The 57281-nt window shown below is 50.1% G+C and carries 58 protein-coding genes, 3 tRNA genes, 3 pseudogenes, 1 riboswitch and 1 other annotated feature (1 of these 66 running past the window's edge); of the genes and pseudogenes, 30 read left to right on the top strand and 34 right to left on the bottom strand.

Going from position 1 to position 57281, the window contains the following annotated elements:
• The 4 genes from ACJHWK_RS12090 to wzzB form a co-directional block, all read left to right on the top strand.
• Positions 1 to 976, top strand: the 3' portion of a protein-coding gene (locus ACJHWK_RS12090) for an LTA synthase family protein (RefSeq protein ID WP_001009254.1). Its footprint begins 653 nt before the window's first position; the window shows 976 of its 1629 coding nt (coding positions 654–1629); the start codon falls outside the window, past its left edge; its stop codon occupies positions 974 to 976.
• A 135-nt stretch (positions 977 to 1111) separates the two neighbouring features.
• Positions 1112 to 2518, top strand: a complete 1407-nt coding sequence (gene gndA, locus ACJHWK_RS12085) for an NADP-dependent phosphogluconate dehydrogenase (RefSeq protein WP_000043455.1) — start codon at positions 1112 to 1114, stop codon at positions 2516 to 2518.
• A 246-nt stretch (positions 2519 to 2764) separates the two neighbouring features.
• Positions 2765 to 3931, top strand: coding sequence for a UDP-glucose 6-dehydrogenase (gene ugd, locus ACJHWK_RS12080; RefSeq protein ID WP_000704905.1), 1167 nt, complete (start codon positions 2765 to 2767; stop codon positions 3929 to 3931).
• Positions 3932 to 4075: 144 nt separating this feature from the next.
• Positions 4076 to 5056, top strand: coding sequence for an LPS O-antigen chain length determinant protein WzzB (gene wzzB / locus ACJHWK_RS12075; RefSeq protein ID WP_170886352.1), 981 nt, complete (start codon positions 4076 to 4078; stop codon positions 5054 to 5056).
• Between the two features lie 182 nt (positions 5057 to 5238).
• On the opposite strand, the gene hisIE is transcribed toward wzzB, so the two are convergent.
• The 9 genes from hisIE to hisL form a co-directional block, all read right to left on the bottom strand.
• Positions 5239 to 5850: a bifunctional phosphoribosyl-AMP cyclohydrolase/phosphoribosyl-ATP diphosphatase HisIE gene (hisIE, locus tag ACJHWK_RS12070; RefSeq protein WP_000954888.1), complete on the bottom strand. Its 612-nt coding sequence runs from the start codon at positions 5848 to 5850 to the stop codon at positions 5239 to 5241.
• Entirely contained in the window at positions 5844 to 6620 is a 777-nt protein-coding gene (hisF, locus tag ACJHWK_RS12065; protein WP_001513847.1) for an imidazole glycerol phosphate synthase subunit HisF, read from the bottom strand. The genes hisIE and hisF overlap by 7 nt, the downstream gene beginning before the upstream one ends.
• Complete coding sequence (gene hisA / locus ACJHWK_RS12060; RefSeq protein ID WP_000586445.1) at positions 6602 to 7339, bottom strand: 1-(5-phosphoribosyl)-5-[(5-phosphoribosylamino)methylideneamino]imidazole-4-carboxamide isomerase; 738 nt, start codon at positions 7337 to 7339, stop codon at positions 6602 to 6604. The genes hisF and hisA overlap by 19 nt, the downstream gene beginning before the upstream one ends.
• Entirely contained in the window at positions 7339 to 7929 is a 591-nt protein-coding gene (gene hisH, locus ACJHWK_RS12055; RefSeq protein ID WP_001103560.1) for an imidazole glycerol phosphate synthase subunit HisH, read from the bottom strand. Before hisH ends, hisA begins: the two co-directional genes overlap by 1 nt.
• Complete coding sequence (hisB, locus tag ACJHWK_RS12050; RefSeq protein ID WP_000080093.1) at positions 7929 to 8996, bottom strand: bifunctional histidinol-phosphatase/imidazoleglycerol-phosphate dehydratase HisB; 1068 nt, start codon at positions 8994 to 8996, stop codon at positions 7929 to 7931. Before hisB ends, hisH begins: the two co-directional genes overlap by 1 nt.
• Entirely contained in the window at positions 8996 to 10066 is a 1071-nt protein-coding gene (gene hisC / locus ACJHWK_RS12045; protein ID WP_000108943.1) for a histidinol-phosphate transaminase, read from the bottom strand. Before hisC ends, hisB begins: the two co-directional genes overlap by 1 nt.
• The gene (gene hisD / locus ACJHWK_RS12040; protein WP_001530514.1) at positions 10063 to 11367 is read right to left on the bottom strand and encodes a histidinol dehydrogenase; all 1305 of its coding nucleotides are present in this window, start codon (positions 11365 to 11367) and stop codon (positions 10063 to 10065) included. The genes hisC and hisD overlap by 4 nt, the downstream gene beginning before the upstream one ends.
• 5 nt (positions 11368 to 11372) lie before the next feature.
• Entirely contained in the window at positions 11373 to 12272 is a 900-nt protein-coding gene (gene hisG / locus ACJHWK_RS12035) for an ATP phosphoribosyltransferase (RefSeq protein WP_000131789.1), read from the bottom strand.
• A 46-nt stretch (positions 12273 to 12318) separates the two neighbouring features.
• Positions 12319 to 12442: a sequence feature (His leader region), on the bottom strand.
• Positions 12418 to 12468, bottom strand: coding sequence for a his operon leader peptide (hisL, locus tag ACJHWK_RS12030; RefSeq protein ID WP_071593552.1), 51 nt, complete (start codon positions 12466 to 12468; stop codon positions 12418 to 12420). It overlaps the preceding feature by 25 nt.
• 282 nt (positions 12469 to 12750) lie before the next feature.
• On the opposite strand from hisL, the gene yefM reads away from it, so the two are divergent.
• The 8 genes from yefM (at position 12751) to tsuB (ending at position 18238) form a co-directional block, all read left to right on the top strand.
• Positions 12751 to 13002 (top strand): YoeB-YefM toxin-antitoxin system antitoxin YefM, encoded by a 252-nt coding sequence (yefM, locus tag ACJHWK_RS12025; protein ID WP_001259255.1) that lies wholly within the window; start codon positions 12751 to 12753, stop codon positions 13000 to 13002.
• On the top strand, positions 12999 to 13253 hold the full coding sequence (gene yoeB, locus ACJHWK_RS12020; protein WP_000767829.1) for a type II toxin-antitoxin system mRNA interferase toxin YoeB: 255 nt from the start codon (positions 12999 to 13001) through the stop codon (positions 13251 to 13253). Before yefM ends, yoeB begins: the two co-directional genes overlap by 4 nt.
• 82 nt (positions 13254 to 13335) lie before the next feature.
• Positions 13336 to 14160, top strand: a complete 825-nt coding sequence (locus ACJHWK_RS12015) for an SDR family oxidoreductase (protein ID WP_000754737.1) — start codon at positions 13336 to 13338, stop codon at positions 14158 to 14160.
• Between the two features lie 45 nt (positions 14161 to 14205).
• A complete protein-coding gene (locus tag ACJHWK_RS12010) occupies positions 14206 to 15135 on the top strand; it encodes a LysR substrate-binding domain-containing protein (RefSeq protein ID WP_000803351.1) in 930 nt (309 codons plus the stop codon).
• A gap of 214 nt (positions 15136 to 15349) precedes the next feature.
• Positions 15350 to 15412 (top strand): membrane protein YoeI, encoded by a 63-nt coding sequence (gene yoeI, locus ACJHWK_RS12005; RefSeq protein ID WP_010723108.1) that lies wholly within the window; start codon positions 15350 to 15352, stop codon positions 15410 to 15412.
• Positions 15402 to 16760: a putrescine/proton symporter PlaP gene (gene plaP / locus ACJHWK_RS12000; RefSeq protein WP_000019197.1), complete on the top strand. Its 1359-nt coding sequence runs from the start codon at positions 15402 to 15404 to the stop codon at positions 16758 to 16760. The genes yoeI and plaP overlap by 11 nt, the downstream gene beginning before the upstream one ends.
• A gap of 178 nt (positions 16761 to 16938) precedes the next feature.
• Positions 16939 to 17997 (top strand): thiosulfate utilization transporter TsuA/YeeE, encoded by a 1059-nt coding sequence (tsuA, locus tag ACJHWK_RS11995; protein WP_000492321.1) that lies wholly within the window; start codon positions 16939 to 16941, stop codon positions 17995 to 17997.
• Positions 17998 to 18010: 13 nt separating this feature from the next.
• Entirely contained in the window at positions 18011 to 18238 is a 228-nt protein-coding gene (tsuB, locus tag ACJHWK_RS11990) for a thiosulfate utilization sulfurtransferase TsuB/YeeD (RefSeq protein ID WP_000985273.1), read from the top strand.
• Positions 18239 to 18280: 42 nt separating this feature from the next.
• Here the strand turns inward: tsuB and sbcB are convergent, their stop codons facing one another.
• On the bottom strand, positions 18281 to 19708 hold the full coding sequence (gene sbcB / locus ACJHWK_RS11985) for an exodeoxyribonuclease I (RefSeq protein ID WP_001530512.1): 1428 nt from the start codon (positions 19706 to 19708) through the stop codon (positions 18281 to 18283).
• A gap of 208 nt (positions 19709 to 19916) precedes the next feature.
• Between sbcB and dacD the strand changes: the two genes are divergently transcribed.
• From dacD to ACJHWK_RS11965, 4 genes are all read left to right on the top strand, one after another.
• The gene (gene dacD, locus ACJHWK_RS11980) at positions 19917 to 21083 is read left to right on the top strand and encodes a serine-type D-Ala-D-Ala carboxypeptidase DacD (protein ID WP_001513842.1); all 1167 of its coding nucleotides are present in this window, start codon (positions 19917 to 19919) and stop codon (positions 21081 to 21083) included.
• A 118-nt stretch (positions 21084 to 21201) separates the two neighbouring features.
• A complete protein-coding gene (sbmC, locus tag ACJHWK_RS11975; protein ID WP_001105393.1) occupies positions 21202 to 21675 on the top strand; it encodes a DNA gyrase inhibitor SbmC in 474 nt (157 codons plus the stop codon).
• 197 nt (positions 21676 to 21872) lie between these two features.
• Positions 21873 to 22931, top strand: a complete 1059-nt coding sequence (locus ACJHWK_RS11970; protein WP_170886350.1) for an FUSC family protein — start codon at positions 21873 to 21875, stop codon at positions 22929 to 22931.
• A 171-nt stretch (positions 22932 to 23102) separates the two neighbouring features.
• Entirely contained in the window at positions 23103 to 23432 is a 330-nt protein-coding gene (locus ACJHWK_RS11965) for a DUF496 family protein (RefSeq protein WP_000450409.1), read from the top strand.
• Between the two features lie 100 nt (positions 23433 to 23532).
• Here the strand turns inward: ACJHWK_RS11965 and ACJHWK_RS11960 are convergent, their stop codons facing one another.
• The 19 genes and pseudogenes from ACJHWK_RS11960 to pduA form a co-directional block, all read right to left on the bottom strand.
• Positions 23533 to 23976, bottom strand: coding sequence for a EutP/PduV family microcompartment system protein (locus tag ACJHWK_RS11960; RefSeq protein ID WP_001578566.1), 444 nt, complete (start codon positions 23974 to 23976; stop codon positions 23533 to 23535).
• 4 nt (positions 23977 to 23980) lie between these two features.
• Positions 23981 to 24331 carry a propanediol utilization microcompartment protein PduU gene (gene pduU, locus ACJHWK_RS11955; protein WP_000211397.1) on the bottom strand — a complete coding sequence of 117 codons (351 nt, stop codon included), beginning with the start codon at positions 24329 to 24331 and terminating at the stop codon, positions 23981 to 23983.
• A pseudogene (gene pduT / locus ACJHWK_RS11950) lies at positions 24331 to 24885 on the bottom strand (propanediol utilization microcompartment protein PduT). Before pduT ends, pduU begins: the two are co-directional and overlap by 1 nt.
• 2 nt (positions 24886 to 24887) lie before the next feature.
• Positions 24888 to 26231 (bottom strand): 4Fe-4S dicluster domain-containing protein, encoded by a 1344-nt coding sequence (locus tag ACJHWK_RS11945; protein WP_001578564.1) that lies wholly within the window; start codon positions 26229 to 26231, stop codon positions 24888 to 24890.
• Positions 26228 to 27340 carry a 1-propanol dehydrogenase PduQ gene (locus ACJHWK_RS11940; RefSeq protein WP_001590282.1) on the bottom strand — a complete coding sequence of 371 codons (1113 nt, stop codon included), beginning with the start codon at positions 27338 to 27340 and terminating at the stop codon, positions 26228 to 26230. The genes ACJHWK_RS11945 and ACJHWK_RS11940 overlap by 4 nt, the downstream gene beginning before the upstream one ends.
• Positions 27341 to 27350: 10 nt before the next feature.
• Positions 27351 to 28736: a CoA-acylating propionaldehyde dehydrogenase PduP gene (gene pduP, locus ACJHWK_RS11935; protein WP_170886310.1), complete on the bottom strand. Its 1386-nt coding sequence runs from the start codon at positions 28734 to 28736 to the stop codon at positions 27351 to 27353.
• Positions 28733 to 29740, bottom strand: a complete 1008-nt coding sequence (gene pduO, locus ACJHWK_RS11930) for a two-domain cob(I)yrinic acid a,c-diamide adenosyltransferase PduO (protein WP_170886309.1) — start codon at positions 29738 to 29740, stop codon at positions 28733 to 28735. The genes pduP and pduO overlap by 4 nt, the downstream gene beginning before the upstream one ends.
• Positions 29741 to 29751: 11 nt before the next feature.
• On the bottom strand, positions 29752 to 30027 hold the full coding sequence (gene pduN / locus ACJHWK_RS11925; protein WP_000549827.1) for a propanediol utilization microcompartment protein PduN: 276 nt from the start codon (positions 30025 to 30027) through the stop codon (positions 29752 to 29754).
• Positions 30028 to 30030: 3 nt separating this feature from the next.
• Entirely contained in the window at positions 30031 to 30522 is a 492-nt protein-coding gene (gene pduM, locus ACJHWK_RS11920) for a microcompartment protein PduM (RefSeq protein ID WP_001578560.1), read from the bottom strand.
• Positions 30519 to 31151, bottom strand: coding sequence for a phosphate propanoyltransferase (locus ACJHWK_RS11915; protein WP_000361043.1), 633 nt, complete (start codon positions 31149 to 31151; stop codon positions 30519 to 30521). The genes pduM and ACJHWK_RS11915 overlap by 4 nt, the downstream gene beginning before the upstream one ends.
• A 2-nt stretch (positions 31152 to 31153) precedes the next feature.
• Complete coding sequence (locus ACJHWK_RS11910) at positions 31154 to 31576, bottom strand: BMC domain-containing protein (RefSeq protein WP_000814161.1); 423 nt, start codon at positions 31574 to 31576, stop codon at positions 31154 to 31156.
• Between the two features lie 23 nt (positions 31577 to 31599).
• The gene (gene pduJ, locus ACJHWK_RS11905) at positions 31600 to 31875 is read right to left on the bottom strand and encodes a propanediol utilization microcompartment protein PduJ (protein WP_001057752.1); all 276 of its coding nucleotides are present in this window, start codon (positions 31873 to 31875) and stop codon (positions 31600 to 31602) included.
• Between the two features lie 19 nt (positions 31876 to 31894).
• Positions 31895 to 32245 (bottom strand): glycerol dehydratase reactivase beta/small subunit family protein, encoded by a 351-nt coding sequence (locus ACJHWK_RS11900; protein ID WP_000444010.1) that lies wholly within the window; start codon positions 32243 to 32245, stop codon positions 31895 to 31897.
• A complete protein-coding gene (locus ACJHWK_RS11895; RefSeq protein ID WP_248422870.1) occupies positions 32235 to 34067 on the bottom strand; it encodes a diol dehydratase reactivase subunit alpha in 1833 nt (610 codons plus the stop codon). Before ACJHWK_RS11895 ends, ACJHWK_RS11900 begins: the two co-directional genes overlap by 11 nt.
• Before the next feature lie 9 nt (positions 34068 to 34076).
• Complete coding sequence (gene pduE / locus ACJHWK_RS11890) at positions 34077 to 34595, bottom strand: propanediol dehydratase small subunit PduE (protein WP_001578557.1); 519 nt, start codon at positions 34593 to 34595, stop codon at positions 34077 to 34079.
• 14 nt (positions 34596 to 34609) lie between these two features.
• Complete coding sequence (locus ACJHWK_RS11885; protein ID WP_170886307.1) at positions 34610 to 35278, bottom strand: propanediol/glycerol family dehydratase medium subunit; 669 nt, start codon at positions 35276 to 35278, stop codon at positions 34610 to 34612.
• Between the two features lie 9 nt (positions 35279 to 35287).
• The gene (gene pduC, locus ACJHWK_RS11880; RefSeq protein ID WP_248422868.1) at positions 35288 to 36952 is read right to left on the bottom strand and encodes a propanediol/glycerol family dehydratase large subunit; all 1665 of its coding nucleotides are present in this window, start codon (positions 36950 to 36952) and stop codon (positions 35288 to 35290) included.
• Between the two features lie 18 nt (positions 36953 to 36970).
• Positions 36971 to 37783, bottom strand: coding sequence for a propanediol utilization microcompartment protein PduB (gene pduB, locus ACJHWK_RS11875; RefSeq protein ID WP_410234847.1), 813 nt, complete (start codon positions 37781 to 37783; stop codon positions 36971 to 36973).
• Positions 37780 to 38064: a propanediol utilization microcompartment protein PduA gene (gene pduA, locus ACJHWK_RS11870; RefSeq protein ID WP_001183614.1), complete on the bottom strand. Its 285-nt coding sequence runs from the start codon at positions 38062 to 38064 to the stop codon at positions 37780 to 37782. The genes pduB and pduA overlap by 4 nt, the downstream gene beginning before the upstream one ends.
• 511 nt (positions 38065 to 38575) lie before the next feature.
• Between pduA and pduF the strand changes: the two genes are divergently transcribed.
• The 7 genes from pduF to ldtA all read left to right on the top strand — a co-directional run bounded on the left by pduF (position 38576) and on the right by ldtA (position 44932).
• Positions 38576 to 39385: a propanediol diffusion facilitator PduF gene (gene pduF, locus ACJHWK_RS11865; RefSeq protein WP_170886305.1), complete on the top strand. Its 810-nt coding sequence runs from the start codon at positions 38576 to 38578 to the stop codon at positions 39383 to 39385.
• Between the two features lie 203 nt (positions 39386 to 39588).
• Positions 39589 to 40503, top strand: a complete 915-nt coding sequence (pocR, locus tag ACJHWK_RS11860; RefSeq protein ID WP_032352495.1) for a transcriptional regulator PocR — start codon at positions 39589 to 39591, stop codon at positions 40501 to 40503.
• A 91-nt stretch (positions 40504 to 40594) separates the two neighbouring features.
• Positions 40595 to 40770: riboswitch (cobalamin riboswitch) on the top strand.
• 217 nt (positions 40771 to 40987) lie between these two features.
• Complete coding sequence (locus tag ACJHWK_RS11855; RefSeq protein ID WP_170886303.1) at positions 40988 to 41425, top strand: cobalamin biosynthesis protein; 438 nt, start codon at positions 40988 to 40990, stop codon at positions 41423 to 41425.
• 133 nt (positions 41426 to 41558) lie between these two features.
• Positions 41559 to 42104: a bifunctional adenosylcobinamide kinase/adenosylcobinamide-phosphate guanylyltransferase gene (gene cobU / locus ACJHWK_RS11850; protein WP_001602806.1), complete on the top strand. Its 546-nt coding sequence runs from the start codon at positions 41559 to 41561 to the stop codon at positions 42102 to 42104.
• On the top strand, positions 42101 to 42844 hold the full coding sequence (gene cobS / locus ACJHWK_RS11845) for an adenosylcobinamide-GDP ribazoletransferase (RefSeq protein WP_170886302.1): 744 nt from the start codon (positions 42101 to 42103) through the stop codon (positions 42842 to 42844). The genes cobU and cobS overlap by 4 nt, the downstream gene beginning before the upstream one ends.
• 11 nt (positions 42845 to 42855) lie before the next feature.
• Complete coding sequence (gene cobT, locus ACJHWK_RS11840) at positions 42856 to 43935, top strand: nicotinate-nucleotide--dimethylbenzimidazole phosphoribosyltransferase (RefSeq protein ID WP_170886301.1); 1080 nt, start codon at positions 42856 to 42858, stop codon at positions 43933 to 43935.
• 61 nt (positions 43936 to 43996) lie between these two features.
• Positions 43997 to 44932, top strand: a complete 936-nt coding sequence (gene ldtA / locus ACJHWK_RS11835) for a L,D-transpeptidase (RefSeq protein WP_170886300.1) — start codon at positions 43997 to 43999, stop codon at positions 44930 to 44932.
• 55 nt (positions 44933 to 44987) lie between these two features.
• On the opposite strand, the gene ACJHWK_RS11830 is transcribed toward ldtA, so the two are convergent.
• Positions 44988 to 45063 (bottom strand) — tRNA-Asn (locus ACJHWK_RS11830).
• 326 nt (positions 45064 to 45389) lie between these two features.
• On the opposite strand from ACJHWK_RS11830, the gene nac reads away from it, so the two are divergent.
• Positions 45390 to 46307, top strand: coding sequence for a nitrogen assimilation transcriptional regulator NAC (gene nac / locus ACJHWK_RS11825; protein WP_001011472.1), 918 nt, complete (start codon positions 45390 to 45392; stop codon positions 46305 to 46307).
• Between the two features lie 101 nt (positions 46308 to 46408).
• Positions 46409 to 47359: an HTH-type transcriptional regulator Cbl gene (gene cbl, locus ACJHWK_RS11820; protein WP_001011029.1), complete on the top strand. Its 951-nt coding sequence runs from the start codon at positions 46409 to 46411 to the stop codon at positions 47357 to 47359.
• Positions 47360 to 47396: 37 nt separating this feature from the next.
• Here the strand turns inward: cbl and ACJHWK_RS11815 are convergent.
• Positions 47397 to 47472, bottom strand: a tRNA-Asn gene (locus ACJHWK_RS11815).
• Between the two features lie 160 nt (positions 47473 to 47632).
• Here ACJHWK_RS11815 and yeeO point away from each other — a divergent pair.
• From yeeO to ACJHWK_RS11800, 3 genes and pseudogenes are all read left to right on the top strand, one after another.
• Positions 47633 to 49120 carry a toxic metabolite efflux MATE transporter YeeO gene (yeeO, locus tag ACJHWK_RS11810; RefSeq protein ID WP_284730203.1) on the top strand — a complete coding sequence of 496 codons (1488 nt, stop codon included), beginning with the start codon at positions 47633 to 47635 and terminating at the stop codon, positions 49118 to 49120.
• Between the two features lie 100 nt (positions 49121 to 49220).
• A tRNA-Asn gene (locus tag ACJHWK_RS11805) sits at positions 49221 to 49296 on the top strand.
• Positions 49297 to 49457: 161 nt separating this feature from the next.
• Positions 49458 to 50719: pseudogene (locus ACJHWK_RS11800) on the top strand (tyrosine-type recombinase/integrase).
• Positions 50720 to 52082: 1363 nt separating this feature from the next.
• Here the strand turns inward: ACJHWK_RS11800 and ACJHWK_RS11795 are convergent.
• Positions 52083 to 52674 (bottom strand): annotated as a pseudogene (locus ACJHWK_RS11795) (phage integrase N-terminal domain-containing protein).
• 267 nt (positions 52675 to 52941) lie between these two features.
• Here ACJHWK_RS11795 and ACJHWK_RS11790 point away from each other — a divergent pair.
• On the top strand, positions 52942 to 53100 hold the full coding sequence (locus ACJHWK_RS11790; protein WP_000301065.1) for a hypothetical protein: 159 nt from the start codon (positions 52942 to 52944) through the stop codon (positions 53098 to 53100).
• Between the two features lie 490 nt (positions 53101 to 53590).
• On the opposite strand, the gene ACJHWK_RS11785 is transcribed toward ACJHWK_RS11790, so the two are convergent.
• Complete coding sequence (locus ACJHWK_RS11785) at positions 53591 to 53779, bottom strand: helix-turn-helix domain-containing protein (protein ID WP_001578542.1); 189 nt, start codon at positions 53777 to 53779, stop codon at positions 53591 to 53593.
• Positions 53776 to 54237 carry a hypothetical protein gene (locus ACJHWK_RS11780; RefSeq protein WP_001578541.1) on the bottom strand — a complete coding sequence of 154 codons (462 nt, stop codon included), beginning with the start codon at positions 54235 to 54237 and terminating at the stop codon, positions 53776 to 53778. The genes ACJHWK_RS11785 and ACJHWK_RS11780 overlap by 4 nt, the downstream gene beginning before the upstream one ends.
• Positions 54238 to 54758: 521 nt before the next feature.
• Here ACJHWK_RS11780 and ACJHWK_RS11775 point away from each other — a divergent pair.
• The coding region (locus ACJHWK_RS11775) for a DUF6531 domain-containing protein (RefSeq protein ID WP_410234846.1) at positions 54759 to 57281 on the top strand (2523 nt) is incomplete at its 3' end.

Genomic DNA, 57281 nt, shown 5'->3' with positions numbered 1-57281 from the left:
TTCAGTTACGCCTAATTTAGATAAATTATCTACTGAAGCACTAAGTTTCAAAAATTATTATAACCATACAGCTGCAACATTCCGAGGATTAAGAGGTCAGTTAACTTCTGGTTATCAATTTCGAGATGGTTTAACTGACGCTGGCACAGGTATCGCACAATTATCTAAAGCAGAAATTAATAATATTTACCTTCACCGTCAAACATCTTTACCTGATATATTAAAAGAGTATGGATATAAAAGTTATTTTATAGCTTCCACCGAAAAAAATAGCCCACTCAATACAATGTTGAAGACACTTAATTTTGATAAGGTTCTTGGTATGGGTGATTTTATTGGTTATCAACGAGACAGAATGACGGATAAGCAAACATTTAATGCACTGCAATATTTTTTACGTTCTCAGGAAAATAAAAAAGGACCCTTCTTTATTGGTGTCTATCCATCTGGTACTCATCATGGTCAAGATAGCCCAAATGAAAAATATTTTGATGGTAACAACCCTCTCTACAATAAGTTCTATAACTATGATTTTCAGTTAGGGAAATTTATTGACTTCTTTCGGCGCAGTTCATTTTATAATAATACATTATTAATAATAACGTCAGATCATTCAACATTTCCTTCGACAGAATATAAAAAAGCATTTAATAGCGATTCTCGTTACTTTGTAGGCGAAATACCATTTCTGGTTATTGGAGGAGATATTACTCCTGAAATTTTGGATGCAGACGGTAAAAATTCATTAAGCTTTGCGCCAACAATATTGCATATGTTAGGGATTCAGTATTCAATGAACTATTTTTTGGGATGTTCTCTTATTGATAAGGAATGCACATCGCCATTTTCACATCTTTCTGCTATTGGTAGTGACTATTTCGTTACAAGCAAAGAAAATCATGTTGAACTAATACCAAACAATAATGATAGTGAATTAATAAAGCTTGCAGAAAGTTTCTATAATATCAGTGGATAAGCAGATGGTTGGGCAAAAAATAATCGCCTCATCTAATTATGAAACATACGACTGTAAAATAAGATATAAATTAAGCTATTCTTTATCTTAAATAAGCCGCAACCCCGCGGTGACCACCCCTGACAGGAGTAAACAATGTCAAAGCAACAGATCGGCGTCGTCGGTATGGCAGTGATGGGACGCAACCTCGCGCTCAACATCGAAAGCCGTGGTTATACCGTCTCTATTTTCAACCGTTCCCGTGAAAAGACGGAAGAAGTGATTGCCGAAAATCCAGGCAAGAAACTGGTTCCTTACTATACGGTGAAAGAGTTCGTTGAATCTCTTGAAACGCCTCGTCGCATCCTGTTAATGGTGAAAGCAGGTGCAGGCACGGATGCTGCTATTGATTCCCTGAAACCATATCTCGATAAAGGCGATATCATCATTGATGGTGGTAATACCTTCTTCCAGGACACCATTCGCCGTAACCGCGAGCTTTCTGCAGAAGGCTTTAACTTTATCGGTACCGGTGTTTCCGGTGGTGAAGAGGGCGCGCTGAAAGGGCCTTCCATCATGCCTGGTGGGCAGAAAGAAGCCTATGAACTGGTTGCACCTATCCTGACCAAAATCGCCGCCGTGGCTGAAGATGGCGAACCGTGCGTTACCTATATTGGGGCCGATGGCGCGGGTCACTATGTGAAGATGGTTCACAACGGTATTGAATATGGTGATATGCAACTGATTGCTGAAGCCTATTCTCTGCTGAAAGGTGGTCTGAATCTCTCTAACGAAGAACTGGCACAAACCTTTACCGAGTGGAATAACGGTGAACTGAGCAGCTACCTGATCGACATCACTAAAGACATCTTCACCAAAAAAGATGAAGACGGTAACTACCTGGTTGATGTGATCCTGGATGAAGCAGCAAACAAAGGTACGGGTAAATGGACCAGTCAGAGCGCGCTGGATCTCGGTGAGCCACTGTCGCTGATTACTGAGTCTGTGTTTGCACGCTACATCTCTTCCCTGAAAGATCAGCGCGTGGCCGCGTCTAAAGTACTGTCAGGTCCACAAGCGCAGCCAGCAGGCGATAAAGCAGAGTTCATCGAAAAAGTTCGCCGTGCGCTTTATCTGGGTAAGATTGTTTCTTACGCGCAGGGCTTCTCGCAGTTACGTGCCGCGTCTGAAGAGTACAACTGGGATCTGAATTATGGTGAAATCGCGAAGATCTTCCGTGCCGGTTGTATCATTCGTGCTCAGTTCCTGCAGAAAATCACGGATGCTTACGCCGAAAATCCGAAGATTGCTAACCTGCTGTTAGCCCCGTACTTTAAGAAAATTGCCGACGATTACCAGCAAGCTCTGCGTGATGTTGTTGCTTATGCGGTGCAGAACGGCATTCCAGTACCTACCTTCTCTGCAGCGGTTGCTTATTATGACAGCTATCGTGCCGCAGTACTGCCTGCAAACCTGATCCAGGCGCAGCGTGACTATTTCGGTGCGCATACCTATAAGCGCATTGATAAAGAAGGTGTATTCCACACCGAATGGCTGGATTAATCTGATTTAATCAGTAATAAACTAAGGCCCGGCATTTATCGCCGGGCTTTTTTTTTGCTATCAATCTTATTGATTTAATTTCATTGCTTAATACTAACTTAATAAATAGCAGCTATTCTTATAAAGAAAATCTGAAATGTTTTTCGTTTCGTTGACCAGACATCATCGTGGCGTTAAAACTTTTAACTCTTATCAGGGTGCTAAAAACATCATGATTCATAGTTAAGTTAATTCTGAGAGCATGAAATGAAAATCACCATTTCCGGAACCGGTTATGTTGGCCTGTCTAATGGGCTCTTAATCTCACAAAATCATAACGTTGTAGCATTAGATATTTTACCATCTCGCGTTGCAATGCTAAACGATCGAATATCTCCTATTGTTGATAAAGAAATTCAGCAATTTTTGCAATCAGACAAAATACGTTTTAATGCCACGTTAGATAAAAAAGAAGCCTACCGGAATGCTGATTATGTAATCATCGCAACCCCGACCGACTATGATCCTAAAACCAATTATTTCAATACATCTAGCGTAGAATCAGTAATTAAAGATGTTACAGAAATAAACCCTTGTGCCGTAATGATTATTAAGTCCACGGTTCCGGTAGGTTTTACGGCCGCAATGCACAAAAAATTCAAAACTGAGAACATCATTTTCTCCCCTGAATTCCTCCGAGAAGGCAAAGCTCTTTACGATAACCTTCATCCTTCCCGTATTGTGATAGGCGAACGTTCTGAACGTGCACAGCGTTTTGCCGCGTTATTACAGGAAGGGGCGATTAAGCAAAATATCCCGACTCTGTTTACTGATTCAACAGAAGCAGAGGCCATTAAACTGTTTGCCAATACTTACCTTGCCATGCGCGTGGCGTACTTCAACGAGCTGGACAGTTATGCAGAAAGCCTGGGGTTGAACACCCGTCAAATCATTGAAGGTGTTTGTCTTGATCCGCGTATCGGCAATCATTACAACAATCCATCATTTGGTTACGGTGGTTACTGTTTGCCGAAAGATACCAAGCAGCTTCTGGCAAATTACCAGTCTGTGCCAAACAATATCATTTCTGCCATCGTTGAAGCTAACCGTACCCGCAAAGACTTTATCGCCGATGCTATCTTGTTGCGTAAACCAAAAGTCGTAGGGATATATCGCCTAATTATGAAGAGCGGTTCAGATAACTTTCGTGCGTCTTCCATTCAGGGGATCATGAAGCGTATCAAAGCTAAGGGGGTAGAAGTGATTATCTATGAACCGGTAATGAAGGAAGAAATGTTTTTCAACTCACGTCTGGAACGTGATCTCGCGACTTTTAAGCAACAGGCTGATGTCATCATCTCTAATCGAATGTCAGAAGAGCTTAAAGATGCAGCAGACAAGGTCTACACCCGCGATCTTTTCGGTAGCGACTAACTATCTGTAATCAGGTGTTTTTTGGCAGTGGTTGGCATCTATGTTCATGTAACAATTCATTATATTTATTGTTTATCCTATGGCATTCATACGGATTATCGCTAAACTATGGCGACCTGAAATTTTCCGTCTGTTAGGGTAATGATGAAAGTTGAAAATAATAATATTTCTGGGCACAACAATGACCCGGAACAGATTGATTTAATTGATTTACTGATGCAGTTGTGGCGTGGGAAGGTGACAATCTTCATCACTGTTATTGTGGCAATCGCACTGGCTATCGGATATCTGGTGGTAGCGAAAGAGAAATGGACGTCGACAGCCATTATTACTCAGCCAGATGTGGGGCAAATAGCCGGCTATAACAATGCCATGAATGTTATCTATGGCCAGGCTGCACCAAAAGTAGCTGATTTACAGGAGGCGTTGATTGGGCGCTTCAGTTCCGCTTTCTCTGCATTAGCGGAAACGCTGGATAATCAGGAAGAACGCGAAAAACTGACTATCGAGCCCGCTGTTAAAAATCAGCCGTTACCGTTAGCTGTTTCTTATGTCGGGCACACTGCGGCGGACGCACAGCAAAAGCTTGCTCAATACATTCAACAAGTTGATGACCGAGTGAATGAAGAGCTGGAGAAAGACCTGAAGGATAATATCGCTTTGGGTATGAAAAACTTGCAGGACTCCCTGAAAACTCAGGAAGTGGTGGCTCAGGCGCAAAAAACGCTGCGTATCCGCCAGATTCAGGAAGCGTTGCAGTATGCGAATCAGGCGCAGGTAACAAAGCCGCAGATTCAGCAGACTGGTGAAAATATTACTCAGGATACGTTGCTTTTGTTAGGTAGTGAAGCACTGGAGTCGATGATTAAGCATGAAGCGACCCGTCCGTTGGTGTTCTCACCAAACTACTATCAGACTCGTCAAAACCTGCTGGATATTGAAAGCTTAAAAGTTGATGATCTTGATATTCATGCTTACCGCTATGTGATGAAACCGACGTTACCTATTCGTCGCGATAGCCCGAAAAAGGCTATTACCTTGATTCTGGCAGTGCTGTTGGGCGGCATGGTTGGCGCGGGGATTGTGCTGGGGCGTAATGCGCTGCGTAATTACAACGCGAAGTAATCTTTTTGGTTTTAAATAAAAAGGGCAGGGTGGTGACACCTTGTCCTTTTTTGTTGCCGGATGCGATGCTGGCGCATCTTATCCAGCCTACGTGTGCAGAGCGAATAGTAGGCCCGATAAGCTTGCGCATCGGGCAATGGCTCCGGATGCGACAACAACATCGCATCCGCTTACCCCGCAACTCACTGATGCCGTTTACGCAGGTTCTCAATTACCGTCGTTAAATCCAGATCCTGATCCTGTAACAGCACCAGCAGGTGATACATCAAATCAGAGGCTTCGTTGGTTAATTCGAAGCGGTCATTGACCGTCGCGGCCAGCGCAGTTTCCACGCCTTCTTCACCCACTTTCTGTGCGATGCGCTTGGTGCCACTGGCATACAGTTTGGCTGTGTAGGAGGTTTCTGGATCGGCAGATTTGCGTTCGGCGAGCAGTTGTTCCAGTTGATACAGAAACAGCCACTGGTGAGCGGTGTCGCCGAAGCAGCTGCTGGTGCCTTTGTGGCAGGTTGGGCCGATGGGATTCGCCAGTACCAGTAATGTGTCGTTGTCGCAGTCCGCCGCAATACTCACCACGTTGAGGAAATTGCCCGACGTTTCACCTTTGGTCCACAGTCGCTGTTTAGTGCGTGAGAAGAAGGTGACTTTGCCGCTTTCGATGGTTTTGTCTAAGGCTTCCGGGTTCATGTAACCCAGCATTAACACTTCGCCAGATACCGCGTGTTGCACAATCACCGGCATCAGTCCGTCGGTTTTTTCCCAGTCCAGTTCGCGACGTTGTTGTTCTGTTAACATATCCTGATCTCCACGCCCTGTGTTGCCAGGTACGCTTTTAATTCACCAATATTGATTATTTGTTTGTGGAATACGGAAGCTGCCAGCGCGCCGTCAACGTCGGCATCGCGGAAGGCTTCGAGGAAGTGTTCCATGGTGCCTGCTCCACCAGAGGCGATCAGCGGGACGTGGCAAACTTCACGTACTTTTTTCAGCTGCTTGAGGTCGTAACCATTACGCACGCCGTCCTGATTCATCATGTTGAGGACGATTTCTCCGGCCCCACGTTTTTGCACTTCCTGTACCCAGTCGAGTGTTTCCCACTGAGTGACGCGGGTGCAGCTTTCATCGCCAGTATATTGATTCACATGATATTTACCGGTTTCAGCGTCGTGCCAGGTATCAATGCCCACCACAATACACTGCACGCCAAAACGATCTGCCAGACGGGTGATCAATGTCGGGTCCGCCAGCGCAGGAGAGTTGATGGAGATTTTATCCGCGCCAAAAGAAAGAATTTTGGCTGCGTCATCCAGCGATTTAATCCCACCCGCCACGCAGAAGGGAATGTCGATCACTTCCGCCACACGAGATACCCAGCTTTTATCTACCACCCGTCCATCGCTGGAAGCGGTGATATCGTAGAACACCAGTTCGTCAGCGCCTTCTTCGGCGTAGCGTTTTGCCAGCGGCACGATATCGCCAATGATTTCATGGTTGCGAAACTGTACACCTTTCACCACCTGACCATCACGAACGTCGAGACACGGAATTATGCGTTTTGCCAGCATGCGATGGCCTCCTTCACGGTGAATTTACCTTCCAGTAATGCACGACCAACTATTACGCCGCGCACGCCAGTACCACGCAGGGCAGCGACATCATCAATGTCGCCAATACCGCCAGAGGACTGAAATGCCACCTGCGGATATCTGGCGCACACTTCTTCATATAAAGAGACGTTAGAACCTGCCAGCGTGCCGTCGCGCGAGATATCGGTACACAGCACATGTTTCAGGCCGACAGGTAGATAGGTTTCCACCAGTTGTTCCAGTGAAACGCCCGAGTTCTCTTGCCAACCGCTGACTGCCACCTGCTTGTTGCCTTGCTCGTCAATACGGACATCCAGCGCCAGCACTAAGGCATCGGCACCGAAACGTTCAAACCAGCCTTTCACCATTTCTGGTGATTTCACCGCGGTGGAGCCAACCACCACACGCGCAACCCCAGCTTCCAGTAACGCCGCTACGTCTTCTTCGCTACGCACGCCGCCGCCAACCTGCACCGGAACGTTAACGCCCGCGACCAGGGTTTTAATCAGCGGGATTTGACGTTTAGCCGGATCTTTTGCCCCGGTCAGATCCACCAGGTGCAGCACTTCGGCACCCTGCGCGGCGTAATCCTGCAATCGCGGCAGCGGGTCGTTACCGTAATCGCGCTGTTTGCCGTAATCGCCCTGATGGAGACGCACCACGGTGCCGTCGATTAAATCTAATGCCGGAATAATCATCACATCTCCAGGAAGTTTTTCAGCAACTTAGCGCCAGCAGCACCAGAACGCTCCGGGTGGAACTGCACGCCGTAGAAGTTATCTTTTTGTACTGCCGCGGTGAACGGTTCGCCGTAATTACACTGGGCGATGGTCCACGGATTGACCGGCATTGCGTAGCTGTGAACAAAGTAAAAGTACGCGCCGTCTTCAATCCCCTGAAACAGGCGGTTGCCTGCCTGCGGGTAAACGCGGTTCCAGCCCATATGCGGCAGGGGCAGACCAAAGTCGGTCATTTTCGGCACGTCTTCGTCGATGATGCCCAGCAAATCGACGCCGTTGCTCTCTTCGCTGCGCCGCCCCAGCAATTGCATCCCTAAGCAGATGCCCAGCACTGGTTGGGTACAGGCTTTGATGAGATCAAACAGCTCGCGCTCACGGACCTGATCCATCGCTGCTTGTGCGGTGCCAACGCCGGGTAAAAATAGTTTATCGGCCAGCAACACGACGTCCGGGTCACGGCTGACTTTGGGTTCATAACCGTGACGCGCAATGGCTGACTTCACCGAGTTCAGGTTGGCGCAGCCGGTATCAAGGATCACCACGTTCATTACAGCACTCCTTTCGACGAGGGCAGGGTATCGCCTTCCACGCGGATAGCCTGGCGCAGGGTGCGACCAAAGGCTTTGAACAGGCTCTCTACACGGTGGTGATCGTTTTTACCTTTGGTTTTCAGGTGTAGCGTCACACCCATGGTGTAAGAGAGCGAACGGAAGAAGTGCTCGATCATTTCAGTGCTGAGATCGCCCACGCGCTGGTAGGTAAATTCAGCTTTATATTCCAGGTGCGGGCGACCAGAGATATCCAGCGCGCAACGGGCAAGGCATTCGTCCATCGGCAGCACAAAACCAAAGCGGCAAATACCGCGTTTGTCACCGAGGGCAATTTTTAACGCTTCGCCCAGCGCCAGGCCGGTATCTTCGACGGTGTGGTGATCGTCGATATAGAGGTCGCCTTTAACGTTGATTTCCATGCGGAAACCGCCGTGGGTGGCGATCTGATCCAGCATATGATCAAAGAAGCCAACGCCGGTGTTAATCTTGCTGCCACCTTCGCGATCCAGCCACACCTGGACGTCAATTTGCGTCTCTTTGGTGTTGCGCACTACATGGGCGTAACGGTCTCGTTTAGTGAGCTGCTCGCCAATCATTGGCCAGTTCAGGGTTTCGCGGTCATAGCGTAAACCATTAATGCCCATGTTTTCAGCTAGTTGAATGTCGGTCGCGCGATCGCCAATCACATAACTGTTGGCGCGATCCATCGCTTGCTCAGCGAGATAACGCTCCACCAGTTTTACTTTCGGCTTACGGCAGTCGCACTCATCGGCGGGCAGGTGCGGACAAATCAGCACTTCATCAAACTGCACGCCTTGCGAGGTGAAGATCTGCATCATCAGGTTGTGCGGGCCATCAAAATCCGCCTGCGGGAAACTTTGTGTTCCCAGACCATCCTGATTAGTGATCATCACCAGCTTGTAGCCCGCTTTTTGCAGCTTCAGCAGCTCCGGGATCACGCCTGGTTCAAAGGCGAGTTTGTCAAAACGGTCCACCTGAAAATCACTCGGCGGTTCGCTAATCAGGGTTCCATCGCGATCGATAAAAAGATACTTCTGACTCATCAAACTTGCTCCGCACGTAAGGCGTCAATGACGCGCTGGCTTTCTTCACGGGTTCCGACGGTAATTCGCAGGCAGCCGCTTAAAGAGGGTTGTTTATTCTGATCACGTAAGATAATGCCCTGATCCCACAAAGATTTAAACACTGCGCTGGAGGCTTTAAAGCGCGCCAGAATGTAGTTGGTTTCAGAGTCAAAAACCTGCTCCACGCAGGAGATTTCTTTCAATGCGGCAATCAGGTATTCGCGTTCTGCAATAATTTGCGCCACCCGTTCGCGCATGGCGACGATCCCCTGCGGGCTTAACGCCTGGGCCGCAATGTCGGCAACCGGCGTCGAGAGCGGGTAGGGGGCGATCACTTTCATCAGCAGGTTGATGACTTCTTCGTTTGCCAGCGTAAATCCGCAACGAAGCCCCGCCAGAGCAAAAGCTTTCGACAGTGTGCGTAAAATAGCCAGGTGCGGATATTCCGCCAGCCAGCCAGCCAGCGATGCCTGCGGGCAAAACTCGATATAGGCTTCATCGGCAACTACAATCGCCTTACCGCGGGTTAACTCCAGCAGGGTGCGAAAATCCTGCGGATTGATCAGTTGCCCGGTCGGGTTGTTGGGGCTGCAAACATAGACCACTTTTACGCCGTCCAGCTTGTCGGAAATGCCCTGCAAGTCCAGTTGCCAGTTGTCCAGCGTCGGCACTGTGCGGCACTCGACGCCAATGGTTTCAGCGCTGACGCTGTACATGCCGTACGTTGGCGGGCAGTAGAGGATGGCGTCTTTACCTGGTTCGCAAAAAGCGCGAATCAGTAGTTCAATACCTTCGTCCGCGCCACGGCTGACCAGCACCTGCTCCGGTTTTACGCCTGCATACTGCGCGTAATTTTCAATCACCGCTTTCGGCTGACATTCCGGGTAGCGGTTGAGCGTTTGCTGAGTAAGCTGAAACTCCACGGCTGTGGGGTATTCGTTGGCGTTCAGCCAGACGTCGCCGTTACCGCCCAGACGACGCGCCGACTGATACGGCGTCAGGTTGCGGACGTTTTCACGCGCTAAATCGGTAATAGTCACGGTGCTCATGCTTGCTCCTTAAGGGCGTTAACACGCAAAGTAACGGCATTTTTATGGGCGGTCAGGCGCTCGGCGGCGGCCAATGTTTCAATGGTCGAAGCCAGCGCGGAGAAACCTTCTTTCGACAGTTCCTGCACGGTCATGCGCTTCTGGAAATCTGCCAGCCCGAGGCTGGAACAGGTGGCGGTGTAACCGTAAGTCGGCAGAACGTGGTTGGTGCCGGAGGCGTAATCACCTGCCGATTCCGGTGACCAGTCACCCAGAAATACCGAACCGGCACTGGTGATGCCATCGACCAGATCGCGGGCGTTGCGGGTCTGGATGATCAGGTGCTCCGGGCCGTACTGGTTAGATATCTCCACGCACTGCGCTAAATCGTTGGTCACAATCAGGCGGCTGGCGCTCAGTGCCTGGCGGGCGGTTTCAGCTCTCGGCAGTTCTGCCAGTTGGCGTTCGACAGCTTCGGCTACGCGACGCGCCATCTCAGCATCGGGCGTCAGTAAAATCACCTGAGAGTCCGGGCCGTGTTCAGCCTGGGAAAGCAAATCAGAAGCCACGAAATCCGGCGTAGCGCCGCTGTCAGCAATCACCAGCACTTCCGACGGGCCTGCGGGCATATCGATCGCCGCACCGTCCAGACGCTGGCTTACCTGGCGTTTTGCCTCGGTGACAAAGGCGTTGCCTGGCCCGAAGATTTTGTCCACTTTCGGCACAGATTCCGTACCAAACGCCAGCGCGGCAATGGCCTGTGCGCCGCCGACGTTAAACACGTCCTGCACACCGCACAGCTGCGCCGCATAAAGGATCTCATCGGCAATCGGCGGCGGTGAGCACAACACCACTTTTTTACAGCCCGCAATACGCGCCGGAGTTGCCAGCATTAATACCGTTGAGAAGAGCGGGGCGGAGCCGCCAGGAATATACAACCCAACTGAAGCTACCGGGCGCGTGACTTGCTGGCAACGCACGCCTGGCTGCGTTTCTACATCTACCGGCGGCAGTTTTTGTGCAGTGTGGAAGGTTTCAATATTCTTTACTGCTACCGCCATCGCCTGTTTTAGCTCGTCGCTCAGGCGTTCGCTGGCGGCGGCAATTTCCTCAGCTGACACCTTCAGTGCGGTAACCGTGGTTTTATCAAACTTCGCACTATATTCCCGCAGGGCCTCATCGCCGCGTGCTTTCACGTTATCGAGAATATCGTTAACAGTGCGGGTAATGCTTTCAGAAGTGGAGATCGCCGGGCGCATTAACAGCTGGCGTTGTTGCTCCGCAGTACAGCTATTCCAGTCAATGATTGTGTTAAAGCTCATGGCGATCACTCCATCATCTTCTCAATCGGCAGCACCAGGATTGAACTGGCACCCAGCGCTTTCAGTTTTTCCATCGTTTCCCAGAACAGGGTTTCGCTACTGACCATGTGCATCGCTACGCGCTGTTGATCACCTGCCAGCGGCAGAATAGTTGGGCGTTCGGCACCTGGCAGCAGGGCGATGACTTCATCCAGGCGTTCGGTCGGTGCGTGCATCATGATGTATTTTGATTCGCGCGCCTGGATCACACCCTGAATACGGGTCAGCAGTTTGTCGATCAGTTGCTGTTTGGATCCTTCCATTTCGCCATCGCGTTGGATCAGGCAGGCTTTCGAGCGGTAGATAACTTCGACTTCGCGCAGGCCGTTAGCTTCCAGCGTGGCACCGGTGGAAACCAGATCGCAAATCGCATCTGCCAGTCCGGCACGCGGGGCGACTTCGACAGAACCGTTCAGTAAGCAGGATTTAAAAGAGATGCCTTTCTGGTCGAGATAACGCTTGAGCAGGTGAGGATAAGAGGTGGCGATACGTTTACCGTTTAAGGAGAGCGGGCCGTCCCAGGCTTCATCAACCGGCGTTGCCAGCGAAAGGCGGCAGCCGCCGAAATCCAGACGACGCAGGGTAAAGTAGCGCGGATCTTCGCCCTGGGCGCGGCGGTTAAGCAGCTCTTCTTCCAGTACGTTTTCGCCGATAATCCCAAGGTCTACCACGCCATCCATTACTAGACCGGGAATGTCGTCGTCACGCACGCGCAGAATATCAATCGGCATGTTTTCTGCCATCGCGATCAGGCGCTGGGTGTGAAGATTAATTTTAATGCCACAGCGCGCCAGCAATTCGCGTGAGTCATCACTTAAACGGCCGGATTTCTGCATAGCTATGCGTAAACGAGTGTTGTCTGTCATTTTCTTATTCCTCTTTAAACCTGTCTGAACCGTTATCAACCGCGCAATAAAAAAGCCCCCGGAAGATGATCTTCCGGGGGCTTTCTCATGCGTTCATGCACCACTGGAAGATCTGAATGTCTTCCAGCACACATCGCCTGAAAGACTAGTCAGGATGATGGTAATGATGGTGGTGTTTAAATTGAACGCGTGTCATAAAAGTCTCTGTGAATGTTTATTCAACTGATGTCTTTTAACCTAAACCACTTTCACGTTAGAAAGCAAGGGCTTTTTTATATATTTTATGGCAATGGATTTGTTTAATGAATGAGCGGGGAAAGGAGGGGGCTAAGAGGACTGTCCTCTAACCTGACGGCACCAAAAATAGCGAAGCCTGGATTTTCGTCTCACTGACAATATCTTGATCTACAAACTAATTAATAAATAGTTAATTAACGCCCATCATTGTACAATGAGCTGTACATAAGAGGAGATTGATATGCGTACAATTAGCTACAGCGAAGCGCGTCAGAATTTGTCGGCAACAATGATGAAAGCCGTTGAAGATCATGCCCCGATCCTTATTACTCGTCAGAATGGAGAGGCTTGTGTTCTGATGTCACTCGAAGAATACAACTCGCTGGAAGAGACGGCTTATCTACTGCGCTCCCCCGCTAACGCCCGGAGATTGATGGACTCAATCGATAGCCTGAAATCAGGCAAAGGAACGGAAAAGGACATTATTGAGTGAAACTAATCTGGTCTGAGGAGTCATGGGATGATTATCTGTACTGGCAGGAAACAGATAAGCGAATTGTTAAAAAGATCAATGAACTTATCAAAGATACCCGCAGAACACCATTTGAAGGTAAGGGGAAGCCAGAACCCCTGAAACATAATTTGTCAGGTTTCTGGTCCCGACGCATTACAGAGGAGCACCGTCTGGTATACGCGGTTACCGACGATTCACTGCTCATTGCAGCATGTCGTTATCATTATTGAAGAGATTCATTCATAGAATGAATTGTCAGTTTTGATACGCTAGCGTAGCCTTATAGATCTAAGGTGTATCAGGAGATAACGGATGAAAAAGGTCGCAATTGTCGGGTTAGGGTGGTTAGGCATGCCGCTGGCGATGTCACTTTCAGCGCGAGGCTGGCAAGTCACCGGGAGTAAAACCACACAAGATGGTGTCGAAGCGGCCCGAATGAGTGGCATTGATAGCTATCTGCTTCGCATGGAGCCTGAGTTAGTTTGCGATTCTGACGATCTGGATGCCCTGATGGACGCCGATGCGCTGGTCATTACGCTTCCGGCACGTCGTAGCGGCCCCGGCGATGAGTTCTATTTACAAGCGGTACAAGAGTTAGTGGATAGCGCGCTGGCCCATCGTATTCCCCGCATTATTTTTACCAGCTCAACATCAGTCTATGGCGACGCGCAAGGCACGGTGAAAGAAACTACCCCGCGTAATCCAGTAACCAACAGTGGACGAGTATTAGAAGAGCTCGAAGACTGGCTGCACAATTTACCCGGTACTTCGGTCGATATTCTGCGTCTTGCGGGCCTGGTCGGACCGGGGCGTCATCCCGGACGCTTCTTTGCCGGAAAAACCGCGCCTGATGGTGAACATGGTGTTAATTTAGTCCATTTAGAAGATGTTATTGGCGCTATCACTCTGTTGTTACAGGCACCTAAAGGCGGACACATCTATAATATATGTGCGCCAGCTCACCCTGCGCGTAATGTTTTCTATCCGCAGATGGCCCGTTTACTGGGGCTGGAACCTCCGCAGTTCAGAAATAGTCTGGACAGCGGCAAAGGTAAGATTATTGATGGCAGTCGGATTTGTAATGAACTGGGATTTGAATACCAGTATCCCGATCCGCTGGTAATGCCGCTGGAGTAAACGATCACGCCAGCAGGACGCCGCATGCACTGCAAGGGGGCGTGTATGAAACCACTGCTGGATGTGTTGATGATCCTCGATGCCTTAGAAAAAGAAGGCAGTTTTGCGGCGGCGTCGGCCAAACTCTATAAGACGCCGTCTGCTCTGAGTTACACCGTTCACAAGCTGGAAAGCGACCTTAATATTCAATTGCTTGATCGTAGCGGACACCGTGCTAAATTCACCCGCACCGGAAAAATGTTATTAGAGAAAGGGCGGGAAGTTCTGCATACCGTGCGAGAACTGGAAAAGCAGGCTATCAAACTGCATGAAGGCTGGGAAAACGAGCTGGTGATTGGCGTGGACGACACGTTTCCTTTTTCTCTGCTTGCGCCACTCATTGAAGCTTTCTATCAACATCATAGCGTGACGCGCCTGAAGTTTATCAATGGCGTACTCGGTGGTTCCTGGGATGCCCTGACTCAGGGGCGAGCGGATATTATTGTTGGCGCGATGCATGAGCCACCATCTTCCAGTGAGTTTGGTTTTTCACGGTTGGGCGATCTGGAACAAGTCTTTGCGGTCGCGCCTCATCATCCGTTAGCCCTGGAAGAAGAACCGTTAAACCGTCGTATCATTAAGCGATATCGGGCGATTGTGGTGGGGGACACTGCGCAGGCCGGCGCTTCTACGGCCTCACAACTTCTCGACGAACAAGAAGCCATTACCGTTTTCGATTTTAAAACCAAGCTGGAGCTGCAAATTAGCGGCCTCGGCTGCGGCTATTTACCCCGTTATCTGGCGCAACGTTTTCTCGATAGTGGCGCGTTAATCGAGAAGAAAGTGGTCGCCCAAACTCTCTTTGAACCCGTCTGGATTGGCTGGAACGAACAGACCGCAGGACTTGCCAGTGGCTGGTGGCGGGATGAAATTTTAGCAAATAGTGCGATCGCCGGTGTTTATGCAAAATCTGATGACGGAAAATCAGCCATTTAAAGAAAAATTATTATGACAAGCCTCTCATTCTCTTGTCATTTCCCCCCCATTTAGGCACAATGCGCCGCTGTCAAAAAATGACTAAAAACCGACGTTTCATCAGCGTCGGTTATTTTTTGCTTCAAACCAATCATTCATACCAAGAGGCCGGGCTTCGTACCGGATAGATATTTACTAAAAATCGACAGTTGTTGTCGCTGAGGAATCCAAAAAAATGGGGCAATTTTTTGCTTACGCGACGGTTATCACCGTAAAGGAGAATGACCATGTCGCATAACGTTACTCCAAACACCTCTCGCGTGGAATTGCGTAAAACGCTTACGTTAGTTCCGGTTGTAATGATGGGTCTTGCCTATATGCAGCCGATGACGCTGTTTGATACATTTGGTATCGTTTCAGGCCTCACGGATGGTCATGTGCCGACAGCCTATGCGTTCGCATTGATTGCGATCCTGTTTACGGCTCTGAGCTACGGGAAGCTGGTTCGCCGCTATCCTTCTGCTGGCTCTGCATACACTTACGCCCAGAAATCCATTAGCCCGACTGTCGGCTTTATGGTGGGTTGGTCTTCTCTGCTCGACTATCTGTTCGCGCCGATGATCAACATTCTGCTGGCGAAAATCTATTTTGAAGCTCTGGTGCCTTCCATCCCATCGTGGATGTTTGTGGTGGCGCTGGTGGCCTTTATGACCGCCTTTAACCTGCGTAGTCTGAAATCCGTAGCGAACTTCAACACTGTAATCGTCGTGTTGCAGGTAGTGCTGATCGCGGTGATCCTGGGCATGGTTGTTTATGGCGTATTTGAAGGTGAAGGCGCGGGTACGCTGGCGAGCACTCGTCCGTTCTGGTCTGGCGATGCGCATGTTATCCCGATGATTACCGGGGCGACAATCCTGTGCTTCTCCTTTACCGGTTTTGACGGCATCAGCAATCTGTCGGAAGAAACCAAAGATGCAGAGCGCGTGATCCCGCGTGCGATTTTCCTGACCGCGCTGATTGGCGGCATGATCTTCATCTTTGCAACTTACTTCCTGCAACTGTATTTCCCGGATATCTCTCGCTTTAAAGATCCGGATGCGTCACAGCCTGAAATCATGCTGTACGTTGCGGGTAAAGCGTTCCAGGTTGGCGCGCTGATCTTCTCCACCATTACCGTACTGGCGTCCGGTATGGCGGCGCACGCAGGCGTAGCGCGTCTGATGTACGTAATGGGTCGTGACGGCGTGTTCCCGAAAAGCTTCTTCGGTTATGTACACCCGAAATGGCGTACTCCGGCGATGAACATCATCCTGGTTGGCGCGATTGCCCTGCTGGCAATCAACTTCGACCTGGTAATGGCAACGGCGCTGATTAACTTTGGTGCGCTGGTGGCGTTCACCTTTGTTAACCTGTCGGTCATCTCGCAGTTCTGGATCCGTGAGAAGCGTAACAAGACGCTGAAAGATCACTTCCAGTATCTGTTCCTGCCGATGTGTGGTGCGCTGACCGTTGGTGCGCTGTGGGTTAACCTGGAAGAAAGCTCAATGGTTCTGGGTCTGATCTGGGCGGCTATCGGCCTGATTTACCTGGCTTGCGTCACCAAGAGCTTCCGTAACCCGGTTCCGCAGTACGAAGACGTAGCATAATCAACTTTTCTAATAATAAACCGGAGTCGAATGAACATTTGGCTCCGGTTTTTTTATTCTTTTTTATCGAAATCCTCATTAATAACCATTTGTTCTAATTTAGAGAATTTGGTTATTGGTCTGCATTCCACCAGTCATGAATAATTTCCCCATTAACATTCATCTGGTTAATTAATTTATGTTTTCAATGATATTAAGCGGGCTAATTTGTGGTGCTCTGCTGGGATTTGTCATGCAGCGTGGGCGTTTTTGCCTGACAGGTGGTTTTCGCGATATGTATATCGCGAAAAATAATCGCATGTTTTACGCCTTGCTGATTGCAATTTCGGTACAAAGCGTGGGGGTTTTTGCGTTAATTCAGGCGGGCCTACTGACTTACGAAGCCGGGGCGTTCCCGTGGCTTGGTACTGTTATAGGTGGGTATCTTTTCGGGCTGGGAATTGTTCTGGCGGGTGGATGTGCCACCGGGACCTGGTATCGCGCGGGTGAGGGATTGATCGGCAGTTGGATCGCGCTTTTCACTTATATGGTGATGAGTGCGGTGATGCGTTCTCCACACGCCAGTGGTTTAAATCAAACCTTGCAGCACTACAGTACTGAACATAACTCTATTGCTGAGACTTTTAATTTGTCTGTGTGGCCGTTGGTTACCGTTTTGCTGGTGATAACGCTCTGGGTGGTGATGAAAGAGTTGAAGAAGCCAAAACTCAAAGTCGCGACCTTACCGCCGCGCCGAACCGGGATCGCTCATATTCTGTTTGAAAAACGCTGGCATCCCTTTGTCACTGCTGTACTCATCGGTTTGATTGCGCTTTTAGCCTGGCCCCTGAGTGAAGCAACCGGACGCATGTTTGGGTTAGGAATCACTTCCCCAACGGCCAATATTCTGCAATTTCTGGTCGCGGGTGACGTGAAATACATTAACTGGGGCGTTTTCCTGGTGTTAGGGATCTTCGTGGGGTCATTTATTGCCGCCAAAGCGAGCCGTGAGTTCCGCGTTCGCGCTGCTGATGCACAAACAACATTACGTAGCGGGTTAGGTGGTGTACTGATGGGCTTCGGTGCCAGCATTGCAGGTGGTTGCTCTATCGGTAATGGACTGGTCATGACTGCAATGATGACCTGGCAGGGCTGGATTGGCCTTGTATTTATGATTCTCGGAGTCTGGACTGCGTCCTGGCTTGTGTATGTTCGACCGCAGCGTAAGGCGCGACTGGCAACTGCTGCGGCAAATTAAGTAAGGTGTAAAGATGGCGATTAAAAAGCTGGATGTGGTGACGCAGGTCTGTCCGTTTCCACTCATAGAAGCAAAAGCAGCACTGGCAGAAATGGCCAGCGGCGATGAGTTGGTAATTGAGTTTGATTGCACCCAGGCAACTGAAGCAATCCCACAGTGGGCGGCAGAAGAAGGGCATGCCATCACCGATTATCAGCAGATTGGCGATGCAGCGTGGAGCATCACCGTTCAAAAAGCCTGACTCAAAATTGTCCTCCGCCGTACTAGCGGCGGAGGCTTCACATTAGACAATCTCTTCCGCGTACTGCCAAAGCGCTTTTAACAGCGCCACTTTTTCTTTATCGTCGGCATACTGCTGCGCCAGCATCTGAATCTCTTCTGCATAACCCTGCAAAAACTCTGGCGCGAAGACCTGGCGGCGGTGCTCCAGCCAGCGTTGCTGCTCGGCATAATCCAGCGTCCCCGGGAAGTTGCGCGCCCGATAATTGAACAACAGCTTTTCAATTCGTTTATCAACAAAAGTGATATCCAGTGCCGGTAAATTACGCGGCTCGGTTTCAAGCACAATTTTCATTGCTGCGCGATCGGCGTCACTGAAAAAGCCATTATAAAGCTGTGCATCCACGTTATCTGAAGGCGTAAACGGTTCGGCTTCCGCGAATATCGCCACCACTTTTTCACGCACTTGCGGATTTTCACGCAGAATTTTCAGGTTATCGAGGCAATGCTGACGATTAATTCCCAGTCGGTCGGCATCTTCCGGGCGTAGCGTATTCGCCTGGGCCAGCACCGGACATTTATTGATATGCACCAGTTTAACCGGAACGGCGGCGTTATCGCCAAGATCGGCTTTTGCGGTATATAGACGCTCGCGCAATGTGTCGCTATCCAGTTCCAGTAATGGCGAAATGTCTCCTGCCAAATCCACCATAATTACGGCATTGCGATTTTCAGGATGCCACGCCAGCGGTGCTACCCAGCTGGTATTGCCGCGCCATGCCCCAAACATTCCGGAAACGTGAACCAGGGGTTTCATCTGCGGAACATCAATCAACGCCATTAGTTTGTGTTTATTACGATGGGTAAAGAGATAATCAAACAGGCGTGGCTGACGCGTTTTTACCAGTTTTGCCATCGAAATAGTGGCGTACACATCAGCCATCGCATCGTGGGCGTTGCTATGTTCAATACCATTCGTTTTGGTTAAATGCTCAAGGCGAAAGCTCGGTAGACCGTCATCATTTTCAGGCCAGTTTATTCCTTCCGGGCGCAGGGCATAACAGGCACGCATAACATCCAGTAAATCCCAGCGCGAGTTATCATGCTGCCAGCTCCAGGCGTAAGGATCGTAGAAATTACGATAAAAAACGTTGCGTGTGACTTCGTCGTCGAAACGCACATTGTTGTAGCCCAGAATACAGGTCTTCGGTACGGTAAAAAGCGAGTGAATACGGGCGGCAAACGCGGCTTCGTTTTCTCCTTTCGCCCGTGCTTCCTGCGGGGTAATACCGGTAATTAATACTGCTCCAGGCTGGGGTAAATAGTCATCCGCGGGCTTGCAGTAAAAGACTTCGGGTTCGCCGATGACATTGAATTCGCTATCGGTGCGAATGGCTGCGAACTGTGCAGGGCGATCTAACGCGGGGTGCGTGCCAAAGGTTTCGTAATCGTGAAACAAAAAGGTAGATTGTTGCTTACCGTCATTCATCATTAGGTTAAATCCGTTGTTTCTGCTGTCTGCCAGAGTATCAAATATCACCGTGCTAATCAGCTTTAGCGCGACAATTTGACAGCGAGTGGCAACAGATCATGTCAGATAAAAATGAGAGGGTAGTCACATTTTCTTGCACTTTATTCCAGCCAGTTCATAAGTATTTCCGTAAAAAGAACAGCTATTTGAAACTCCTGAGGGTTTGCTGTTGAAACGCCGTCTTATTATTGCTGCTTCTTTGTTCATTTTTAACTTATCGTCTGGTTTTGCGGCGGAAAACATTCCTTTTTCACCTCAGCCTCCAGAGATTCATGCCGGGTCCTGGGTATTGATGGATTACACCACCGGTCAGATCCTCACCGCGGGTAATGAGCATCAACAGCGCAATCCCGCCAGCCTGACAAAGCTGATGACGGGCTATGTCGTGGATCGTGCTATCGATAGTCATCGCATTACGCCAGACGATATTGTCACCGTGGGGCACGATGCGTGGGCGAAAGATAATCCGGTGTTTGTCGGTTCTTCACTGATGTTTTTGAAAGAGGGCGATCGCGTATCGGTACGTGATTTAAGCCGTGGTTTAATTGTGGATTCCGGAAATGACGCTTGTGTTGCACTGGCTGACTATATTGCTGGTGGGCAACGGCAGTTTGTTGAAATGATGAACAACTATGCCGAGAAGCTGCATCTCAAGGATACACATTTTGAAACAGTGCATGGTCTGGATGCACCTGGCCAGCATAGCTCGGCTTATGATTTAGCTGTGCTTTCTCGCGCTATCATCCACGGCGAGCCCGAGTTTTATCATATGTACAGTGAGAAAAGCCTCACCTGGAACGGTATCACTCAGCAAAACCGTAACGGGTTATTGTGGGATAAAACCATGAATGTTGACGGCCTGAAAACGGGTCATACTTCTGGTGCCGGTTTTAACCTCATTGCTTCGGCTGTAGATGGGCAGCGTCGTCTCATTGCAGTGGTAATGGGGGCTGATAGTGCAAAAGGTCGTGAGGAAGAGGCAAGAAAATTACTGCGTTGGGGGCAACAAAACTTTACTACGGTGCAAATTTTGCACCGTGGGAAAAAGGTCGGTACGGAACGCATCTGGTATGGCGATAAAGAAAATATCGCCCTGGGAACGGAACAAGAGTTCTGGATGGTGCTACCGAAAGCCGAAATTCCACATATCAAAGCCAAATATACCCTTGATGGTAAAGAGCTCACCGCGCCAATTAGCGCCCATCAGCGGGTAGGGGAAATTGAACTTTACGACCGTGATAAACAGGTGGCGCACTGGCCGCTGGTTACCCTGGAATCTGTCGGGGAAGGCAGCATGTTTTCTCGCCTGAGTGATTATTTCCACCATAAGGCCTGACCTTTCTTTTGCAGCAGACTGGCAGGAGTGCGAGTCTGCTCGCATAATCAACACTCATTCCTTGTGGTTTTAATATTGCAACTATACTGTATATAAAAACAGTAATAATGGAGGCGTCATGAACTACGAGATTAAGCAGGAAGATAAACGTACCGTTGCAGGTTTCCATCTCGTTGGCCCGTGGGAACAGACGGTAAAGAAAGGTTTTGAGCAGTTGATGATGTGGGTAGATAGCAAAAATATTGTGCCGAAGGAGTGGGTTGCTGTCTATTACGACAATCCGGATGAAACACCCGCCGAAAAATTACGCTGCGACACCGTCGTGACGGTACCGAATAACTTTACGCTCCCCGAAAACAGTGAGGGCGTCATTCTGACAGAAATTTCAGGTGGTCAATATGCGGTGGCGGTGGCTCGTGTAGTCGGTGATGATTTTGCTAAACCCTGGTATCAGTTCTTTAATAGCCTCTTGCAGGACAGTGCTTATGAAATGTTACCAAAGCCCTGCTTCGAGGTTTACTTGAACAATGGCGCGGAAGATGGGTACTGGGACATCGAAATGTATGTTGCGGTGCAGCCAAAACATCACTAATTCATCTCAGGGCGGTGTGTTGACGCGAAGACCACTCTTTTTTTGAAAGCGAAAAGAGTAAGATGCGCCTTTCAAATTTTTCGCTCCTGCCGGGAAATTACACCGTTCCCGGTATGTCCGTCGGATAACTCAGAGGCGCGCCTTCTGGCCGACAGATGTGTTATGAGCGCTTTTAATCTTCATTACGGAGTTTCTGCGTGCGTGCCGATAAGTCATTAAGCCCGTTTGAAATCCGGGTATACCGCCATTACCGCATTGTGCATGGTACTCGGGTCGCGCTGGCATTCCTGCTCACTTTTCTCATTATCCGCCTGTTTACTATCCCGGAAAGCACCTGGCCGCTGGTCACCATGGTGGTGATTATGGGGCCAATCTCGTTCTGGGGGAACGTTGTCCCTCGTGCCTTCGAACGTATTGGCGGTACGGTGTTGGGGTCGATTTTAGGTCTTATCGCTCTACAACTGGAGTTAATCTCGTTACCGCTGATGTTAGTCTGGTGCGCGGCGGCCATGTTCCTTTGCGGTTGGCTGGCGCTGGGTAAGAAACCGTATCAAGGTTTATTGATTGGGGTGACGCTGGCAATTGTTGTTGGTTCCCCGACAGGTGAAATTGATACGGCGTTATGGCGAAGCGGCGATGTGATCCTCGGCTCTTTACTGGCAATGTTGTTTACCGGTATCTGGCCACAACGGGCGTTCATCCACTGGCGCATTCAACTGGCAAAAAGTCTGACCGAGTATAATCGGGTCTATCAATTTGCATTCTCACCGAACTTACTCGAACGCCCGCGTCTGGAAAGCCATCTACAAAAACTCCTGACCGATGCCGTGAAAATGCGTGGGCTGATTGCGCCCGCCAGCAAAGAAACTCGTATTCCAAAATCGATATATGAAGGTATCCAGACCATTAACCGCAATCTGGTTTGTATGCTGGAGTTGCAAATCAATGCATACTGGGCCACGCGCCCCAGCCATTTCGTGTTATTGAACGCGCAAAAACTTCGTGATACCCAGCACATGATGCAGCAAATACTGCTGAGCCTTGTTCATGCGCTGTACGAAGGTAATCCGCAGCCGGTTTTTGCCAATACGGAAAAATTGAACGATGCTGTGGAAGAGCTGCGTCTGTTGCTTAATAACCACCATGACCTGAAGGTTGTGGAAACACCAATCTATGGTTATGTGTGGCTGAACATGGAAACGGCGCATCAGCTTGAGTTGCTATCGAATCTGATTTGCCGGGCCTTGCGCAAATAATTCCTGAACTTCAGAATCATCTTGCTGCTGCTTCGATTCAGCAAGGATAAAGGGTATGATAGTGAAAAGGGATAAAAGCATTGTCATCTGCGGCAGCTATGAGTAATGTTGGCCCTATCGAATAGCGGTTGCTTAAACGAATCCGACTCTCACATTATCAGGGGTATAAAAATGGAAACTACCAAGCCTTCATTCCAGGACGTACTGGAATTTGTTCGTCTGTTCCGTCGTAAGAACAAACTGCAACGTGAAATTCAGGACGTTGAGAAAAAGATCCGTGACAATCAGAAGCGCGTCCTGCTGCTGGACAACCTGAGTGATTACATCAAGCCGGGGATGAGCGTTGAAGCAATCCAGGGCATCATCGCCAGCATGAAAGGTGACTATGAAGATCGTGTTGACGATTACATCATCAAAAATGCCGAGCTCTCCAAAGAACGCCGCGATATCTCCAAAAAGCTGAAAGCTATGGGCGAAATGAAAAACGGCGAAGCGAAGTAATTCCTGTTTTATTCAATGAGGGTTGCCCGGCAACCCTCATTGCTCATTGTTTCTTTTCTGTGTATCACCGTCATCATTCCCATCTGATAACCTATTGAAATTAGCGACAGCCTTCTTCTGTATGCAGCAAGGCAAAAAGTTCTGCAACTCCATTGTTATTAACCGCACTGGTTACTAACACATTGTGCGCTCCAGCTTCCCGTAACCAACTTTTCACCAAAGATATTTGTTCCATGCTGGCTAAATCTGCTTTGGTGACTACTCCAATGACCGGGCGATTCATTGACGAGGTAAAGCCTGGCGAAAAAGGGGACCACGGTGCGTCCGCATTAAGCACCAGGGCGATAATGTCCGCTTCGCAGGCGCTGACCAACAGAGCACTGTAGAGGCTGCGGTTTTCGAGGTATTCGCCTGGTGTATCAATGGTGGTCGGGGACCAGACGATTGCCTGCGTTTTCTGATAATGAATATTTTCGCCACGCAGACATTGCGTGAGTGACGTTTTTCCGCACTGGCTGGGGCCGATGAGCATCATACGTTGCATAACGTCAGGTCCGCGTAATGGGGCAGGCGGTAAAGCGCATCATTTCACCCAGCGTACGGGTAACCTGGCTAAGTGCATATTCAATGGCAGAAACATCACCAGTCAGCACTACGGCACCGGTAAAACGATCAAGAAAACCGATCTCTACAGCGCCTGATTTTGTGGCGATATCACATGCGATGATAGATGCTTCGCTGGGGGTAATTGTCAGAATGCCAATAGCAGAAACGGTGTCTGGTAAACCCAATTTCTTAAACAGATCCTTCCCTGGATTGGCGATGACATGTGCCAGCGTGACCTGCTTACCAGGGACATATTCCTGAATCATCCGTTCAGTTGTGTGCTGAGTTGTCATTATCCCTCCACCATCTGACGCCACATGGCTTCATGTGGACGGGCAATCACCGACCGATAGACCAACAAACCTTTTTCTCCCGCACGCTCGCTGGCGACAGAGACCGCGTTATTAACATCTGAAATATCGCCAGCAACCACCATGTAGCATTTACCGCCAATGCCAAAAGCCATATGCACGCGAACAAGAATGACATTCGCAGCTTTGACAGCACAATCGGCAGCGTCAATGCAGGCGGCGACACTCCAGGTTTCGACTACGCCGACAGCCCGGTGCTGTTCAACTTGGTTCAGTCCGCTGGTTGCAGAAAGGAGGCTGGGATGAATATTCGGCAGGACAAGACTGTCGACCAGCATTTCACCAGCAAGGGAAGCACCGCTGTTGATGGCCTGTTACACCGCGCCCACATCGCCACCGAGCATCAGCAGAAATTTTCCGGGGCATAGCGTTTTGCTGACCAGTAACTCAACGTTGGCGCTTTTCAGCATGGCGTCGCCGGTTTCCATCCCTTTCGCGATACTGCTAAGTTCTAAAATACCTACCGCTTTCGACATCGTTAACCTCTCACAAGCGTAATCGCGTTTTCTGTCACATCGCTGACCATGCCATCAATACTGGCATGAATGGGGGCACCTAATGTGCCGTGTGGAATTTGACCTACACATTGCCCATGAACGACGCGATCGCCTTTTTGTACACACGCAATTGCGCTGGCACCGATGTGCTGGCGTAACAATAACGTCACTTTTTCGGTCTGAGGCACCTGTTCAGACAATGGCGCATCCTGATACCACGGGGTTAAGCCAAGTCTGGTTACCAGCCGTTTTACGGGAATCAGTCGATAATTTGCCATGGGATCTGCAGGATTTAAGGTACCTTCGTAACGGAGATTTTGTGCGCGTAATTCTTGCTTAAGCAGGCGGTTTATGCGCATTGGTGAAATTCCTACCGGACAGGCGACGCTGGCGCAGACGTTGCACTCCGAACAGGTGAGCGCCGTCAGTAACAGTTGTGGCGTAGCGAGCTGTTGGTAGTTAACCGCACGTACTAATAAATGGGGTGCCAGTTCGTGACCGATTAAATGACGTGGGCAGAGATCGGTACACAAGCGGCATTGCTCACAAACAGTTTTCGCGACGGCAAGTACGCTGCGGTCATTCTGCATTCGACGTTGGATCAGTGAATGAGAGTTGGGTAAAACCAGCAAGCCGCCAGTGGTTTTGCTGACTGGTGTGTCGAGCGATGTGATCAAACTTCCCATCATCGGCCCGCCATTGATAAAACCAGGAGCATCCACTGTTGCGCCGCCCGCCAGCGCCAGGACTTCACGTAAAGACATGCCGATGGGGACGGTTACCGTTATTGGTTTCGCCACTGCACCATTAACGGTGAGTGTGCGGCGCGTCACTGGATACTGTTGCTCGACGGCTCTGGCAATATTAAGTACGGTTTGAACATTATTGACCACCACACCGACGTTAACGGGTAATGCAGCGGGTGGAACACGGCGACCAGTTGCCATCCAGATGGTCAGCACTTCGTCTCCTGCGGGGTAAACGTCGGGCAAAATATGCAGGCGGATATCCGGTGGTAACAGTGGTGTGAGTGCGTTTATTGCCCGTTGATATTTCTCTTTCAGCGCGATGATTCCGCTACTGGCCCCGGTGGCTTTCATCGCATAGTGAACACCGCGAAGCAGGCGGCTGGCTTGCTGCGCCATTAACTGTTGATCCACTTTCAACATTGGTTCGCATTCCGCCGCATTCACCAGGAACGTGTCAACACGCGCTTGTAGCTTAATATGGGTTGGGAAACCTGCGCCGCCAGCACCCACGACACCAGCTGCCTGTACTCGCTCGCGGATGGTCTGGTCGTCGCAGGAGGTTAACTCGACGTTCATAACAACTCCTCGAGCAGTTCTGCAATAGCGGTGGCATCAGCCGTACGCGGGTTGGTACGCAACGTTGCATCCGCCAGTGCCGCCTGAACCATATCTGGTATGCGTATTGACCATTCTGCTTTTTTTTCTTTCAGCACATTGGTAAGAGTCGGTAGCTTACAGGTTGTTTTAAGCTGTTCAATATGTTGAATAAGTATATTCAGGCTGGCGGTGTCATTGGCGTTGTCCGGGCATAAATGGCACGTTTTCGCCAGCCGGGCGTAGCGTTTGGCAGCGCGCGGATCGCCAGCATTAAAGCGGATAACCGCCGTGAGCAGGAGCGCATTCGCCAGGCCGTGTGGCAGATGAAACTGTCCGCCGAGTTGATGAGCAATTGCATGGTTTAATCCCAGTCCAGCCTGGCTAAAGGCCATTCCTGCAAGTGTCGATGCATTATGCATTTTGCCACGGGTGGCGAGACAATCGCCTTTCTTCACTGCAGTGGGCAGGTATTGAAAAACAATTTGCACGGCTTTTTCGACCAGTGCATCCGTGAAGTCGCTGGCGCGGGGAGAAACATAAGCTTCAAGCGCATGGGTTAAAACATCCATCCCGGTATTGGCCGTTATCGCCGGTGGCACGCTGACGATCAGAGATGGATCAAGGATCGCGATATCCGGATAAAGTGCATTATCGAAAAGGGGATATTTAATCCCTTTCTCAGGATCGCTGATGACACAAGCACTGGTCACTTCGGAACCGGTACCGCTGGTGGTAGGAATGGCTACGCAGGTTTCAATTTCAATGCCACACTGGCGACCGAACCAGACAATCGCTTTTGCGGCGTCCAGGGCAGAACCGCCGCCAAAACCGATAACCACATCCGGGCGTAAAGTCTGCATTTGCGCAATGCCTTTCACCACGGTCTGGATAGTTGGGTCGGGCGTTATTTCGCTAAAAATACTAAGACGATTACTGTCGGGCAGCGCCTGATGCAACGTGTTAATGAGTGGTGAGCGTGCCAGAAAGACGTCGCAAATAATCCAGATGTGTTTATGAGAGAAACGGCTAAGTACCTTGAGACTTCCCGGTCCGCTGTATAAACGCGTCTGCAGTGAAAAAGTATTCATTTCCGTTTCTCTAGCGAATTGAAAAGCCGCTGGTTAACACGCAGCGTCGTGAGCGGGCAAAAGTCCGTGCTGACGTTGTCCCTTCTCCGGTCGGTGTTGCAATGGTAAAGGTCGTAAAGCCTTCGCCGCCGACGCCAATACCCGCCCAGGAGGGGCCGTTTTTGACAAAGATTGAGGTTTGCATAACGCGTGCGGCAAGGTTGAGCCGTGAGACGTTCTGCGAGTGCATAATTGCCGTGTGGTGCAAGCCGTCTTCCACTTTCAGCGCCAGGGTGAGAGCGCTATCAAAATCGTTGACCTTCACAATGGGCAGCATTGGCATCAGTTGTTCACAAGTAACCCAACTATCCTTGGCATCGACAACAGCAATCAGGAGGCGCGGCGCTTTTGCGGGCAAAGGGAGGCCTGCCGCTTCCAGCAAGGCTGATGGGCTTTTCCCAACCAGTTTTTTGTTGGCGCTACCGTCTGGCAGGCAAATTGCACGCAATTTCTCCGTTTGCTCATAGTTAAGAAGAAGCGCGCCAAAACTTTGCATCTGCTGAATTAAATACTCTGCCACTGATGCTACGACAATCAGGCTTTTTTCAGCAATACACGGCAGGTTGTAATCAAATGAAGCGCCGTTGATGATGTCCTCGGCGGCTTTCACAATATCCGCCGTTTCATCGACGATGCACGGAGGGTTACCCGCTCCGGCACCAATCACTTTCTTGCCACTTTTCATTCCCATGGCGACGATCCCCGGACCGCCGGTAATCGCCAGGACGCTGATTTTAGGGTGCGCCATCATCTGTTCGGTTGCAGCAAAGGTCGGTTCAGATACGGTAACGATCAGGTTGTGAATGCCACTACAGCGAAACGCGATGTCTTCGATTGTGGTAATCAGTTTTAACGAAACGTTTTTGGCTCCTGGGTGTGGACTGAAGTAGACGCTATTACCTGCTGCCAGCATGCTGATGCTGTTGTTAATGATGGTTTCCGTGGGGTTGGTGCTTGGCGTGACCGAGCCAATCACCCCAAACGGAGAGTATTCAAACAAAACCATGCCACCATCACCGGTCAGTGCTGTAGTGGTTAAATCTTCAACTCCTGGCGTATTATCGAGTGCCGCTTTGTTTTTTAGGTACTTATCTTCTTTATTTCCCATCCCCGTTTCTTTGGCGCTTTCTTCTGCCAGTTCGGTAAGGCGGGGCATTAATTCTTCGCGAATGGCGCTGATAATGGCGCTACGGGTTTTAAGCGGGCACCGTTGAAAGCGTAAAAAGGCCTGGTGTGCTGCGCAGACCGCTTCATCAACAGTCTGGAAAATAGCGTTTCTTTGCATTCGTGGTGTAGCGGGGACAAGTTGTTCACGCAGAATATTGCGGATCAGTGTTTCTAATTCAGAGTTATTCATTGGTTTACTCCCACGTTAATTGCCGCCATTGCGCTTTGGGCAATATCCATGTCTTGTTCAACGCTACCGCCGCTGATGCCAAGCCCCCCAAGCAATTTTCCGTCACGCCAGAGGGGGAAGCCTCCACCAAAAGTGACGACTTTGCCTTGCATATGGCTTTCGAGCCCGTAAAGCGGCGCGCCGGGTTGCACGGTATCAGCAAGTTTGTGGGTTGCCGTTTTCATCGCCACGGCAGTCCAGGCTTTTTTCGGTGCCAGTTCACTGCTGACCAACAGGGCATCAGGCATCCGCCAGGTAACACTTTCTGTTCCGTTGGCATCAACAATGCTGATGACAACGGGAATATGCAGTTCATCCGCGCGCATTGCCGCACTACGAATGAGCTGGTGAAGATCCTGAAAAGTGAGCGGCATTGTGCGTTCCTTCAATGCTGGTGTGTGGTTGGCTTTGTGATAACGTTTTGTGATTTCCTGAATTATCAGGTTTTGATGAGCGACGTTGTCTTCCACGCGGGCGAGGGCATACAGGCAATCGGAAAGTCGGTTGATATAGTGCAGCAAAACATTCCGGACGGTGATTTCCGTTGTCAGTTCAACCAGACGTCTTTCAGCACGTCGAGCCACCGTGCGGGCGAAATGCATACGGCTTGCAGCTTCACATCGCCCAGGCAGAATGAAGCTGTGAACTGGGGGGACGGCGTTCATTGCGCTATCGATCGCGTTTTCCAGCGCGGCAATTTCTTCCGTACCGATGTAACGCAGCTGCGCTGACGGCTGTTCGCTTTCACTGGCAAGTTCGGCGCTAAACCAAAATATCTGTTGTTGAATGGCTTCCAGTAAGATGCGATGGCTTTCGATGGCGGTGGCGCAATAACACAGACTGAGTGTCGCGTTCAGTTCATCCAGCGTGCCATAGGTTTCGACACGTAGATGAGTTTTGCTGACGCGCTGTCCGGTAAATAAAGACGTACTTCCTGAATCACCTGTTCGGGTATAAATTGCCATCTTTCAGCTCCTTAGCGCGAAAGCGTATCGACAATGCCGACCACTGCCAGGTCGATGGCCTCGTTAGGGCCGGAAAACACATGTCTGGCGCTGGAACCACTGCTGAGGAGTACCAACTCACCAACGCCTGCGCCGACTGAATCAACGGCAACTTCGTCGCCGGTTAATGGCGTGAGAGGCAGTTCGCCGTCAGCACTGACCCGGCGAACCAGCAGCAGTTTTTTCCCGATCAGAGATGGTGATTTTTGCGTGGATACTACCGCGCCAGTGACTCGAGCCAGATGCATAGGTTACTCCTGCCTGATTAACTGAATATTTCGGGTAATTGCCGCTTCACGAGCCAGTGCGGTCACACAACATTTCCGCTGTAACACCAGTATTCCCGAGCTTAACTGTGCGATATCGGCATAACTTAAAAGTCGATCACGATGAAGGTAGATCGGTTGCCCTTGTTCGTCGCACCAGCTTAGCGGTAGACGGGCGAGAGTCTTCAATTCAATGGCGTTCAGGAAATGACGCTGCAACGACAATTGAATGTGCATTCCCCAGGCTAACGCTTCGTGTATCTGGATTGCTGCTCGATCTGACGTTTCGTTCTCCGCAAGTTGTCGCAGCAGCGGCAGATCGACATATCGGATTTGTAATGACGCATACTGATGAACGCTCTCTTGAACGCTGGCGTCTCGCAGTTGAAAAACAGTCAGCACGAGTGTTTTTCCCGCACGTTGTTTAAGGCGAAAAACCACCTCGTCAACAATACGTTGCATCAGCATGTTATTCATGGCACTGACACCAGTGTGGCAAAAACGTCAGGGCTATCAGCGCCTGCGGCGTTGGCCTCATCGGTATCAATATGCATTTCAAGACGCATATCCGGAGAGACGCGAACAGCGACGTTTTCGAATATCAGTCCTCGCTCATCACCTTCAATGGCAACCGCCACTTTATCGCCATGGGTAACGCCATAAATCAGGGCATCCAGCGGAGACATATGAATATGCCGTTGCGCGACAATGACGCCAGATGTGATCTCCAGTTCCGCAAATGGGCTTATCAAACGAATCCCCGGAGTGCCGCTGAGATCGCCTGACATGCGTAGCGGGGCGGTGATCCCTAACGTTCTGGCGTCCGTCCGGGAAATTTCCACCTGGCTTGCATTGCGTAGCGGCCCCAACAAGCGAACGTTGTGCAATTTGCCTTTTGGTCCCTCCAGCGTAACAACCTGTTCAGCAGCGAATTGGCCAGGTTGCATTAACGGCTTTTTCTCGCTAATCGGTTGTTCAGGAAAAAGACGCAAATAATCCGCTGTTGAAAGATGAATATGGCGACTGGAAACGCCCAGTGGGATAGGGCGCTCGCGCATCTCATCCAGAATCTGGCTCACTGTTTCCTGCAGGGTTTGTTTATCCACTGCTACTCCCCTCGCTTATTGGCGTACAGGCAAAGTGAGCGGGGCTCACCTTTTTGCCGCTGACATGCCGGGTCAAGACACAAATTACAACTGATAATCTCTGAGGTGACGGTTGTTGCTGGTGTTTTGCTTGTTTCAACCGTCACGGTCAATGCTTCAATTGTGTGGGGCAGAATGCCGTCTCCCGGGCGGGCAATCACTTTGTGTGCGACAAGGCCATTTCGCTGTCCGGCGAAACTGGCTCCCGTCGCGATCGCCGCATTAACCGAGGCGACGTCACCGGTGATTTTGATGAGCGTCCAGCCTGAGCCATTGGTCTTCTCAAGGCCAACCAGCGTGATGGACGCGGCTTTTGCCATAGCGTCTGCGCAACTGATGGCGAGAGCCAGACCACTGACTTCAAGTAATCCCAGTGATTGCTTCACGCTGTGCTCCTTAGCAAATGGGGTTATGCCGATTTAGGTAAAATAGCCTCAACATCACTGTGTGGGCGTGGGATGACATGGCAGGATTTAACTTCGCCAACGGCGCTTGCCGCAGCGCTCCCCGCATCAACGGCGGCCTTTACTGCGCCAACATCACCGCGGACCATCACCGTAATCAGACCCGAACCAATCTTTTCATAGCCAACCAGCTGCACGTTGGCGGATTTAACCATGGCATCTGCAGCTTCAATTGCGCCAACTAACCCTTTAGTTTCAACCAGTCCTAGTGCGTTGTTCATACTGCGTTTCTCCTGTGGATTATGAGTGGAATTCCCGGAAGGGAATTCCTTTTACCAGGCGGGCAGCGTTAGTGCCGATGCTGCGCCGGGCATGGTTATCTTGTTGATACATCAGCGTAAACAGTGGCGCTGATGCTGGTAAGTTTTTGTAATGCACAATCAGTTTTTCCTGATCGCAGGCAATGCCAACCAACAGGGGAGATTGACGAGCAGCCAGCCAGGCGCTATCGATAACTTCACCTGACGGAATGTGTTGAATGCGAAAGGGAATACCTTCCTCTTCAATGCCAAGAAGCACCTCATCCCATGTAGTGATACAGTCACCGATCACCATGACGAGGATGGCTGGTGCACGCTCTTTACTTTCCATGAATCGACTCCTTGTGCCAGGCGATGAGGAGCCCAGTAGCTACCGCATTGCGCGGACCTTCGCTACCACGGATATTCCCCCGCCCGGCGACCAGTCGATAATGTGCCAGCGCGTCGGTGACCAATTGCGGTACTTCGAAATCCAGCGAAGAGCCACCCACCAGAACGACAAACGGAATGTCGCGAATATTTCCGGCAGGGCTTACCTGACGTAGCGCTCGCAGGGCATTAGTTACGAAGACACGCTCTTTCGCACTGCGACGGACAGCGCGTACTTTTTCCAGCGTCAAATCACCGGGAATAGGCACCAGTTCGTCGGGTTTCACTACACAGACGCGGGCAAATACATGGGGGGATAGGGGAGTAGGGAAGAACTGAACGCTGCCATCTTCATGGCGTAAGTGGAACAGGCTTTCTATTTTTGCCAACGGGTACTTTTTGATTTCTTCTGCCAGATAACGATCATTTAAGCCCAGCTCACGAACGATAATCATCGTTACCATGTCGCCCGCACCCCCAAGGTGAGTGGCAACAATTTCCCCTTTCTGATTGATGATGGAGGCATCGGTAGAGCCTGCACCTAAGTCCAGAATTGCCAGTGGACGTGTGGTTCCAGGGGTTGTCAAGGCCCCCTGAATGGCGGCTTCTGCTTCTGCGCCTCCGACCTGAACATCAACATGCAGTTTTTGCTTAATTTCACTGGCGATCATCGCCATTTGCAGACGGTCGGATTTCACCATAGAGGCAATACCCACAGCCTGTTCCAGTGAAAATTCACCTGCCAGACCGCCGGTTACGCTGACGGGGACAGAGGTATCTATCGCCAGCAAATCTTGAATAAAAATTTCGTTGCTGGGTTTGTTGGTCAGTTCCGCCATGGTCTGGCGAACATGTTCCAGCATTCCGCCGATGTTGGTGCCTGGTTCTCCCGTCACGTTTTCCAGTTTTGGGCACTCACCGACCGCTTTCATAATGGCATCGGCACCAGCAGCTACATCAACGCGCGTTGTGCGCCCGGCAGAAAGCAGTTCGATATTTCCGGCGGGTATCGAACGGGCTTTAACGTCGCCAGAGGGCGTTTTCACGACCACTGCTGAACGGTTGCCGATTAGCGCCCGCGCGACAGGAACAATATTTTTAGTCTCTTCAGCATTGAGGGCGAATACGGTGGCAATCCCATACGGGTTAGACAGGGTTTCGATAACTTTCCCGGGAACGGCAACTTCAATTGCTGCCAGCATGCCGAGCGGAATACGATCGATGTAGAGGACTTCATCCACAATAGGTAAAGGAATTTCCAGGCGGTTATTGACCAGTACGCCATCGTCGCGTTGCAGAATAACGCCAGTCAGCTGATATCCGGCGCGTACGGAGGCGTTTATCATCGTCGCGATATCGGCAAAATCAAATGCCGATGACACCACCAGGATGTAAGGTGTGTCCGCCGGGCGTGTTAATAACTCTTGCGGAGTGATGGTGAGCCCTACGCCCAGCCCCACTCCGCCCGGAGTTTTCGGGTTGTGACCGATCATGGTTGATTCGGTGATGATGGTTTCAGTGATGGTTTCCATCGCCACATCACCAATGACCGGAGTTGCTTCGTTGATACGAATAAGCGAAATATCGCTAACATTGATGCCGACTTTTTTCGTTGCCTGTGCGAGCGCCTCCTGAATACCATGGACGTTACGCAACGTACCTTTAATTCCGGTGGTTTCCGCCAGGGCGCTACTCACGAACGACAACTCTCCAGTTGCACTGAGCGTTGCCAGCGCAATCTCTGTTGATGAGTTGCCGATATCAATGCCTGCTATATATCGCATAGTTCGTCCTTAATCGTCGCCTTTCAGTTTTTTGCGCTCGACATAAAGCTCCGCAGCTTCACGGACAAATGCAGCACAAATTTTGGCCTGATAACGCCGTTCAAGATCGTCAGCAATGGCAATAAGTTCTTGCTTAGTCGAACGATAAGGGCGTAACGCATTGTAGATTTCGAGGATGCGATCATCCGGTACTGAGGTAAGCTCAGCGGCGCGTTCAAAATTCATCGCCAGGCGATCGCGACCAGCATCTCTGGCAATCGCGGCCTGAATACGCAATGTTTCAGGGGTTATACGCATATCCTGGGCGGTGACGTTATCGCTGAGTACATTTTCCAGAGTGAAATCGTCGAGCGTTTTATTGGTCGCCGTTTTAACCCATTCCGGATGTTTATTTGCCAGCGGATAATCCGTCACTTTGGCGCTCTGTATTGATGCGTTGGGGACCGCAGAAACAGAAGCTGCATCCTGTAAACTGTTCATGCGGTTCAACACGTCCCTGACCATCGACTCAATTGCATCGGTATTCATGAAGATTTCCTTTGTTAAAATGTCACGCGCAGTTCTTGTGGTTTTTTGCCAGTGACCACGTACTTCGTCTCTTTGATATGCAAAATGGCAGATTTAGCTTGGTATTTCGGCCGCGCCATTTGATCGTTGAGGGTCGGCACCGGTTGTGGAGACTCACGCTTTGCATAACGCGCGGCGTTTTTGCCAATCTGACGATAAGTTTCCAGCGTCAACAAAGGCGCTTGTGGGAATAGTTCCAGGTTAGACAAGGGAGGAAGACCCTGCTGGTGGATAACCGTTGTGCCTTTCGACTGAATACCGATAGCAATACCTGAACCACTAAGACGATCGCCTTCGACTGCTACGAATGCGACATCGGACGATTTAAAGCAGCGAATCACACGGGCTTTAATGCCTTCTTCTTCGATACCAGCAATCACTTCGCGCAAGATGTTTTTATGCGGAATACCGATGATATTGACGGTTTGCGCCAGGCCGAACGCCGGGCCTACAGCAATAATGACTTCATCTTGCTGAGTGCCTTGTTGGGCTTCGCCAATTTCGGTCAGAAAATTTCCGGTATCTGGCACTGAAGAGACAGTTGCAGAGACAGGTGCACGAAATGAAACGGACTTGTCGCTGGTTTGCATTTCTGCCAGCACGCCTTCGATAATCTGACGCAGTAATTTTTCGTTAATTTCCATTTCTCACCCTTAGTCAATTTCGTTGGGATCAAGTGCACCGGGAATATTTTTGATCTCTTCCCAGCGTTCCCCTTGCAGGCGGTAACCTGTAGCCGGTCCGGCGTAATCATTGACGTCATTGACCGCAGAGAGCACTTGTCCGTCATCGACGATGATGGCTGAGGTATGGAGATAATCGCCGGTCAGTTTTGCTTTTTGCATATTGAGCATGTCCTGGGCGACATCGGTAAATCCGCCTTGCGCCAGGGCTTTCACCACCTCCAGGCTGTTACGGTTTTTATTGATAATCTCCTGGGCGAACTTGATGTCTTCCACAATATTGCGCTCAGGCATATCTTTCGAACCGTGGGCATAGGTTGCCGCTTCGACTTCTTCATCGGTAATAGGCGGTAGTCCCATACCGGCAAAGACAGCCTGTAAAGCGCGAGCGGCTTTATTGCGGATAACGATAACATCTTCTTCGCGTACTGGTCGCAGGCCGCCATCAACCTTCAGGTCACGCTGAATGACGTTGTAATCATCGAAGTCTTCAGCATCTTCGTTTGAACCAGCAAACATGTTGTCGTAGTTCGGCACAGCGGAAAAACCGGAAGAGATAAAGTCGGTACCTGGCAGAAACTGCATCAGGAAACGTGCGGTACGGCGCATATCCGAGTGGGTAAAGGTCTGGTCATTACTGGAGGCGCATTCCAGATCCAGCGATGAGCAAATTAAGTTTTCCGCTAATACTGCGCGGATGCCTGATGGCACAGCTGATGGAACACCGATGCAGCTTACCGAACCATTCTGCAGGCCCTGAACGCCTGCGGCTTTGGTGATGTAAATGCAACGAGCCTCGAGATAAAGCATTGATTTGCCTTCCGCGTAACCCATCTGTACTTCAGAGCCGGAGCCGGAAGTAAAGCGCATTTTTAAGCCGCGAGACGCATAGGATGACGCGAGAAATCCTTTTGACCACGGGGTGTCATCGCCATCGGTGAAAACAGGTTCTGTACCATAGACAGAAATTGTTTCGGCGTAACAGGTGTGGCCTAACATACCGAGTTTCAGTTCGGTGGCTTCTTCCAGTGAACACTGGGTCAAGACGCCCGGACGTCCCACCTGTGAGCCGACCAGCAGGGCGATGGCGTTGAACGGGGCATAGCGAGCAACGGCAACGGTGGTTTCCTGTTCATCAAACCCGCGCCATGCGCCTTCAGCTGCGTCGGCGGCAATTTGTACCGGGTTATCTTTGACGTTGGTGACGTGAGCCTGTTGTGATGGTGTTCGACGGGCGCGCATTTTCTGCATCGCCATCATCATCTCTACCACGTTCATCTGCGAAACAACTTCGACGATTTTTGCAGGCGTCATTGCTGTGGTAAGGGGAACGATATCGCTACGTTTGACATTTGGATCGCACAACATATTGGCAAGTTTTACCGAATCCATCGCGATGACTTCTTCGGCGCGCGCGAGATTGATGGCGTAGCGGGCGATAAAGTGGTCGATCAGGTCAAACTGATTGGCGGGTTTTCCATCCAGTTCGGTAACGACGCCGTTAACAATTTTGATTGACGGTTTAGGATCGTTCGGGCTTTCCATCGCAATGAAGCCTTCTTCAATCCACTCTTTAACGAAACCGTCCTGGTTGACCGGGCGTTTTGCCAGTGCTTCAAATCTTTTCGATCTCATAAATCTGCCTCAGAGAATTCAGATGTAGGAAGGGCGAGCGTTTTTCGGTGTATCGCCGAGAGTCGAAAGCACGGTTTTACCGATTTCGCGTGCGGAGATGACCGCCTGGCGGACTGCGCCGGAGTCACCCGAGATAATCAGAATGACTTCGTTGCTGTAGCTGGTGCCTTGAGCGGGGGAGCTGTATGCCACGACATCCACATTGGCGGACTTCAGCGCGGTGTCGGCCATCAGAACACCCACCGCAGCCGGAGCGCCGACAATAACGCCGCAAGCCCGTCCCAGTGGAGCGCCAAACGCTTTTTCCAGTGCATAGCTGGCGCGGGCGGTGTATTGCAGTTCAAGATGCCCGGCTTCGTTGGCATAGACATCACCAAAGGTCCGATCGAGTTCTTTCAGGGCAACTTCAATACCGCGTTTCACGTCGGAAACATCGTTGCCACCTAAGAGGATCAATGAGCCGTGTCCGGCACCGCCTTTAGTATCGCGAGGAAGTTCAATGCTAATAACTTCAGTGTTGGTGGCTTTTACCGCTTCATCAGCGGCCATAATGTGTGGCCCTGCGCCAATACGCGCCCCCAGAATGCCAATGGAACGATAGCGTTTTTCAAGTTTCATCGCGTCCAACAGGGCGCTATCAACGTTCGCAATGACCAGACCTACAGTGTCGCCAATAGCGGTGCCAACAAATTCTGTTAACGTGCAGCTTTTTTCTGCCATAGCCGTCTCTCGTATTTGATGAGTGGTTTTCGGGAGAACCTTATGCGCTGGCGTCGCTACGCGAGCGATGACCTGCGCCATGATCTGTTCGACCAGTTCATTGCTGCTCATGGGTTAATTCCCTTTGGTAAGATTTTTTCGACATCGGTATGTGGGCGGGGAATAACGTGTACGGCTTTTACTTCGCCGACGTTACGCGCAGCTGCGGCACCCGCGTCTGTTGCCGCTTTTACCGCCCCGACATCACCACGAACGATGACGGTAACCAGCCCGGAACCTATTTTTTCGTAGCCGACCAGCAAAACATTTGCCGACTTCACCATGGCGTCTGCGGCCTCTATGGCGGCAGTTAAGCCTTTGGTTTCTACCATTCCTAACGCTTCTTGTTGCATAAAGACCTCGCCTGGATTTTTTTGACGATATGACTATAAAAAAAAGCGAGGAAAAAGAATGGCTGACTTAATCGGCTAATCAGAAAAATTAATAGAGAACAAATATTATAAAATTGCTTTTATGAACTATATGTTGTTAATTTATTAGTTGTTTTGTGGATATTTCAATGTGAATTAATTGCGTTGGCTAGTGAGTTTAATCGCGAGTAATATTTTGTGGGGTTTTGTTCGAGGAAGGAACTGTGATATTTGTTTCAATTTTATTATGTCATGATGGCAATTTTTTATTATAAAAGTTTGGCGGTAATTATTACTTTCAACACTGATTAACGCTGTGTTGCATGCTTCGGCAATGACAATAATTTGTTATGTTAGCACGATTTTTACACGAGTCTGTCATGCATGTTAGCAATATTTTCTGCAGAGCAATTTTTTATAGTTGCGCTCGGTATACACAACAATCAGCGCATAGTTGGCTGATAAAGAAAAACTCCGTAAAGAAGGTGTCACTATGAATGATTCACTCAAGGCGCAATGCGTTGCCGAGTTTTTAGGCACCGGACTGTTCCTCTTTTTTGGCATTGGTTGTTTGTGCGCCCTGAAACTTGCCGGGGCAAGTCTGGGACTGTGGGAAATTTGTATCATTTGGGGGTTAGGGATTTCGCTTGCTGTTTACCTTACGGCAGGTATTTCCGGCGCTCATCTCAACCCGGCAGTTACCATTGCTCTGTGGCTGTTTGCCTCTTTCCCAGTCCGTAAAGTGCTGCCATTTTGTGTGGCGCAATTAGCGGGTGCCTTTGGTGGTGCGGTTCTGGCATATTCTCTCTACAGCAGTTTGTTTACCGATTTTGAATCTGCTCACAATATGGTGCGTGGTAGTGCAGAAAGTTTACAACTCGCTAGTATCTTCAGTACTTATCCGGCAGCGGCGATTAATGTATGGCAAGCTGCGTTGGTCGAAGTGGTCATAACGTCCATGTTAATGGGGTTGATTATGGCGTTGACCGATGACGGTAATGGCGTACCCAAAGGACCGCTTGCGCCTTTACTTATTGGTATTCTGGTTGCTGTTATTGGTGCTTCTACCGGACCATTAACCGGTTTTGCCATGAATCCAGCGCGTGATTTTGGACCTAAAATTTTCACCTGGCTTGCGGGTTGGGGGGAAATTGCGATGACTGGTGGACGCAATATTCCTTATTTCATTGTACCCATTATTGCACCGATCATTGGCGCATGTGTTGGTGCGGCGATTTATTGCTATCTCATTGCAAAGAATTTACCTGTCAATAGTGTTACACCTAAAGAAATCAGCGAATAACGAAATAATCTGGCAGTTATAAACGTTTATTTTTTTTACTGTTTGTGATCTGCTTTCCGAACTTATTAAAAAGTCTCCCGCTTCACGGAGGCTTTTGTTATTGTCCTTTGTGCTTCTCGTCAGTAAATCATCAGGGATGATGTGAAGATTAAATGTAAAACAATTGTTTTGCTATAACAATAAATTAACTGGGAGGTTTTATCATGATTTCTGCGGCGACACTTAATTCAGAACTCATTAATAAAATCGCGCAGGATTTTGCGCAGGCGACCAGCCTTGCGGTTGTCGTGGTCAATATTCACGGCGATGAAATTTCCGAGCTGTTTAACTTCACTCCATTTTGTCAGATGATGCGGCAACACCCTCAGCTAAGCACTCGATGTCGCATGAGCGATCGTTGTGGGGGCCTGGAAGCCTCTAAATCCGATCAGCCTTGTATTTATCGCTGTCATGCCGGATTAACCGATTTCTCTATTCCACTGGTAATCGCCGGGCATTTAGTTGGTTTTGTATTGTGCGGGCAAGTTCGTCTGCGTAATGATGATGTCGATTTGGTCGATATTCTGAATGTCGATGATTGCTGGCAGGCAGATCCCGAATTACTTAATGAATTCCGCAAAGTTCCTGAGATGGATTACTCAAGAGTTATGGCCTCTGCTGATTTGTTGAAGTTGATTGTGGAAAATTGCCTCAAAAAACAACTCAATTTTGTGGTTATTAAAGAGAACAAATCTCAGTCAGATTCGGTGCGCCAGACTCGTGCGCCTAATCCCCACGACAATAAAATGAAAAAAGCTTTACGCTATATTGATGCGCATTTATCAGACGATTTGCGTCTGGAAGATGTCGCCTCGCACGTTTATCTAAGCCCTTATTATTTCAGCAAGTTATTTAAGAAATACCATGGAATCGGTTTTAATGCGTGGGTAAACCAACAACGGATGGCCAGCGCTCGTGAGTTACTGTGCCATAGTGACTGGAGCATCGCCAGCATTGCGCGTAATTTAGGTTTTTCGCAAACCAGTTATTTTTGCAAAGTTTTCCGTCAGACTTATCAGGTTACGCCGCAGGTGTATCGACAGCAAGTGAGTGATAATGCGGCGATGGAAACGGTATAGAGTAAATGCCCCAAAAAAAGAGGACGGTTTAAATAAACTCTGCAATGAATAATTAACGTTATTTACCTGTTATGGGAAAAGTGAAATCAGCTCATAACATACGCTGACAGGTGTGGCACATTTGTGCCTGGGAAGAGGGTGAAAATCCCTCGCAGCCCCCGCTGCTGTAATGCTGACAAACCCGAAAATGCCACTGATCGCGAGATTGGGAAGGTCGGGAGAGGATGACGCTAAGCCAGAAGACCAGCCAGTCAGTCAATACCAACAACTTCGGTGGGAAGTGGGTTGCCCGGAAGCGTCCGGTAGAGTACCGGCGCGTCTTTATACCCCTACCACCCTGAAAGGATCAGGGTATGGCGGCATCATTTAGTTCTTTCATCGCAGTGCCGACAGGCACCAGGGCTGCACTTAAGGTGTGGCAATCTTGTTTCATGGCTCATCAACCAGACCGACATTACAGGAAACTAAGTGGAGGGCGAGAGGCATGAAAACGATAAAACCCGAATCGATAGCTCTTTTTTGCCTCTTATCTGGAGATGCGGACCTGGCGAAACATTTGGCTGAAATATTGCCAATAACTTGTTTTATCGGTGAGGACTGGCAGCAAGATTTCCAGCCTCTTGACGGTGGGCCTGTGCAATCGTTATCAGATGCGTATAGCGATTATTCAGTGCTGCTATTGATAGCAGCTGAAAGCGAGATATCCGTACCAGAATGGCTCCCTCATTCTGAGGGAACGACGGTAATTGTGATTGCAGAACACAATGCCCGTTTGCTGACTGGTCCGGCTGGTGGGGCTGTGGCATTGATCCATTATCTGAATGAAATCTGTCATTCCAGAGAAACCGCTGTCAATGACGCATTTTGTCGTACGTTAACACGAGGAAGTCTGGCTATTCCGCAATGCCATCTTCTTTCGTAATGGATTGAGAATGCTGGATTTTTAATTATATTACGCGCAGTATTAATCGCGTAAATGTTTTGCGGTCAGCAACGGTGGGGGATCCATTGTTCTGTTCAATGAATACCATCATACAATTGAATCAGGAGTCGGTATGATGATTTTGGTGACAGGTGGAGCACGGAGCGGGAAGAGTCGCCACGCAGAGGCGCTTATTGGGGACTCTTCACAGGTTCTGTATATCGCCACCTCGCAAATCCTTGATGATGAGATGGCTGCACGGATAGAACATCATCGGCAAGGCCGCCCGGCGCACTGGCGCACGGTGGAGCGCTGGCAACATCTTGATGAATTAATTCATGCAGACATTAACCCGCATGAAGCTGTGTTGCTGGAATGCGTTACAACAATGGTGACTAATCTGTTGTTTGATTATGGCGGCGATAAAGACCCTGATGAATGGGATTATCAGGCGATGGAACAGGCGATTAATGCTGAGATTCAGTCGTTGATTGCTGCCTGCCAACGTTGCCCCGCGAAGATTGTATTAGTGACTAACGAAGTGGGAATGGGGATTGTGCCGGAGAGTCGTCTGGCACGACATTTTCGTGATATTGCCGGGCGGGTAAATCAGCAGCTGGCCGCTGCGGCAAATGAAGTGTGGCTGGTGGTTTCGGGTATTGGAGTAAAAATCAAATGAGTAAATTATTTTGGGCGATGCTCTCTTTTATTACGCGTCTGCCTGTGCCGCGTCGCTGGTCCCAGGGACTGGATTTCGAGCATTATTCTCGCGGTATTATTACTTTTCCTTTAATTGGTTTATTGCTTGGCGCGATTAGCGGGCTGGTCTTCATGGCGTTGCAGGCATGGTTTGGCGTACCACTGGCGGCACTGTTTAGCGTGCTGGTGCTGGCGCTGATGACCGGGGGATTCCACCTGGACGGCCTCGCCGATACCTGTGATGGCGTATTTTCTGCACGTAGCCGCGATCGCATGTTGGAAATCATGCGTGATAGCCGTTTAGGCACCCACGGCGGTCTGGCATTGATTTTTGTTGTACTGGCAAAGATTCTGGTGTTAAGCGAGCTGGCTTTGCGTGGCGAACCGATCCTTGCATCGCTGGCGGCAGCATGCGCGGTCAGCCGCGGGACTGCCGCATTATTGATGTATCGTCATCGTTATGCCCGGGAAGAAGGACTTGGCAATGTGTTCATTGGCAAAATTGATGGGCGACAAACCTGCGTCACACTCGGCTTAGCCGCTATTTTTGCTGCCGTATTATTGCCGGGTATGCATGGTGTGGCTGCTATGGTGGTGACGATGGTGGCGATTTTCATCCTCGGTCAGCTTCTCAAACGTACGCTGGGCGGGCAAACCGGCGATACGCTGGGAGCAGCCATAGAGCTTGGTGAACTGGTCTTCCTGCTGACACTGCTATAAAGAGACGTGACATGCAAATACTTGCCGATTTACTGAATACGATCCCAGCCATCGATCCTACCGCTATGTCGCGTGCACAACGGCATATTGACGGGTTACTCAAACCTGTTGGTAGCCTGGGAAAGCTGGAGGCGCTTGCCATACAACTGGCGGGAATGCCGGGGTTGAATGGCATACCGCATGTGGGCAAAAAAGCGGTACTGGTTATGTGTGCCGATCACGGCGTCTGGGAGGAAGGGGTCGCTATTTCCCCAAAAGAAGTGACAGCCATTCAGGCTGAAAATATGACCCGCGGAACAACCGGCGTGTGTGTGCTGGCAGCACAAGCGGGCGCTAACGTCCACGTAATTGATGTTGGTATTGATACTGCTGAGCCTATCCCCGGGCTTATCAACATGCGTGTCGCACGAGGTAGCGGCAATATCGCTTCAGCTCCGGCAATGAGTCGCCGTCAGGCTGAAAAGTTGCTTTTGGACGTCATATGTTATACGCGGGAGCTGGCAAAAAACGGTGTCACGCTGTTTGGTGTAGGTGAACTGGGGATGGCAAACACGACACCGGCAGCGGCAATAGTCAGCACAATCACTGGCCGGGATCCTGAAGAAGTGGTTGGGATTGGCGCAAACCTGCCGACAGATAAACTGGCTAATAAAATTGATGTTGTGCGTCGGGCGATTACGTTGAATCAACCAAATCCTCAGGATGGTGTTGATGTCCTGGCAAAAGTGGGTGGATTTGATTTGGTCGGAATAGCTGGAGTGATGTTAGGTGCTGCTTCCTGCGGTTTACCCGTGTTGCTGGATGGATTTCTTTCTTATGCTGCTGCGCTCGCAGCCTGCCAGATGTCTCCTGCAATCAAACCGTATCTCATTCCTTCTCACCTGTCGGCAGAAAAAGGGGCGCGTATAGCGCTGTCGCATTTGGGGCTGGAGCCTTATCTCAATATGGAGATGCGTTTAGGTGAGGGGAGTGGCGCAGCTCTGGCGATGCCCATCATCGAAGCTGCTTGTGCGATATACAGCAACATGGGCGAACTTGCTGCCAGTAATATTGTTCTACCGGGGAATACGACTTCTGATTTGAACAGTTAAAAACGAAAAGTCTGATAAAAGCTATACTTAACCGATAGCTTTCACGACTTAGGAAAGGGACATGATGCGTCGTGTAAATATTTTTTGCTCATTTGCTCTACTTTTTGCCAGCCATAATAGCCTGGCGGTAACTTATCCATTACCTCCAGAGGGTAGCCGTTTAGTGGGACAATCGCTTACTGTAACTATTCCTGATCACAATACCCAGCCGCTGGAGACTTTTGCCGCACAATACGGGCAAGGGTTAAGTAACATGCTGGAAGCGAATCCGGGCGCTGATGTTTTCTTGCCGAAGTCAGGCTCGCAACTCACCATTCCGCAGCAACTGATTTTGCCCGCCACTGTTCGTAAAGGGATTGTGGTTAACGTCGCTGAGATGCGTCTTTATTACTACCCACCAGACAGTAATACTGTGGAGGTTTTTCCTATTGGTATCGGCCAGGCTGGGCGAGAAACCCCGCGTAACTGGGTGACTACCGTTGAACGTAAACAAGAAGCACCAACCTGGACGCCAACGCCGAACACCCGGCGCGAATATGCGAAACGAGGGGAGAGTTTGCCCGCATTTGTTCCTGCGGGGCCCGATAATCCCATGGGGCTGTACGCGATTTATATTGGCAGGTTGTATGCCATCCACGGTACCAATGCCAATTTTGGTATTGGGCTCCGGGTAAGTCAGGGCTGTATTCGTCTGCGCAATGACGATATCAAATATCTGTTTGATAATGTTCCTGTAGGTACTCGTGTGCAACTTATTGATCAGCCAGTGAAATACACAACGGAACCGGATGGTTCAAAGTGGCTGGAAGTTCATGAGCCGCTGTCGCGCAATCGTGCTGAATATGAGTCTGACCGAAAAGTGCCATTGCCGGTAACCCCATCTTTGCGGGCGTTTATCAACGGGCAAGAAGTTGATGTGAATCGCGCAAATGCTGCGTTGCAACGTCGATCGGGAATGCCTGTGCAAATTAGTTCTGGTTCAAGACAGATGTTTTAAGAGCGTTGGTAATTAGAAAGCAAAAAGCCTGCTTGAAAGCAGGCTTTTTTGAATTTGGCTCCTCTGACTGGACTCGAACCAGTGACATACGGATTAACAGTCCGCCGTTCTACCGACTGAACTACAGAGGAATCGTGTGAACGGGGCGCATATTAATGGCAGTACATGGTGATGTCAAAGGGTGAAATGCATTTTTTTGTTTGTTTGCTGTCAATTTCAACAAAGTGGTGAGCTTTCAATCTTATTGGGCAATGAACCATCGTGGTGCATACCCTCCTTTTATGGGGCAGGGGAACGCGACAGCTGATTAAAGGAGCCAATGACGAATCTATCATAATCTCTTATTTGACAGTTGGTTAGCTTGTACATCAACGCCAAAATAAAACTGGCAAGCATCTTGCAATCTGGTTGTAAGTAATGGCGGCACTTGGGCTGATTCTTAAAAACCGGAGGCAACATGAACTTCAGACGCCTGAAATACTTCGTAAAAATTGTAGATATTGGTAGCCTGACCCAGGCTGCTGAAGTATTGCATATCGCACAACCAGCGCTCAGTCAGCAGGTTGCCACACTGGAAGGTGAGTTAAATCAACAACTTTTGATTCGCACAAAACGGGGCGTTACGCCAACTGACGCCGGAAAAATTCTCTATACCCATGCGCGGGCCATTTTACGTCAGTGTGAGCAGGCCCAACTGGCGGTGCATAACGTTGGTCAGGCATTATCGGGGCAAGTCTCGATTGGCTTTGCGCCAGGAACCGCTGCGTCATCCATCACCATGCCCTTATTACAGGCGGTTCGCGCTGAATTCCCGGAGGTCGTTATCTATCTTCATGAAAATAGTGGTGCAGTGCTTAACGAAAAACTGATAAATCACCAACTCGATATGGCGGTGATTTATGAGCATTCCCCTGTGGCTGGTGTATCCAGTCAGGCTTTACTGAAAGAAGATCTTTTTCTGGTAGGAACTCAAGATTGCCCGGGGCAAAGCGTTGATGTTAATGCTATTGCGCAAATGAACCTCTTTCTCCCAAGTGATTACAGTGCTATTAGACTTCGTGTTGATGAGGCTTTTTCCCTACGGCGACTCACGGCAAAAGTCATTGGTGAAATTGAGTCTATTGCCACGCTTACCGCAGCGATTGCTAGCGGCATGGGCGTTGCAGTATTACCCGAATCGGCCGCGCGTTCGTTATGTGGCGCAGTAAACGGGTGGATGTCACGCATTACCACACCTTCCATGAGTCTCTCTTTGTCATTAAATTTACCCGCCAGAGCGAACTTATCACCACAGGCGCAAGCAGTGAAAGAGTTGTTAATGTCAGTGATGAGTTCTCCAGTGATGGAAAAAAGGCAGTGGCAATTGGTGAGCTAAGCGTTATATCGGGATGGAATAAGATGAGGGTTTTTATTATTTGTTATGCCGGGCATTAGACTTTAACAATAACGGGATATCTGAACTGCCCGGAGTTTACCGTGAATTTCCAACAACTAAAGATAATCCGCGAGGCTGCACGTCAGGATTACAACCTGACAGAGGTTGCGAATATGCTTTTCACCTCACAGTCCGGCGTCAGCCGTCATATTCGGGAATTGGAGGATGAACTTGGCATCGAAATATTTGTTCGACGAGGTAAGCGACTGCTGGGCATGACTGAACCGGGCAAAGCATTACTGGTCATTGCAGAACGCATTCTTAATGAAGCCAGTAATGTTCGTCGGCTTGCAGACCTGTTTACCAACGATACGTCTGGCGTTCTCACTATTGCAACGACGCATACTCAGGCACGTTATAGCTTGCCTGAGGTCATTAAAGCTTTTCGCGAACTTTTCCCGGAGGTTCGGCTGGAGCTAATCCAGGGTACACCACAGGAAATTGCGACGTTGTTGCAAAATGGCGAAGCTGATATTGGTATCGCCAGCGAGCGTTTGAGTAATGACCCGCAGCTCGTCGCCTTCCCGTGGTTTCGTTGGCACCATAGTTTGCTTGTTCCACTCGATCATCCCTTGACGCAAATTACACCGTTGACGCTGGAATCAATAGCGAAGTGGCCGTTAATTACTTACCGACAGGGGATTACGGGGCGCTCACGTATTGATGACGCATTTGTCCGCAAAGGTTTGCTGGCAGATATTGTATTAAGTGCGCAGGATTCTGATGTCATTAAAACCTATGTTGCTCTTGGGTTGGGGATCGGATTAGTTGCCGAACAATCCAGTGGTGAACAAGAGGAAAAGAATTTAATCCGTCTGGATACGCGGCATCTTTTCGATGCTAATACTGTCTGGTTGGGACTGAAGCGAGGGCAACTTCAACGTAACTATGTCTGGCGCTTTCTTGAACTTTGTAATGCAGGACTGTCAGTTGAGGATATCAAGCGCCAGGTGATGGAAAACAGTGAAGAGGAAATTGATTATCAGATATAGCAAAAAGCCCGCTATAAAAGCGGGCTTTTCAGAAATTTGGCTCCTCTGACTGGACTCGAACCAGTGACATACGGATTAACAGTCCGCCGTTCTACCGACTGAACTACAGAGGAATCGCTGTTGAGGCACATCTTAACGGCGAAAAATCTTTTGTCAAACCCGATTTTTAAATTTCCCAACTGTTTGCCGTTTCTATCAACAGTTTGTTGCATTTGCAGACAATTTGTTGGCGAAAATCTTTGCAGCTTTGCTGATTCTCCCTCATTATTTGAAATGTGGTTTCACTTTCTGCAATTTAGGTCGGCTTTGAATATCTCCTCTGCTTTACGCCAGGTTGTTCACGGCACTCGCTGGAACGCCAAACGCAAGAGTTACAAAGTGTTGTTCTGGCGCGAGATAACCCCGCTTGCTGTTCCTATCTTCATGGAGAACGCCTGTGTCCTGTTGATGGGGGTCCTGAGCACTTTTCTGGTCAGCTGGCTGGGAAAAGATGCGATGGCCGGCGTGGGATTGGCGGACAGCTTCAATATGGTCATTATGGCTTTTTTTGCAGCTATCGATCTTGGTACTACTGTCGTTGTGGCATTTAGTCTCGGTAAGCGGGATCGACGACGAGCGAGGGGGGCGACGCGCCAGTCATTGGTGATCATGACGTTGTTTGCCGTACTGTTGGCAACGCTTATTCATCATTTTGGCGAACAAATTATTGATTTCGTCGCGGGTGATGCCACGACAGAAGTTAAAGCACTGGCGTTGACTTATCTGGAGCTGACGGTACTCAGTTATCCAGCAGCTGCCATCACTTTGATTGGTAGCGGGGCACTTCGTGGTGCAGGGAATACGAAAATACCGCTACTGATTAACGGTAGCCTGAATATTCTTAATATTATTATTAGCGGCATATTGATTTACGGCCTTTTCTCCTGGCCGGGACTGGGATTTGTCGGGGCTGGGTTGGGGTTAACCATTTCTCGTTATATTGGCGCAGTGGCAATTTTGTGGGTGCTGGCGATTGGTTTTAATCCTGCGCTAAGGATTTCGTTAAAGAGCTATTTTAAACCGCTGAATTTTAGCATTATCTGGGAAGTCATGGGGATTGGTATTCCAGCGAGTGTCGAATCAGTATTATTTACCAGTGGTCGGTTATTAACCCAAATGTTCGTTGCCGGGATGGGGACCAGTGTTATTGCCGGGAATTTTATCGCGTTTTCAATTGCGGCTCTTATCAACTTACCCGGAAGTGCGCTCGGCTCTGCTTCTACGATCATTACAGGCCGAAGGTTGGGGGTAGGGCAGATAGCGCAAGCAGAGATTCAGTTGCGGCATGTGTTCTGGCTGTCCACTCTTGGATTAACGGCCATCGCCTGGCTAACGGCTCCCTTTGCCGGGGTTATGGCATCGTTTTACACCCAAGATCCACAGGTTAAACATGTCGTTGTGATTCTGATTTGGCTAAATGCTTTATTTATGCCTATTTGGTCTGCCTCATGGGTGCTACCCGCTGGATTTAAGGGTGCTCGCGATGCACGTTACGCCATGTGGGTTTCTATGTTGAGCATGTGGGGTTGCCGGGTTGTAGTCGGTTATGTGCTGGGAATCATGCTTGGCTGGGGTGTGGTTGGTGTCTGGATGGGAATGTTTGCCGACTGGGCTGTGCGGGCCGTGCTGTTTTACTGGCGAATGGTTACTGGACGTTGGCTATGGAAATACCCTCGACCCGAGCCGCAAAAGTGTGAAAAAAAGCCAGTTGTGTCGGAATAAACGACAAAATGCAGATTATTTCAGCAAACGATTTCAAATTTAAAAAACAGGCTTTGACATTGTGGATGGGCATCGCTAATATTCGCCTCGTTCTCACGATTCCTCTGTAGTTCAGTCGGTAGAACGGCGGACTGTTAATCCGTATGTCACTGGTTCGAGTCCAGTCAGAGGAGCCAAATTCAAGTTTTCATGCTTATCTGTACGTCTCTATTTGTTTACGATTCAGTAAGTTAGCGTGAAAATCCTTCCCGGTGCGTATCTGGTTTTCTCTCTGTATCGGGATAATTTGGTGGTCAGATCTGGGGTCAGTTTGGTTCGATTCTGGAGTGACCCCCAAATGTCTTTAAACGATTCTAAAATCCGCAAGTTAAAACCCTCTTCCCGTCCGGTAAAACTCTCCGACTCTCACGGTCTGTATCTGCTCGTCAATCCGGGCGGTTCACGCATCTGGTATCTCAAATATCGTTTCAGCGGAAAAGAATCCAGAGTCAGTCTTGGCGCATACCCGCTTGTCTCACTGGCAGAAGCCAGGCAACAGCGCGACGGTATCCGTAAGTTACTGGCGCAGAATATCAACCCGGCGCAGCAGCGCATGGCGGAGAAAGCGGCCTGCTCCCCTGAAAAGTGCTTTAAGGCAGTGGCGCTGGCCTGGCACAAAACCAACAAAAAATGGTCGGCTGATTATGCCGCCCGTATTCTCGCCAGTATGGAAAACCATATCTTCCCGGCGATTGGTCATCTGCCAGTTGCCACTCTTAAAACGCAGGATTTACTGCTTTGTTGCGGGTTATCGAGGATAAAGGCTTTCTGGAAGTCGCGTCCCGAACCCGGCAGCAACTCAGCAACATCATGCGCTATGCCGTTCAGCAGGGGCTTACCGAAAGCAATCCGGCGCAGCATCTGGATGGCGTTGTCGCCTCACCCGTAAAGAATCACTACCCCGCGTTACTGCTGGAGCGGTTGCCCGAACTGCTTGGCCGCATCGGTGACTATCAGCAGGGCCGGGAGTTAACACGGCTGGCGGTGGTGCTGACGTTGCACCTGTTTATCCGTTCCAGCGAACTGCGTTTCGCCCGCTGGCGCGAGATCGATTTCAGGCACAAAATCTGGACCATCCCCGCCACCCGCGAGGCAATCGACAAAGTACGGTTTTCGGGGCGTGGCGCAAAAATACGTACCCCGCATATCGTGCCGCTCTCCCGCCAGGCGATTGCCATTCTGAAACAGATACAGGAGCTTTCCGGCCATCTGGATCTGGTGTTTCCCGGTGATCATAATCCGTACAAGCCAATGAGTGAAAACACCACCAACCGGGCGCTACGCCTGATGGGGTATGATACGAAAACTGAAATCTGCGGGCATGGACTCAGGGCGATGGCCTGTAGCGCCCTGGTGGAGTCGGAGCTGTGGTCACGCGATACGGTGGAGCGGCAAATGAGCCACCAGGAGCGTAACAGCGTGCGGGCAGCCTATGTGCATAAAGCGGAGCATCTGGAGGCCAGAAAGGCCATGATGCAGTGGTGGTCGGATTATCTGGATGTGTGCCGCGAGGGGTATGTTGCGCCGTACATTTATGCCCGGCAGCATAAGGCAGCCTGAATCAGAAATAGCGGAAATCATTAAAAATGTAAAAGCAGATCCTGATTGACCGGGATCTGCTTATTGTATTGAGAAGTATTACCATTTTTCTGTTATTATCAATCGGAAAGTATCTAAAAATATTTGGCCCCAAATAATTTTGGTGAAAACCAATCAATAAACCATTTATCAATAGGTAAGTACCGGAAATTATTCCAGTAGAATATTTTCAGGCGATTGCCTATTAATAAATACATTATTGATAGATAAGTGCCTTCTGTGATTTGCCCGCAAATCACAGAAGATGAAAACCTATCAATGCGGGATATTTTCACGGAAATACCAATTAATACTCCAGAATATCTCCTGACCATATACTCTGAAACCTGTAAGAACTGCATCAGATATTGAGAGACCATATAGATATAAGTCTGAAATTATTTTGTTTCCAATGATTTCAGGCGAAAACCTATCAATGCATCTGTTTTCAATAGGCAGCCACCTTCCGTGATTAACATGTTAATCACGGAAGGTGAAAAGCTATCAATAATCGATATTTTCACGGAATTACCACTTAATACATCCCAAAAAATGCGCCATAAAATACCGGGCAATCTTTCCTGATACACATTATCACTGCACCAGCTATACAGAGACAAAATAATCTGCACCAGCCCCTGTAAATCGGTTATCTGTGCCAGTGTCCCGCCGCTCTACCTGTTCAGGGTTGTGCCAGTTTCTGGCCCTTTGGTTTTCGGCCCTTTCCGGTCAGGCGCTGTTACCCTTATTGCCCCTTAACCTTTATGACCCTTTCCCTTTCTGACGCAACCAGTTTATTTTGAAATGCTCCATGACAGTCTGCACCAGACTGTATTTTCACCACAGGATAACGATCACAAAGTGCAAAAAAATAACATGAAGCACCGAAGATTGTTAATCTATATGTAGCAGGTAATGATGTCAAAAACTGTCGCAGCATTTTTTATAAAATTATGAGACATTCTGTGGGCATATAATATATGTCACAAGATGCAGGAAAACAAAGAGAGAGTTTTCAGATATAATCCTGCGTTAGAATTAATGTGATGCCCCGGTGAATTTACATTTTAAAATTTCCCTGTCCCGTAATATCGGTAAAAACGATTGAAACACCAGCTATTAATCGGGAACGTCTCGAGTGATTACAGGGTAATCACTATAATATCCCGGCAAACTATATTGGTTAAGCAGGAGAATCTGATCAGTTGATATTTATTCGTCATGCTGTAACGATATTTTCACAATATAAACCCGTTCGCCCCCTGCGCCAGATCCGGTACAGAGGGTACGATAAATCGCTGTCGTTACGCAGTAACGTACTATTTTGCGACATTCATGAATTCAGTCATTCCTCCCTCCAGCGGTAGCCGTACACCTGTTTCACCCAGCGACCGCGACCGTCGCCATGACCCAGATCCGTCGCCGTCAGCGCCAGTGACTCCTTTTCGCTGAATCCCTGCGCCAGTATCCAGGACTGTCGTATAACGGGGACGCCCGCCTTTGGTGCCAAATACCACTTTTAGCCGGGTTTCACCGCGGGAAATGGCTTTCAGCCACGTTTTCAGCGACTGTGAACTCTGTACCGCCTCCTGCGAACGCAGCCCCATCAGCCGCGCAATCTCCAGCGCTGCTGCCAGCCCTGCGTCCTGAGTACGGGCTTTCTCCATCACCTGCCTGCGTCCAGCCTGTCTCAGCACGGCCCGCAACGCTGCCATTTCGTTTTGCAACGTTCGTAAACCAATATCCAGCTCCAGCCGTTCCTCAATGTAGCATTCGATATGGCGAACCTTGATCTGCTCCACCCGCTGGATCTGGATATTCAGCGCCCGTAAATGTTCACTGAACCGTTTTGTAATATGGATACGGTCATTCACCGTTTTGAAGCTGCCGCCCGCTTTCTTCGCCAGCGCCTTCATTTCACTGCTTAATTTACTCATGAATCCCCCTGCAACAAAAACAAACAGTCTCCGGCGTGTGCTTTTTGGCTGCGCCAGAACGATACCTTTACGCCGGAGTGGTAGTTTGTTGAGGTTTAGGGAGTTTCAGGCTGTACGCAGTACAGACTGCCTGCGAAGCAGGAGTGTCTCCGGGGCTTCTTGCCCCCCTCGGTATCGATCTTTTTCTCCTTTACTCTTAGCTGACAGCGGCCCCAAAGGGCATGTCAGACGGCGGAAATATGGCGCAGGCCAGAACTGGCGCGGCTTGTGGCGGTGAGTTGTGCGGCGTCACTTTGCTTTTTCGCTGGCGCGACCAAAGTGACGCCTCGTCTGGTGCAGGGGGTAAACGTTACGTTTCTGGTGCAGGGTGACGGTCACGCGGCAGCAAAGCCTGACGGCAATGCAGGCCGCAGCCCGTCAATGTAAGGCGCTGGTTGTCAGCAGAAGATAAAACCCGGCAAAGCCAGAGTGTCAGCCCGTAAAGCCGGGTATCTGGTGCAGTGATGGTGTATATGTACGTCAGTCTCAGATGCAGGTATTTTTGCATCCCCGGCGTTTTCAGAGATCAACGCCGGTAAAGGATGCCATGCTGGCGAAGCCAGGCGCTTCTTTCAGACGTGAAGCGACAAAGGGACTGCCCGGAGGCAGTTTGTTGCAGGCGGGAGACTGCGCCATTATTTCTGGTGCAGGAAGGAAAAACTGTTTCCGGGTTTAAAAGATTGTTTGCTTACCTGGTGACGGAAAAACTGCCGCGCTTCGCTTGTCTTCTCCCGGCGCGCTGCCAGCAAAAGCAGGCAGCGCGCCGGGAGAGTCTGGTTTTACTGTAACAATGCGCCTGACGGTTCAGCCATCAGGATCGGCGTTTTTGCATGAGTCTTCCGGTACGGTTGCCCCGATCATCGATGTATCTGGACGGTCAGATAATTTCCGGTGATGTTTCCAGCGCATCCGCAATCAGTTTTTCGCCGCGCGGCCTGGAGCGGGTCAGCGCATTTGCCAGCGTGGAAGACGCCAGCCCGGCCCTGCGGGAAACCTCAGCCAGCGATGTTCCCTTTTTTCTCAGGCCCGCGATAATATCGGCGGGGTGCCAGTCGGGTTGCATCATGCTGGCCTCCCGTCGATAACCTGTATGCCGTCAGCAGTACATATCCAGCGTGGGGCGTTCAGATTGGCGGCAAAATACCAGACCAGTTCGCACAGCAGCCCGGTCAGCGTGGTTTCGGTTTCCGGCAGCAGCACGTGGCCGTTCAGTATCTGCGTCAGCGCCAGGCAGTAATCGCAGAGTGATCCTGCATCAGGCTCAAAACCGGGTGAAACATCGGGAAGATCATTCGTAATAAACCCGTCAATCAGATGTGGTGGGATCGGCTCGTTCAGCGTGGGCCGCAACAGTGCAAGACAGGTATTAAGCCTGCCACAGAGCGCCGTTTTCAGCGCCGGATCGCAGCACTCGATGAGCGTTGTGGCAACGCGATCGCAGTACTCCGCCAGATCGGTGAAATCGGTAGCGGCACTAAAGGGAACAGCAAGTAAATTGCATTCAGAGGTGAGAGTAGTCGCCATAAGGCCGTCTACAGTGAGTGATAAATATTCCAGCCACTGGAGAGGCTAATCTCACGGGTGGTGGAACCGGACGGGGTTAGCCTTACCAGCCTCACTGACACTGGCGCGTCTTTCGACGCCCCCGCCCGATCCCGCCATTGAGATGAGACCGTGCGCGACACACAAATATTGTATCGTCAGTGAGGATCTTCAGGAGGCTAATCCCGACGCCTGATTTTGCAGGCGCGGCGCAACAATACAATGTTCGGTAATTTTCAGCAAGAGGTTTAGCGGAAGCAGACGCACAGGAAAATACAATCACGCGATAAATATTAAATACAATTATATTTATATAAAATATATATTGAGCAATATGCAGACACTTTCCAGTAAATATCCTGTCAGTTAATTCGTCCCGTTGATATCAGTCAAAAAAATAAATGTAAAAAGAGCGTATTTCGTTTCATACAGTAACGTTATTTATCATTTTGTCCGGTGTCGCCAGCATCAGGCCAGATGAACCATAAAAAAGGATATCAGCGATGAGCGGAAAACCGGCAGCACGTCAGGGCGATGCCACAATGAAAGGTGGCCCGATAGTCCAGGGGTCGGCAGGCGTGAGGATTGGCGCGCCAACCGGCGTGGCCTGTTCAGTGTGCCCCGGCGGATTCACTTCCGGTAACCCGGTGAATCCGCTGCTCGGTGCAAAAGTACAGCCCGGCGAAACCGATTTCGCGCTGCCCGGCCCGTTACCGTTCGTGCTCTCCCGCACCTACAGCAGCTACCGGACGAAAACCCCTGCGCCCGTCGGTATCTTCGGTCCTGGCTGGAAAGCACCCTTTGATATCCGCTTACAGATACGCGATAACGAACTGATACTCAATGATAACGGTGGCAGAAGCATTCATTTTGAGCACCTGTTTCCCGGTGAGGATGGCTTCAGCCGCAGCGAATTATTCTGGCTGGTGCGCGGCGGCGTGGCGAAACTGAATGAAAGTCACCGTCTTGCCCCACTCTGGCAGGCTCTGCCGGAAGAACTCCGCATGAGTCCGCATATTTATCTGGCGACGAACAGTCCGCAGGGGCCGTGGTGGATACTCGGCTGGAGTGAGCGGGTACCGGGTGTGGATGAGGTGCTGCCTGCGCCATTGCCGCCGTACCGGGTGCTGACCGGCCTGGTGGACCGCTTCGGGCGTACCCTGACCTTCCGGCGTGAGGCAGTTGGCGAATTTACCGGGGAAATCACCGGCGTGACCGATGGCGCAGGCCGTCAGTTCCGCCTGGTGCTGACCACGCAGGCGCAGCGGGCGGAAGAGGCCCAGCAGCAGGCGGTTGCAGCCGGAGCAAAACGACCAGATATCCCGGTTTCATTGCCGGACTATACAGAATATGGCCGGGATAACGGCATCCGCCTGTCAGCGGTGTGGCTGACGCATGACCCGGAATACCCGGAGAATTTACCTGCCGCGCCACTGGTGCGCTACGACTGGACGCCACGCGGTGAACTGGCGGCGGTGTATGACCGCAGCGGTACGCAGATGCGCCACTTTACTTACGATGATAAATACCGGGGCCGGATGGTGGCGCACCGTTACGCAGGCAGGCCGGAGATGCGTTACCGCTACGACGACATCGGGCGCGTGACGGAACAACGTAATCCGGCGGGTTTAAGCTACACCTATCAGTATGAGAAAAACCGCATCAGCATCACCGACAGCCTGAACCGGTGCGAGGTGCTGCATACAGAAGGCGAAGCCGGGCTGAAACGGGTGGTGAAAAAAGAGCACGCTGACGACAGCGTCACACAGAGTCAGTTCGATTCCATTGGCCGCCTTCAGTCACAGACGGATGCGGCAGGCCGGACGACAGAATACAGTCCGAATGTGGTGACGGGTCTCGTCACACGCATCACCACGCCGGACGGCAGGAAATCGGAATTTTACTATAACAACCAGAACCAGTTAACCTCAGCATCCGGGCCTGACGGACTGGAAATGCGCAGGAAATATGATGAGTACGGGCGTCTGACGCAGGAAACCGCTCGCAACGGCGATATCACCCGCTACAGTTATGATAATCCGCACAGTGAATTACCCTCTGCAACTGAAGATGCGACGGGTAGCCGCAAGCAGATGACGTGGAGCCGTTACGGGCAGTTACTGACTTTCACCGACTGCTCAGGCTACCAGACCCGTTATGAATACGACCGCTTTGGTCAGATGACGGCGGTCCACCGTGAGGAAGGTGTCAGTCTTTACCGCAGCTATGACAGCCGTGGTCAGTTAATCTCGGTGAAAGATACGCAGGGCCGTGAAACGCAGTATGAGTACAACGGTGCAGGCGACCTGACCGCCATTATCACGCCAGACGACAACAGAAGCGAGACACAGTACGATGCGTGGGGAAAGGCCGTCAGTACCACGCAGGGCGGGCTGACGCGCAGCATGGAATACGACGTTGCCGGACGTGTCATCAGCCTGACCAACGAGAACGGCTGTCACAGCGACTTCAGTTACGATGTGCTCGACCGCCTGATACAGCAGAGCGGCTTTGACGGGCGGACGCAACGTTACCGTTACGACCTGACCGGGAAACTCACGCAGAACGAGGATGAGGGGCTTGTCACCCTCTGGCACTACGACGAATCGGACCGTATCACACACCGCACGGTGAACGGCGAACCGGCAGAGCAGTGGCGGTATAATGACCACGGCTGGCTGAAAGAAATCAGCCACCTGAGCGAAGGTCACCGGGTGGCGGTGCATTACGGCTATAACCGTAAGGGACGTCTCACCGGCGAGCGCCAGACGGTGCATAACCCGGAGACGGGGGAACTGCTCTGGCTGCATGAGACAAAACACGCCTACAACGAACAGGGTCTGGCAAACCGCGTCACGCCGGACTGCCTGCCTGCTGTGGAGTGGCTGACCTACGGCAGCGGTTACCTGGCGGGGATGAAGCTGGGCGACACGCCGCTGCTGGAGTACGCGCGCGACCGCCTGCACAGAGAAACGGTGCGCAGCTTTGGCAGCATGGCAGGCAGTAATGCCGCATACGAACTGACC

Source organism: Escherichia sp. WS547 (assembly GCF_046486065.1).
GTDB classification, from domain to species: domain Bacteria; phylum Pseudomonadota; class Gammaproteobacteria; order Enterobacterales; family Enterobacteriaceae; genus Escherichia; species Escherichia coli.
Note: the sequence above shows the minus strand (reverse complement) of the source record. Positions and strands in the feature narration are given on the sequence as shown.

Bases quoted from the DNA above. Each gene is read 5' to 3' on its own strand.
- gndA (WP_000043455.1), top strand. From the start codon at position 1,112: ATGTCAAAGCAACAGATCGGCGTCGTCGGTATGGCAGTGATGGGACGC.
- ugd (WP_000704905.1), top strand. From the start codon at position 2,765: ATGAAAATCACCATTTCCGGAACCGGTTATGTTGGCCTGTCTAATGGG.
- wzzB (WP_170886352.1), top strand. From the start codon at position 4,076: ATGAAAGTTGAAAATAATAATATTTCTGGGCACAACAATGACCCGGAA.
- hisIE (WP_000954888.1), bottom strand. From the start codon at position 5,850: ATGTTAACAGAACAACAACGTCGCGAACTGGACTGGGAAAAAACCGAC.
- hisF (WP_001513847.1), bottom strand. From the start codon at position 6,620: ATGCTGGCAAAACGCATAATTCCGTGTCTCGACGTTCGTGATGGTCAG.
- hisA (WP_000586445.1), bottom strand. From the start codon at position 7,339: ATGATTATTCCGGCATTAGATTTAATCGACGGCACCGTGGTGCGTCTC.
- hisH (WP_001103560.1), bottom strand. From the start codon at position 7,929: ATGAACGTGGTGATCCTTGATACCGGCTGCGCCAACCTGAACTCGGTG.
- hisB (WP_000080093.1), bottom strand. From the start codon at position 8,996: ATGAGTCAGAAGTATCTTTTTATCGATCGCGATGGAACCCTGATTAGC.
- hisC (WP_000108943.1), bottom strand. From the start codon at position 10,066: ATGAGCACCGTGACTATTACCGATTTAGCGCGTGAAAACGTCCGCAAC.
- hisD (WP_001530514.1), bottom strand. From the start codon at position 11,367: ATGAGCTTTAACACAATCATTGACTGGAATAGCTGTACTGCGGAGCAA.
- hisG (WP_000131789.1), bottom strand. From the start codon at position 12,272: ATGACAGACAACACTCGTTTACGCATAGCTATGCAGAAATCCGGCCGT.
- yefM (WP_001259255.1), top strand. From the start codon at position 12,751: ATGCGTACAATTAGCTACAGCGAAGCGCGTCAGAATTTGTCGGCAACA.
- ACJHWK_RS12015 (WP_000754737.1), top strand. From the start codon at position 13,336: ATGAAAAAGGTCGCAATTGTCGGGTTAGGGTGGTTAGGCATGCCGCTG.
- ACJHWK_RS12010 (WP_000803351.1), top strand. From the start codon at position 14,206: ATGAAACCACTGCTGGATGTGTTGATGATCCTCGATGCCTTAGAAAAA.
- plaP (WP_000019197.1), top strand. From the start codon at position 15,402: ATGTCGCATAACGTTACTCCAAACACCTCTCGCGTGGAATTGCGTAAA.
- tsuA (WP_000492321.1), top strand. From the start codon at position 16,939: ATGTTTTCAATGATATTAAGCGGGCTAATTTGTGGTGCTCTGCTGGGA.
- tsuB (WP_000985273.1), top strand. From the start codon at position 18,011: ATGGCGATTAAAAAGCTGGATGTGGTGACGCAGGTCTGTCCGTTTCCA.
- sbcB (WP_001530512.1), bottom strand. From the start codon at position 19,708: ATGATGAATGACGGTAAGCAACAATCTACCTTTTTGTTTCACGATTAC.
- sbmC (WP_001105393.1), top strand. From the start codon at position 21,202: ATGAACTACGAGATTAAGCAGGAAGATAAACGTACCGTTGCAGGTTTC.
- ACJHWK_RS11965 (WP_000450409.1), top strand. From the start codon at position 23,103: ATGGAAACTACCAAGCCTTCATTCCAGGACGTACTGGAATTTGTTCGT.
- ACJHWK_RS11960 (WP_001578566.1), bottom strand. From the start codon at position 23,976: ATGCAACGTATGATGCTCATCGGCCCCAGCCAGTGCGGAAAAACGTCA.
- pduU (WP_000211397.1), bottom strand. From the start codon at position 24,331: ATGACAACTCAGCACACAACTGAACGGATGATTCAGGAATATGTCCCT.
- ACJHWK_RS11945 (WP_001578564.1), bottom strand. From the start codon at position 26,231: ATGAACGTCGAGTTAACCTCCTGCGACGACCAGACCATCCGCGAGCGA.
- ACJHWK_RS11940 (WP_001590282.1), bottom strand. From the start codon at position 27,340: ATGAATACTTTTTCACTGCAGACGCGTTTATACAGCGGACCGGGAAGT.
- pduP (WP_170886310.1), bottom strand. From the start codon at position 28,736: ATGAATAACTCTGAATTAGAAACACTGATCCGCAATATTCTGCGTGAA.
- pduO (WP_170886309.1), bottom strand. From the start codon at position 29,740: ATGGCAATTTATACCCGAACAGGTGATTCAGGAAGTACGTCTTTATTT.
- pduN (WP_000549827.1), bottom strand. From the start codon at position 30,027: ATGCATCTGGCTCGAGTCACTGGCGCGGTAGTATCCACGCAAAAATCA.
- pduM (WP_001578560.1), bottom strand. From the start codon at position 30,522: ATGAATAACATGCTGATGCAACGTATTGTTGACGAGGTGGTTTTTCGC.
- pduJ (WP_001057752.1), bottom strand. From the start codon at position 31,875: ATGAACAACGCACTAGGACTGGTTGAAACTAAAGGGTTAGTTGGCGCA.
- ACJHWK_RS11900 (WP_000444010.1), bottom strand. From the start codon at position 32,245: ATGGAAAGTAAAGAGCGTGCACCAGCCATCCTCGTCATGGTGATCGGT.
- ACJHWK_RS11895 (WP_248422870.1), bottom strand. From the start codon at position 34,067: ATGCGATATATAGCAGGCATTGATATCGGCAACTCATCAACAGAGATT.
- pduE (WP_001578557.1), bottom strand. From the start codon at position 34,595: ATGAATACCGATGCAATTGAGTCGATGGTCAGGGACGTGTTGAACCGC.
- ACJHWK_RS11885 (WP_170886307.1), bottom strand. From the start codon at position 35,278: ATGGAAATTAACGAAAAATTACTGCGTCAGATTATCGAAGGCGTGCTG.
- pduC (WP_248422868.1), bottom strand. From the start codon at position 36,952: ATGAGATCGAAAAGATTTGAAGCACTGGCAAAACGCCCGGTCAACCAG.
- pduB (WP_410234847.1), bottom strand. From the start codon at position 37,783: ATGAGCAGCAATGAACTGGTCGAACAGATCATGGCGCAGGTCATCGCT.
- pduA (WP_001183614.1), bottom strand. From the start codon at position 38,064: ATGCAACAAGAAGCGTTAGGAATGGTAGAAACCAAAGGCTTAACTGCC.
- pduF (WP_170886305.1), top strand. From the start codon at position 38,576: ATGAATGATTCACTCAAGGCGCAATGCGTTGCCGAGTTTTTAGGCACC.
- pocR (WP_032352495.1), top strand. From the start codon at position 39,589: ATGATTTCTGCGGCGACACTTAATTCAGAACTCATTAATAAAATCGCG.
- ACJHWK_RS11855 (WP_170886303.1), top strand. From the start codon at position 40,988: ATGAAAACGATAAAACCCGAATCGATAGCTCTTTTTTGCCTCTTATCT.
- cobU (WP_001602806.1), top strand. From the start codon at position 41,559: ATGATGATTTTGGTGACAGGTGGAGCACGGAGCGGGAAGAGTCGCCAC.
- cobS (WP_170886302.1), top strand. From the start codon at position 42,101: ATGAGTAAATTATTTTGGGCGATGCTCTCTTTTATTACGCGTCTGCCT.
- cobT (WP_170886301.1), top strand. From the start codon at position 42,856: ATGCAAATACTTGCCGATTTACTGAATACGATCCCAGCCATCGATCCT.
- ldtA (WP_170886300.1), top strand. From the start codon at position 43,997: ATGATGCGTCGTGTAAATATTTTTTGCTCATTTGCTCTACTTTTTGCC.
- nac (WP_001011472.1), top strand. From the start codon at position 45,390: ATGAACTTCAGACGCCTGAAATACTTCGTAAAAATTGTAGATATTGGT.
- yeeO (WP_284730203.1), top strand. From the start codon at position 47,633: ATGTGGTTTCACTTTCTGCAATTTAGGTCGGCTTTGAATATCTCCTCT.
- ACJHWK_RS11785 (WP_001578542.1), bottom strand. From the start codon at position 53,779: ATGATGCAACCCGACTGGCACCCCGCCGATATTATCGCGGGCCTGAGA.
- ACJHWK_RS11780 (WP_001578541.1), bottom strand. From the start codon at position 54,237: ATGGCGACTACTCTCACCTCTGAATGCAATTTACTTGCTGTTCCCTTT.